The 57,671-nt window shown below is 65.0% G+C and carries 48 protein-coding genes and 1 tRNA gene (2 of these 49 running past the window's edge); 27 read left to right on the forward strand and 22 right to left on the reverse strand.

The genetic code is table 11. The features are described 5' to 3' along the window. A protein-coding gene (locus tag OSH05_RS20935; protein WP_104217739.1) for a 2-isopropylmalate synthase crosses the window boundary here: on the forward strand, positions 1–631 show its final stretch. The gene continues 947 nt to the left of window position 1, outside the view; 631 of the gene's 1,578 nt are visible here — the last part of the coding sequence; its start codon lies off the left edge, out of view; the stop codon is at positions 629–631. Between the two features lie 81 nt (positions 632–712). Here the strand turns inward: OSH05_RS20935 and OSH05_RS20940 are convergent, their stop codons facing one another. Beyond that, positions 713–2,923: an esterase-like activity of phytase family protein gene (locus tag OSH05_RS20940; RefSeq protein ID WP_104217738.1), complete on the reverse strand. Its 2,211-nt coding sequence runs from the start codon at positions 2,921–2,923 to the stop codon at positions 713–715. A gap of 208 nt (positions 2,924–3,131) precedes the next feature. Here OSH05_RS20940 and OSH05_RS20945 point away from each other — a divergent pair. From OSH05_RS20945 to OSH05_RS20985, 9 genes are all read left to right on the forward strand, one after another. Then, positions 3,132–3,207, forward strand: a tRNA-Lys gene (locus OSH05_RS20945). 410 nt (positions 3,208–3,617) lie between these two features. Next, a complete protein-coding gene (locus tag OSH05_RS20950; RefSeq protein ID WP_104217737.1) occupies positions 3,618–4,481 on the forward strand; it encodes a substrate-binding periplasmic protein in 864 nt (287 codons plus the stop codon). Then, entirely contained in the window at positions 4,474–5,766 is a 1,293-nt protein-coding gene (locus tag OSH05_RS20955) for a dicarboxylate/amino acid:cation symporter (RefSeq protein ID WP_104217736.1), read from the forward strand. Before OSH05_RS20950 ends, OSH05_RS20955 begins: the two co-directional genes overlap by 8 nt. 246 nt (positions 5,767–6,012) lie before the next feature. After that, positions 6,013–6,702 carry an AIM24 family protein gene (locus tag OSH05_RS20960; protein ID WP_104217735.1) on the forward strand — a complete coding sequence of 230 codons (690 nt, stop codon included), beginning with the start codon at positions 6,013–6,015 and terminating at the stop codon, positions 6,700–6,702. Between the two features lie 5 nt (positions 6,703–6,707). Further along, positions 6,708–7,733, forward strand: a complete 1,026-nt coding sequence (locus OSH05_RS20965) for a patatin-like phospholipase domain-containing protein (protein ID WP_266352901.1) — start codon at positions 6,708–6,710, stop codon at positions 7,731–7,733. 108 nt (positions 7,734–7,841) lie between these two features. Then, on the forward strand, positions 7,842–8,915 hold the full coding sequence (locus OSH05_RS20970) for an NAD(P)-dependent alcohol dehydrogenase (protein ID WP_104217734.1): 1,074 nt from the start codon (positions 7,842–7,844) through the stop codon (positions 8,913–8,915). 241 nt (positions 8,916–9,156) lie between these two features. Further along, entirely contained in the window at positions 9,157–10,065 is a 909-nt protein-coding gene (locus tag OSH05_RS20975; RefSeq protein WP_266352903.1) for a substrate-binding domain-containing protein, read from the forward strand. Positions 10,066–10,148: 83 nt separating this feature from the next. Further along, positions 10,149–11,690 (forward strand): sugar ABC transporter ATP-binding protein, encoded by a 1,542-nt coding sequence (locus OSH05_RS20980; protein ID WP_104217732.1) that lies wholly within the window; start codon positions 10,149–10,151, stop codon positions 11,688–11,690. Between the two features lie 46 nt (positions 11,691–11,736). Beyond that, complete coding sequence (locus OSH05_RS20985) at positions 11,737–12,759, forward strand: ABC transporter permease (protein WP_104217731.1); 1,023 nt, start codon at positions 11,737–11,739, stop codon at positions 12,757–12,759. Between the two features lie 27 nt (positions 12,760–12,786). Here OSH05_RS20985 and OSH05_RS20990 read toward each other — a convergent pair whose 3' ends face one another. After that, positions 12,787–13,353, reverse strand: a complete 567-nt coding sequence (locus OSH05_RS20990) for a sterol desaturase family protein (protein WP_165801481.1) — start codon at positions 13,351–13,353, stop codon at positions 12,787–12,789. 186 nt (positions 13,354–13,539) lie between these two features. On the opposite strand from OSH05_RS20990, the gene OSH05_RS20995 reads away from it, so the two are divergent. After that, complete coding sequence (locus tag OSH05_RS20995; protein WP_165801480.1) at positions 13,540–14,442, forward strand: trypsin-like serine peptidase; 903 nt, start codon at positions 13,540–13,542, stop codon at positions 14,440–14,442. On the opposite strand, the gene OSH05_RS21000 is transcribed toward OSH05_RS20995, so the two are convergent. The 7 genes from OSH05_RS21000 to OSH05_RS21030 all read right to left on the reverse strand — a co-directional run bounded on the left by OSH05_RS21000 (position 14,443) and on the right by OSH05_RS21030 (position 27,122). Then, the gene (locus tag OSH05_RS21000) at positions 14,443–15,528 is read right to left on the reverse strand and encodes a zinc-binding metallopeptidase family protein (protein ID WP_104217729.1); all 1,086 of its coding nucleotides are present in this window, start codon (positions 15,526–15,528) and stop codon (positions 14,443–14,445) included. Positions 15,529–15,602: 74 nt separating this feature from the next. Next, the gene (locus OSH05_RS21005) at positions 15,603–16,673 is read right to left on the reverse strand and encodes a sensor histidine kinase (RefSeq protein ID WP_323181476.1); all 1,071 of its coding nucleotides are present in this window, start codon (positions 16,671–16,673) and stop codon (positions 15,603–15,605) included. Beyond that, entirely contained in the window at positions 16,673–17,116 is a 444-nt protein-coding gene (locus OSH05_RS21010) for a response regulator (RefSeq protein ID WP_165801479.1), read from the reverse strand. The genes OSH05_RS21005 and OSH05_RS21010 overlap by 1 nt, the downstream gene beginning before the upstream one ends. A 65-nt stretch (positions 17,117–17,181) precedes the next feature. Beyond that, entirely contained in the window at positions 17,182–18,633 is a 1,452-nt protein-coding gene (locus OSH05_RS21015) for a sensor histidine kinase (protein WP_104217727.1), read from the reverse strand. 49 nt (positions 18,634–18,682) lie between these two features. After that, positions 18,683–18,835, reverse strand: coding sequence for a DUF3309 family protein (locus tag OSH05_RS21020; protein WP_104217726.1), 153 nt, complete (start codon positions 18,833–18,835; stop codon positions 18,683–18,685). A gap of 93 nt (positions 18,836–18,928) precedes the next feature. Continuing rightward, positions 18,929–20,170, reverse strand: coding sequence for an MFS transporter (locus OSH05_RS21025; RefSeq protein ID WP_104217725.1), 1,242 nt, complete (start codon positions 20,168–20,170; stop codon positions 18,929–18,931). A 223-nt stretch (positions 20,171–20,393) separates the two neighbouring features. Beyond that, entirely contained in the window at positions 20,394–27,122 is a 6,729-nt protein-coding gene (locus OSH05_RS21030; RefSeq protein ID WP_104217724.1) for an apolipoprotein A-IV repeat region-like domain-containing protein, read from the reverse strand. Between the two features lie 430 nt (positions 27,123–27,552). Here OSH05_RS21030 and OSH05_RS21035 point away from each other — a divergent pair, with 430 nt between their 5' ends. The 3 genes from OSH05_RS21035 to OSH05_RS21045 all read left to right on the forward strand — a co-directional run bounded on the left by OSH05_RS21035 (position 27,553) and on the right by OSH05_RS21045 (position 29,441). After that, the gene (locus OSH05_RS21035) at positions 27,553–27,858 is read left to right on the forward strand and encodes an Hpt domain-containing protein (RefSeq protein ID WP_104217723.1); all 306 of its coding nucleotides are present in this window, start codon (positions 27,553–27,555) and stop codon (positions 27,856–27,858) included. A gap of 118 nt (positions 27,859–27,976) precedes the next feature. Next, positions 27,977–28,297 carry a 2Fe-2S iron-sulfur cluster-binding protein gene (locus tag OSH05_RS21040; RefSeq protein WP_104217722.1) on the forward strand — a complete coding sequence of 107 codons (321 nt, stop codon included), beginning with the start codon at positions 27,977–27,979 and terminating at the stop codon, positions 28,295–28,297. A 115-nt stretch (positions 28,298–28,412) separates the two neighbouring features. Further along, positions 28,413–29,441, forward strand: coding sequence for an NAD(P)/FAD-dependent oxidoreductase (locus OSH05_RS21045; RefSeq protein ID WP_104217721.1), 1,029 nt, complete (start codon positions 28,413–28,415; stop codon positions 29,439–29,441). Between the two features lie 8 nt (positions 29,442–29,449). Here the strand turns inward: OSH05_RS21045 and OSH05_RS21050 are convergent, their stop codons facing one another. Together OSH05_RS21050 and OSH05_RS21055 are read right to left on the reverse strand one after the other, a co-directional pair. Continuing rightward, entirely contained in the window at positions 29,450–29,752 is a 303-nt protein-coding gene (locus OSH05_RS21050; RefSeq protein WP_104217720.1) for a hypothetical protein, read from the reverse strand. A gap of 67 nt (positions 29,753–29,819) precedes the next feature. After that, positions 29,820–30,746, reverse strand: a complete 927-nt coding sequence (locus OSH05_RS21055; protein WP_104217719.1) for a bifunctional helix-turn-helix transcriptional regulator/GNAT family N-acetyltransferase — start codon at positions 30,744–30,746, stop codon at positions 29,820–29,822. Between the two features lie 170 nt (positions 30,747–30,916). On the opposite strand from OSH05_RS21055, the gene OSH05_RS21060 reads away from it, so the two are divergent. Continuing rightward, positions 30,917–31,090: a hypothetical protein gene (locus OSH05_RS21060; RefSeq protein ID WP_165801478.1), complete on the forward strand. Its 174-nt coding sequence runs from the start codon at positions 30,917–30,919 to the stop codon at positions 31,088–31,090. A 27-nt stretch (positions 31,091–31,117) separates the two neighbouring features. Here the strand turns inward: OSH05_RS21060 and OSH05_RS21065 are convergent, their stop codons facing one another. From OSH05_RS21065 to OSH05_RS21080, 4 genes are all read right to left on the reverse strand, one after another. Then, positions 31,118–32,146: a YcjF family protein gene (locus OSH05_RS21065; protein WP_104217718.1), complete on the reverse strand. Its 1,029-nt coding sequence runs from the start codon at positions 32,144–32,146 to the stop codon at positions 31,118–31,120. Further along, positions 32,143–33,591, reverse strand: a complete 1,449-nt coding sequence (locus OSH05_RS21070; RefSeq protein ID WP_104217717.1) for a YcjX family GTP-binding protein — start codon at positions 33,589–33,591, stop codon at positions 32,143–32,145. The genes OSH05_RS21065 and OSH05_RS21070 overlap by 4 nt, the downstream gene beginning before the upstream one ends. 88 nt (positions 33,592–33,679) lie before the next feature. Then, positions 33,680–34,228, reverse strand: coding sequence for a SixA phosphatase family protein (locus OSH05_RS21075; protein WP_266352908.1), 549 nt, complete (start codon positions 34,226–34,228; stop codon positions 33,680–33,682). A gap of 159 nt (positions 34,229–34,387) precedes the next feature. Then, entirely contained in the window at positions 34,388–34,882 is a 495-nt protein-coding gene (locus OSH05_RS21080; RefSeq protein WP_266352910.1) for a BA14K family protein, read from the reverse strand. Between the two features lie 260 nt (positions 34,883–35,142). Here OSH05_RS21080 and OSH05_RS21085 point away from each other — a divergent pair, with 260 nt between their 5' ends. Beyond that, positions 35,143–35,520, forward strand: coding sequence for a flagellar biosynthesis repressor FlbT (locus tag OSH05_RS21085; RefSeq protein ID WP_104220823.1), 378 nt, complete (start codon positions 35,143–35,145; stop codon positions 35,518–35,520). On the opposite strand, the gene OSH05_RS21090 is transcribed toward OSH05_RS21085, so the two are convergent. Beyond that, positions 35,517–36,053, reverse strand: coding sequence for a hypothetical protein (locus OSH05_RS21090; RefSeq protein WP_104220824.1), 537 nt, complete (start codon positions 36,051–36,053; stop codon positions 35,517–35,519). The two genes, OSH05_RS21085 and OSH05_RS21090, sit on opposite strands and share 4 nt — an antisense overlap. 369 nt (positions 36,054–36,422) lie before the next feature. Here OSH05_RS21090 and dksA point away from each other — a divergent pair, with 369 nt between their 5' ends. Further along, positions 36,423–36,839 (forward strand): RNA polymerase-binding protein DksA, encoded by a 417-nt coding sequence (dksA, locus tag OSH05_RS21095; protein ID WP_104220889.1) that lies wholly within the window; start codon positions 36,423–36,425, stop codon positions 36,837–36,839. Positions 36,840–36,906: 67 nt separating this feature from the next. On the opposite strand, the gene OSH05_RS21100 is transcribed toward dksA, so the two are convergent. After that, positions 36,907–38,127, reverse strand: coding sequence for a flagellar biosynthetic protein FliO (locus OSH05_RS21100; protein WP_266352911.1), 1,221 nt, complete (start codon positions 38,125–38,127; stop codon positions 36,907–36,909). Between the two features lie 435 nt (positions 38,128–38,562). Between OSH05_RS21100 and cckA the strand changes: the two genes are divergently transcribed. Then, positions 38,563–41,091 (forward strand): cell cycle histidine kinase CckA, encoded by a 2,529-nt coding sequence (gene cckA, locus OSH05_RS21105; RefSeq protein WP_104220825.1) that lies wholly within the window; start codon positions 38,563–38,565, stop codon positions 41,089–41,091. A 439-nt stretch (positions 41,092–41,530) separates the two neighbouring features. Here the strand turns inward: cckA and OSH05_RS21110 are convergent, their stop codons facing one another. Then, positions 41,531–42,475 carry an amidohydrolase family protein gene (locus OSH05_RS21110; RefSeq protein ID WP_323181477.1) on the reverse strand — a complete coding sequence of 315 codons (945 nt, stop codon included), beginning with the start codon at positions 42,473–42,475 and terminating at the stop codon, positions 41,531–41,533. A 152-nt stretch (positions 42,476–42,627) separates the two neighbouring features. On the opposite strand from OSH05_RS21110, the gene OSH05_RS21115 reads away from it, so the two are divergent. The 4 genes from OSH05_RS21115 to OSH05_RS21130 all read left to right on the forward strand — a co-directional run bounded on the left by OSH05_RS21115 (position 42,628) and on the right by OSH05_RS21130 (position 46,480). Next, positions 42,628–43,887, forward strand: a complete 1,260-nt coding sequence (locus tag OSH05_RS21115; protein ID WP_104220827.1) for a cytochrome P450 — start codon at positions 42,628–42,630, stop codon at positions 43,885–43,887. Positions 43,888–43,958: 71 nt separating this feature from the next. Continuing rightward, complete coding sequence (locus OSH05_RS21120) at positions 43,959–45,227, forward strand: cytochrome P450 (protein WP_104220828.1); 1,269 nt, start codon at positions 43,959–43,961, stop codon at positions 45,225–45,227. 62 nt (positions 45,228–45,289) lie between these two features. Then, on the forward strand, positions 45,290–45,619 hold the full coding sequence (locus OSH05_RS21125) for a hypothetical protein (protein ID WP_266352913.1): 330 nt from the start codon (positions 45,290–45,292) through the stop codon (positions 45,617–45,619). Between the two features lie 6 nt (positions 45,620–45,625). Then, positions 45,626–46,480: a class I SAM-dependent methyltransferase gene (locus tag OSH05_RS21130; protein WP_207778813.1), complete on the forward strand. Its 855-nt coding sequence runs from the start codon at positions 45,626–45,628 to the stop codon at positions 46,478–46,480. A 12-nt stretch (positions 46,481–46,492) separates the two neighbouring features. On the opposite strand, the gene OSH05_RS21135 is transcribed toward OSH05_RS21130, so the two are convergent. Next, complete coding sequence (locus tag OSH05_RS21135; RefSeq protein WP_104220830.1) at positions 46,493–47,404, reverse strand: pseudouridine-5'-phosphate glycosidase; 912 nt, start codon at positions 47,402–47,404, stop codon at positions 46,493–46,495. 242 nt (positions 47,405–47,646) lie between these two features. On the opposite strand from OSH05_RS21135, the gene OSH05_RS21140 reads away from it, so the two are divergent. The 5 genes from OSH05_RS21140 to OSH05_RS21160 all read left to right on the forward strand — a co-directional run bounded on the left by OSH05_RS21140 (position 47,647) and on the right by OSH05_RS21160 (position 54,990). Beyond that, complete coding sequence (locus tag OSH05_RS21140) at positions 47,647–48,738, forward strand: GGDEF domain-containing protein (RefSeq protein WP_104220831.1); 1,092 nt, start codon at positions 47,647–47,649, stop codon at positions 48,736–48,738. A 218-nt stretch (positions 48,739–48,956) separates the two neighbouring features. Next, positions 48,957–50,042 carry a recombinase RecA gene (gene recA / locus OSH05_RS21145; protein WP_104220832.1) on the forward strand — a complete coding sequence of 362 codons (1,086 nt, stop codon included), beginning with the start codon at positions 48,957–48,959 and terminating at the stop codon, positions 50,040–50,042. Next, positions 50,042–50,422, forward strand: a complete 381-nt coding sequence (locus OSH05_RS21150) for a GFA family protein (RefSeq protein ID WP_104220833.1) — start codon at positions 50,042–50,044, stop codon at positions 50,420–50,422. The genes recA and OSH05_RS21150 overlap by 1 nt, the downstream gene beginning before the upstream one ends. Positions 50,423–50,563: 141 nt before the next feature. After that, the gene (alaS, locus tag OSH05_RS21155) at positions 50,564–53,212 is read left to right on the forward strand and encodes an alanine--tRNA ligase (RefSeq protein ID WP_104220834.1); all 2,649 of its coding nucleotides are present in this window, start codon (positions 50,564–50,566) and stop codon (positions 53,210–53,212) included. A gap of 14 nt (positions 53,213–53,226) precedes the next feature. Next, positions 53,227–54,990, forward strand: coding sequence for a cation:proton antiporter domain-containing protein (locus OSH05_RS21160; RefSeq protein WP_104220835.1), 1,764 nt, complete (start codon positions 53,227–53,229; stop codon positions 54,988–54,990). A gap of 19 nt (positions 54,991–55,009) precedes the next feature. On the opposite strand, the gene OSH05_RS21165 is transcribed toward OSH05_RS21160, so the two are convergent. From OSH05_RS21165 to OSH05_RS21175, 3 genes are all read right to left on the reverse strand, one after another. Next, the gene (locus OSH05_RS21165; protein ID WP_104220836.1) at positions 55,010–55,738 is read right to left on the reverse strand and encodes an SDR family oxidoreductase; all 729 of its coding nucleotides are present in this window, start codon (positions 55,736–55,738) and stop codon (positions 55,010–55,012) included. A gap of 82 nt (positions 55,739–55,820) precedes the next feature. Further along, entirely contained in the window at positions 55,821–56,843 is a 1,023-nt protein-coding gene (locus tag OSH05_RS21170; protein WP_104220837.1) for an aldo/keto reductase, read from the reverse strand. A 59-nt stretch (positions 56,844–56,902) separates the two neighbouring features. Then, positions 56,903–57,671: the 3' portion of an oxidoreductase gene (locus OSH05_RS21175; RefSeq protein WP_104220838.1), read on the reverse strand. Its footprint extends 89 nt past the window's final position; only the last 769 of its 858 coding nucleotides appear in the window; its start codon lies beyond the right edge, outside the window; the stop codon is at positions 56,903–56,905.

Below are 57,671 nucleotides of genomic sequence, written 5' to 3' on the forward strand. Positions count from 1 at the left end.
TATGCTGAAGAATGCCGAGACCTACGAGATCATGACGCCGGAGAGCGTCGGCGTGAAAGCCACCTCGCTGGTCATGGGCAAGCATTCAGGCCGCCATGCCTTCCGCGAGAAGCTGCGCGAGCTCGGCTATGAGTTGGGCGAGAACGCGCTGGAAGACGCGTTCAAGCGCTTCAAGGACCTCGCCGACCGCAAGAAGCATGTCTATGACGAGGATATCGAGGCGTTGGTTGGCGACGGCGTCGCCGTGGCCGGCGAGACGATCCGCGTCCTGGCGCTGACGGTCATCGCCGGCACGGGCGGCCCCGCCAAGGCGATCATCACGCTGGATGTCGAGGGCACGCACGTCACCAAGGAGATGACCGGCAATGGCCCGGTCGATGCGACGTTCAACGCGATCCAGGCGATCGTGCCGCATGAAGCCAAGATGTCGCTCTACCAGGTGCACGCCGTCACGGAAGGAACCGACGCGCAGGCCGAGGTTTCGGTGCGGCTCGAGGAGGACGGCAAGTCCGTCACTGGCCGCGGCGCCGATCCGGACACGATGGTCGCCTCGGCGAAGGCCTACATCTCCGCCGTCAACAAGATCGCCGTGAAGCGCCAGCGCCAGCACGCACAGGCCGCCAGCGCCTGATAAGGCAACTTCGATTACGCATATGAAAAAGGGCCGCGTCGACGACGCGGCCCTTTCTCGTTTCAGTCGGGTATCCGGCGATCACATCGGCAGGGCGATCTTGCCGAGGCGGATGAACTGCGTCTCGCCGGAATGGTCGTCGACGCCGTCATTGTCGGTGATCACGAAGGCATTGCCGTCCGCGTCGATCGCGAAGCTCTCGACCTTGTCGAGCACATAGCCCTTCGGCGCCGCCAGAGCCGGCAGCAGGTCCGCGAGATCCTTCTTCTCGACCTTCGGCAGTTCGCCGCCGAGCGGGGCGGGGGTGACGCCGGCCATCGGCACGAAGACGAGCTTCTTGATTGCCGCATCGCGCCCTACCTGGTTGTCGCGCTCGATAACGACGAAGCCGCCCGGCACGGAAGTCAGCTCGGAGAGGCCAACCCAGCCCTTCTGTGCCTTGTCGAGCGGGTAGTGGACCGCAGCCCATTCCTTGGTCGCCGGCTTGTAGGCAAGCAGCTTGGTAAAGCCCTTCGGATCGCCCTTCCATTCCCGCTGAACGGCGAGCCAGACGGTCTCGTCGGCGCCCGAGCCGGTCACCGTGACGCCCTCGAAGCCGAAGCGCGTGGCGTTGGCGGCGAGAGCCTCGGGCAGGGCAATCTCCTCGACCACCTCGCCCTTCGCATCGACATGGTAGAGCGTCGACTGCGTCTTGTTCTTCTCGCGCTCCGGGTTGCCCTCGGATGCGAGCCAGAAGCCGCCGTCGGAGGCAAGCGCGATGCCCTCGAGGTCGAGATTGGCTGCCGGCTTGCCGTCCTTGGTCACAACGAGCTCTTCCGTGATCAGGGCTGGCGTCTGCGTAGCGTCGATTGTCAGGATGCGGCCGATCGACTGCGCGCTGTCGATGACGGCGTAGAGCTTGCCCGGCGTCTTGGCGTCGCCGACCGTGCCCGAAAGCGCGGCCCAGCCGATCGGCTTGCCGTCCTTGTCGGCGGAGACGATCGACGGATAGGCCGCCGGGGCGTCGGAGCGCTCATAGATCGTCACGACCGAGCCGATCAGGCCGTCCTCGCGCAGATCGTTCTCCGCCGCGGTCACGAACAGATTGCGGTCCGGGATCGCTAGCAGGCCTTCCGGGCCGATGCCGCCGGGCAGGGCCTGCAGGAAGGTCGGCGCCTTCCCGGCGCCCTCGTCCTTGTAGACGCCGACCAGCGAGGCGCGCTCCGAGCCGATGAAGATCAGGCGATCATTGCCGAAGGTCGCGACCTCGGCGCCTTCCGGCTCGTTGCCCTTCTTGTTGCGCTTCTCGGGATAATGGCCGAGGCGCACCGTCTCGTATTCGAAGGCGGTGCCGCTGTCATAATCGACGCTGCCGTCAGCCTTGAAGATCGTGAAGCCGCGGCTGCCGCCCTTCCAGTCGCCTTCATTCGCCGTGACGAAGCGGTCCGCATCGATCCACTGCACGCCGTCCGGCTCGCGCGCGACGCCTTCCATCTTGCCGGAAAGGTCGATGACGCCGTCCTTCTTCACGTCGATGCCGTCGAGATCGACGGTGCCGGCGGAAAAGTCCTTCACGATCTTGCCGCTCGCCGCATCGACGATGGCGATCGCGTTGTTCTCCTGCAGGGTCAGCACGACCTGACCCGCATCGTTGAAATCGACGAATTCGGGCTCCGGATCCTCCGGCGTAACACCGGAAAGGCCGGTGACGTCGACGACCTTTCTCGTCGTGCAGTCGACCGAGCCGTCGGCGCCGAGCGAGAACAGCGTCAGATTGCCGGCAGGAAGCTGGGGCAGGGCGCCGTCGTTGAGTTCCTCGTCGCGCTCGTTCTCGATCGCGATGGCGAGGAACTTGCCGTCCGGGCTCTTCGCCAGCGAATCGGGCTGGCCGCCGAGATCGCAGGTTGCGGTCACGGCCTTGGTCGCGAGATCGACCACGGCCAGATGGCCCGACGGCTCGGCCTTGGATTTCGACGTCACGACGCCGACGAGCGCGAGGCCTCCCGCGACGACGGTCGAGGTCGGCTCGCCGCCCAGCGCGACCGCACCGGCCGGCTTCGGGGCCTTCGGGTCGGTGATGTGGATAATACCGAGGCGGTTGCCGGGGCTATCGGTGTAGACGAGCGTATTGCCGTCGGCGGTCGCGGTGATGATTTCGGCAACCGTAGCCTTGGCGGCGTCGGCCCCGGCCGGCAGATTGTCGACGACATGAAATGTCGCGATACGATTGAAGTTTTCCGCCGCCTCGGAGGCGAGGGCGGTTCCGGCGAGCAGCGTCGCGGCGAGAACGCCGCGCAGCATTGGGTTCAGCATGGGTTTTCCAATCTGCTTCTGTCTGTCGGAGATTCGGTAGGTGCCAGAGGGCATTAGCCCGTTCGAATGACGTCGAAATGACAGGAAGCGAGGAGCGAGGCGCGTCGCGGCGAGATTTGCACAGGCGATCGTCAATCGAGGCTGGACAGGCCCGGTTCGCTTTGCTAAACACCGCCTCGTTCCGCACGGCCTAGCGCCGCTGCGCGGCGGGTGCATAGCTCAGTTGGTAGAGCAGCTGACTCTTAATCAGCTTGTCCTAGGTTCGATCCCTAGTGCACCCACCAAATTTCCTCCATGAAATCAGTCTGATATGGATCGGCGCAGAAGAACGTTGCGGGAACGTGAGACGGCGTGAGACGCGCTGTTTCCGCCTAAAACGGGCTCTTGGTGCTTCGGGGGGCAGGTGATGCTACTGATCCCGTGCATTCCGGATATCCACGTCGACACGGCCGGAGGATCCTGTGCGGATGGCCGGCACCATCTTCCGGGTGATGCAGTTTCAGCGGCTGGTTTTCGCGCCCGTCGCCTATGCGATGGGGCTGTGGGCCGTCCGCTAGCGCCGGACAGGGAGCTGGCGGCGCTTGGCATATCCCCTGTTTAGTGGGGTCGCAGCCGGTGATCGGTATGACTAAGCTTGTTTCATGCGACTCTGCCGCCTCGTTGCGAGTCCGCGCCGATATGTTCTGAGACTTTCATGATAGCCTTCCCACGCTGGCGATCGGTCCTGTTCGCAATACTGGCGCTTGTCCCGGTCCTTGCGGTGTCGAGCACTGCTGCCGCTTCGGGGATCGAGCGCATTCGCCAGAAGGGAGTACTGACTGTGGCGATGTTCGCCGAGGACGTGCCTCCGTTTTTCTATGCCAACGCGGAAGGCGCGCTTGTCGGCATCGACCCGATGCTGGCGGGGGGTATCGCTGCCAAGCTCGGCGTCCGGGTCGTCTTCGACAGATCCGCGACCACGTTCGACGGCGTCATCGACGAGGTTGTGACGGGCCGCGCCGATATAGCCGTCAGCTTGCTCAGCAACACGCTGGAGCGAGCCATGCGCGTGAGCTTTAGCCGCAGCTATGTGAGCGTTAGGCAATTTCTGCTGATCAACCGCCTTGAGCTTGGTCAGCTTGTCGCCGGAGCTCGCGGCGCGAAGGCGGGCGCGCCTGTTCCCAGACTGCTCGATGACCCAGTCTCCCACATCGGGGTGATCGGGGGCACATCCTATGTCGGCTTCCTCAAGGAGGACTTCCCGACGGCCCAGGCTGTCGAATTCGACAGCTGGGACCCGATGCTGGCGGCGGTGAAAAGCGGCAGGCTGGTCGCGCTCCTTTATGACGAGATCGAAATCGGAAACTGGCGGCTCGCCGACCCGGCGGGCTCGCTGGAGCTTCGGCCATACCATCTTGTCGGCCATCCCGATCCGATTGCCATCGCCGTGCAACAGGGCGATGTGGACCTCAAGGCCTGGGTCGATCTCTATCTCGACAAGATGGAGGCGAATGGCCAGCTAGCGACCCTTCTCAAGACCTACCTCTATTCCGGCGATCGGCTTCTCACCAATGACTGAAGCGGCGAGCCGCGCCTTGCGCGCCATCCTCCGGCATCCGCTCAGTGTCTTTGCCGGCATGGCGTTGGGCGGCTTCTATGGGTGGGTGGACAAGGGCGGCACGCCGCTCATCGAGCCCATTGGCCATGTCTATCTGCGCCTCCTGCAGATGTGCGTCATCCCGCTCCTGTTCACGGCGGTAGTCACCAGCCTCGGAAAGCTGTTTTCCGATGGATCGGCGCGACGCTATGTGGCGCGCCTGTTGGTCTTGATGGCGCTCGGAATGGCGCTGGCCGGGGGCATGGGTCTGGTCCTTGGCGAATGGGGCCAGCCCGGCGCCGAACTGCAGCAGCAGGCCCGGCAGGTGATCGGCGAGGTGATCGCGCGCGCGGAGGCGACGGGACAAACGCTGCAGTCGGGCGGTTCTGCGAGCATCGTGGACATGGCCGTCGGAATCGTCCCCGACAACATCTTCGTCGCGCTCAGCAGTGGCAACATGCTGGCGATCCTCTTCTTCGCAGTCTTGTTCGGCGTGGCCCTCGGCTCGATCGACAAGGAAAAATCGGAACGCGCGATTGGGCTCTTCGAGAGCCTCTACGATGCGTTCATCAAGATCATCGGCTGGCTGATGTATGCCCTGCCTTTTGGTTTGTTTTGCCTCGCCTACAGCCAGATCTCCGCTATCGGCGTGCCTATCCTCATCGCGATGACCCGGCTCGTGTTGCTCATTTATGCCGGATGTCTGGCATTGATCGTGATTGCCTACCTGGTCATCTGGTGGCGCACAGGGGGCAGCATCTGGAGGTCGGTCTCGGCGCTGAGGGAGGCGGTATTCGTGGCCTTCGGCACGTCGAGCAGTTTTGCGGCGGTGCCGGCGGCATTACGCGGCCTGAAGCGAGACCTCGGCATCGATCGCAACGTCGTCGATCTCGTCATGCCCCTCGGGATCACGTTGAATCCGCCGGGCTCCGTGTTTCATTTCGCGATCGCCACGATGTTCCTCGCCAATCTCTACGGGGTCCATCTCGACGCGGGCCAGATCGCCTTCGTTCTCGTCGCCTCGATCCTCGCCGGGGCCGCGGCCTCGGGAGCTCCCGGCGCGGCCGCACTGTCGATGATCTCGTTGATCCTCATTCCGCTCGGGCTTCCAGTGGAGGTCGCGATCATCCTGTTGGTGGCAATCGACCCGATCGTCGATCCTGCGTTGACGATCGTGAACGTCCTGACGAATGCGGCGACGACCGCCATGCTCGGTGCGTCGAGGAAGCTCATGAGCTCGCACGCCATGCCGCCTGCCGAAGCCTGACCGGAATCCATCGCCGCGCCCTGCGGCCATCCAGCGTGGCGGATAGGCGACCGAGCTTTCATTGACGTCAAACTGGCGCTTCTTGTCACGCGCATCCTCTCCCTCGATCCTGCCAAAGCTGATGCGCGGTCTTTAGCCATCCGGTGGGTGATTTCGCGTTTCTTGCATTTGTATTGAACTGTCCAAGCGGACGTTAAGCCGTTCCGGCTAAGGTGGCGTATCCTTGTTGGGGCTTGGAGTTCGAGCATGCAGACCAAGATCATCGGCACCGTTCTTCCTGTTCTGGAGATCGAGCTTGCTTCCGGGGAAGCCGTTGTCGGCGTCCCCGAGCAGCTCTCCTGGATCACGGGAGGGGTGACCCTCCATACATCCGTAGCGGCTGCCGGAGGCGGGGGCCTTTTCGGGCTCGTCAGCCGCGCCGTTTCCGGCGCCGGCATCGTGATGACCGAAATGCGCGCCGAAAACGGACCTGGCATGGTCGGCTTCGCCGCGCATCTGCCCGGCGAGATCATCGAAATCGATGTCGGCCACGGTGCCTATATGGTGCACCGGCATGGCTTCCTGTGTGGCACGTCGGGGATCGTCGTCTCGAGCGCGTTGCAGCAAAATCTCGGGGCTGGCGTCTTCGGCGGCGATGGGTTCGTGCTGCAGAAGATTGCGGGGGAGGGCAAGGCCTTCGTCGAACTGGGCGGCGAGATCGTGAAATACGACCTCCAAGCTGGCCAGTCGATTCACGTCCATCCCGGCCATGTCGGTCTGTTCGACGAGCAGGTCTCGTTCGAGATCACGGCCATGCGCGGCGTCCGCAGCACCTTCTTCGCCACCGGCGACTTCTTCATGGCCAAGCTGACGGGGCCGGGGCGCGTCTGGCTGCAGACGCTGACGGCGCCGGGCCTCGCCCACACGATCAGCCATTATCTACCGAAGCAGGGCTGAGCCCGATGAATGCTGTTCGGCAAGTCACCCTGGCGGCGTCGCTGATTCTTGCCGGTTCGGCGTTGGCGCAGGAGGTAACGAGGCCGGATTATTCGGCTTTCAGCCAGTCCACGTTTCTGCGCTTTCTGAACGCGCGGGACGGCGAGATCACGCGCAGTCCGCATATCGGGCTTTCGTTTGGCGGCCGGACGATTTCGGCGACGCTCGATACGGGTTCGACGGGCGTCGTGGTAGCGGCGGCTCTGATACCGAATTTCGACCAATTGCCCGTGCTTGGCGATGGCAAGCTGACCTATACGAGTTCGGGCCGCATCATGCTCGGCAAATGGGTCACGACGCCGATTACCCTCATCGGTGGAAACGGCAATTCGGTGACGACCGCGCCGATGCCCGTGCTGGCCATCACGAAGATCGCCTGCACGGAAACGGCGCGGCGCTGCGAGCCGAGCGATGATCCTCGCCATACTGCGATGATCGGCATTGGCTTCGGCCGTGAGCGGGACGCGCAGGCGCAGAGCACGCGCGACAAGAATCCGCTGATGCAACTCCCACCGGATGCCAAACAGCGCCAAGGCTATGTCATCACGACAGAGGGCATTCAGATTGGTCTCACCCCCGAGAATACGGACGGCGCCTTCCGCTTCGTGAAACTCATCAAGATGGACGAAGTCGATGACTGGGCCGGCATTCCGGCCTGCATCTCGCTCGCCGGCACTACGCCGCCAGCCTGCGGCTCCATGCTGATGGATACCGGCGTCGGTGACATGTACATGAGCGCCCCGCCGTCCCAAATCCCAGCCAAGCCCTTGCCGGACGGCACTTCCGTTGCGATCAGCCTGGGCAGTGCCGAGGCCAGCCAGCCGCTCTACAGCTTCACGGTCGGCGATCCCGCGTCCCGGCTGGCTCCCTCCCGTATTTTCCTGAGCGCTTCCGACAAGCGCTCCTTCGTCAATACGGGCTTCCACCTGCTCTACGGGTTCGACTATCTCTACGACGCCGATGGCGGTTACGCGGCATTCCGTCCACGCTAAGGTTGCGGGCTTGATCGATATCAAGGCGCCCTGATCATCGGTCCGGCACTGTCTTCCCGACGCTTTTCGGAGCCCTCGCTCCGTTCATGCCATGGAGGAAAACGTGCCATGCCCAAGATGAAAGCCGCCATCTTTGTCGAGCCCGGACGCATCGTGCTCGACGAAAAGCCGATCCCCGAGGTCGGTCCGCTCGATGCGCTGATCCGGGTCACGACGACGACGATCTGCGGGACGGACGTTCACATCCTCAAGGGCGAATATCCGGTCGCACGGGGGCTGACGATCGGCCATGAGCCGGTCGGCGTCATCGAGAAACTCGGTTCGGCCGTTACCGGCTATCGCGAGGGCCAGCGGGTGATCGCGGGTGCCATCACGCCCAGCGGTTATTCCTATGCGTGCCTTTGCGGCTGTGGTTCGCAGGATGGGCCGGGCACCAAGCACGGCTTCAAGGCGATGGGCGGCTGGAAGTTCGGCAACACGATCGACGGCGCACAGGCCGAGTATGTGCTGGTTCCGGATGCCCTCGCCAATCTCGCACCGGTGCCGGACGAACTGACCGACGAAGAAGTGCTGATGTGCCCGGACATCATGTCGACGGGTTTTTCCGGCGCCGAGAGCGGCGCGGTGAAGATCGGCGATCATGTCGTGGTGTTCGCGCTGGGCCCGATCGGGCTTTGCGCGGTGGCGGGGGCCAAGCTCAAGGGCGCGACGCGGATCATCGGCGTCGACACCGTGCCGGAGCGGCTCGCGATCGCCAAGAAACTCGGTGCCAGCGACGTGGTGGACTTCAAGCAGGGCGATCCGGTCGAGCAGATCATGGCGCTGACCGATGGCCGCGGCGTCGATGTGGCGATCGAGGCGCTCGGCACGCAGAATACGTTCGAATCGGCGCTGAAGGTCCTGCGGCCCGGCGGCACGCTATCCAGCCTCGGCGTCTATTCGACCGATCTCAAGATCCCGCTCGGCGCCTTCTCGGCCGGCCTCGGCGACAACAAGATCGTCACCACGCTCTGCCCCGGCGGCAAGGAGCGGATGCGCCGGCTGATCGACGTGATCGCGTCCGGACGGGTCGATCTGAAGCCGCTGGTCACGCACCGCTTCAAGCTCGACGATATCGAGGCGGCCTATGACCTATTCTCGCACCAGCGTGACGGCGTGCTGAAGGTTGCGATCACGCCCTGAGGCGCCCGGTTCGGCGGGGCCGTCCTTCCTGTTGCAACCGGGAGGCGGCCTCGGGACGGCGATGTTCCGGCGCGGACAGAATTGCGTCGGGCTTCGGCATAAATCGATTGAATCCCGATTGCATGAGCGCGCCGCCTGCGCCATCCTCCCCCCAGCCCGCGAAGAAGGGCATTTGGGAGGAATTTGAATGTCTAAAGTCGCAAGGTCCGTCCTTGCCGCGAGCGCTATTGCGTTCGCGGCCATGTCCGCAGTTCCGGCGCCGGCCGCCGCTGCTGACGAGAAGATCACGATCCTCGCCTCGGTGCCGGGTCTGACCTTTCCGTTCTTCGTCCACATGATGAATGCCTTCAAGGCCGAGGCCGAGAAGCAGGGCGTCGCCGTGATCGAGAGCGACGGCCAGGTTTCTTCGCCGAAGCAGACCGCCGACGTCGAGGCGGCGATCACGCAGGGCGTCAAGGGCATCGTGATCAGCCCGAACGAAGTCGACGCCATGGCGCCGGCGCTGCAGCAGGCCGTCGAGGCCGGCATTCCCGTCGTGACCGTCGATCGCCGCGTCGCGCAGGTCGAGGGTATCCTTGCTCATATCGGCGCCGACAATGTGAAGGGCGGCGAGGCCCAGGGCGAACTCATCCTGAAGCTTTATCCCGATGGCGCGACCATCGTGAACCTGCAGGGCCAGTCGGGCGCCTCGCCGGCGATCGATCGCAACAAGGGCCTGCACAACGTCCTCGACAAGGCCGGCGACAAGTACAAGGTCGTCTTCGAGCAGACTGCCGGTTTCGACCGCGCCAAGGGTCTTTCGGTGACGGAAGCCGCGCTGGCCGGCCTCGCAGAGCCGCCGAAGGTCATCGTCGCAGCCAATGACGACATGGCGCTCGGCGCGATGGAAGCGGTCAAGGGCCGCAACCTCTCGGGCATCGCCATCATCGGCTTCGATGCACTTCCTGAAGCGCTTGCTCAGGTGCGTGATGGTGGTCTCACCGCAACCATCGAGCAGTTCCCGGGCAAGCAGTCGGCCATGGGCGTCGATACGCTCGTCGCCTTCATCAAGGACGGCAAGAAGCCGGAACAGGCGCTGACGCTGCTGACCCCGGTCGCGGTCACCAAGGAAAACCTCAACATCGCCGAGCGTCTCGGCGAAGTGAAGTAATCCATCTTTCGGGAGCCGGCCGCATCGGCGGTCGGTTCCCATCTTCCTTTCCCATCCGATTTGATTGACGAGGCTTGTTTCGCATGGCCGTCGAAGCGCATTCCCTGCTCCAGATGACGGGCATCGCGAAGAGCTTTCCGGGCGTCAAGGCGCTGGACGGCGTCGATCTCGAGGTGAAAGCCGGCGAAATCCACGCGCTGCTCGGTGAGAACGGGGCAGGCAAGTCCACACTTCTCAAGATCCTCGCCGGTGCGCAGGGCCCCGATCGTGGCTCGATCGTGTTTGACGGCAAGGCGGTGAACTTCGCCCATCCGCACGCGGCCCAGCAGGCCGGCATTGTCACGATCTATCAGGAATTCACGCTCGCCCCGGACATGAGCATCGCCGAGAACGTGTTCATCGGCCGCGAGCCCGGACCGGGCCCCTTCGTCAACTGGTCGGAGCTTGCCTCACGGACGCAGGTGATCACCCGCGGCATCGGCCTTGACCGCAATCCGATGACGCTGGTTCGCGATCTTTCCGTCGCGGAACAGCAGATGGTCGAGATCGCCCGCGCTCTATCGATGAATTCCCGGCTCATCGTCATGGACGAGCCGACCTCCGCACTCAGCCTTTCCGAGGTCGACAAGCTCTTTGCGATCGTCCGCAAGCTGAAGGCCGATGGTATCTCGGTCATCTTCGTGACGCACCGCCTCGAAGAGGTGATCGAGATCTGCGATCGCTACACGGTGCTGCGCGACGGGCGCAATGTCGGCGCTGGCCATGTCCGCGACGTGACGGTCGAGGACATCATCCGCCTGATGGTCGGGCGTGAGCTTACGGCGCTCTTTGCTCATCGCGAGGCGACCGAGGCAGGCGAGGTCGCCCTGGCTGTCGAGGGGCTGACCCGCAGCCGCACGGCGCAGGACCCGCATGCAACCGAACTCAAGGACGTGTCGCTCTTCGTGCGTCGCGGTGAAATTCTCGGCATTGCCGGCCTCGTCGGCGCAGGCCGGACGGAGACGGCGCGAGCGATTTTCGGAGCCGACCCGTTCGACAAGGGCCGCGTCCTCATAGACGGGCAGCCGGTCGACATCCGCTCGCCGCGCGACGCGATCCGCCACGGGGTTGGGCTGGTGCCGGAAGACCGCAAGCTGCAGGCGCTGTTTCTATCGCAGGCGATCCGCACCAATATGTCGGTCGCGGCGCTGGATCGCCTCTCTCTCTTCGGCATTTTCGTCGACGAGCGGAAGGAGCGCGGCATGGTCGAGGAATTCCGTAATCTGCTCAACATCCGCATGGCCGGGCCCGACCAGCCGGTGGGAAATCTATCCGGCGGCAATCAGCAGAAGGTTGTGCTCGCGCGCTGGCTGGCGCTCCGGCCGAAGGTGCTGATCGTCGACGAGCCGACGCGCGGCATCGATGTCGGCGCCAAGGTCGAGGTTCACAATCTGCTGTTCGAGATGGCGCGGAACGGCATCGCCGTCATTGCCATCTCGTCTGAATTGCCTGAGGTGCTGGCCGTATCCGACCGCATCGTGACCATGCGCGAAGGTCGGGTGACCGGCGAGGTGATGCGGGCGGATGCGACGCAGGAAAAGCTCATGGCGATGATGACGCTCGGCGTAACGACACGCGCGGCCTGACCGGGCACGCCAACCCATCAAGACAATATCTGGAGGAAGAGACGGCATGAGCGACGCGGGCAAAGCGACGGGACCCAATTCGGGCGGGGTCGATCTCTTCGGCCTGCTCGCGCGATTTGCGCCGCTCCTGTTCCTGGTCGTGCTGATGGCGGTGTTCACGATCCTCGAGCCACGGTTCCTATCGTCGATCAACATTTTCAACGTCATGCGGCAGGTGTCGATCACCGGTCTCCTCGCTATCGGAATGACCTTCGTGATCCTGACAGCGGGTATCGATCTCTCGATCGGCTCGCTGCTGGCTTTCGCCGGCCTCGTTGCCGCCGCGGTGGCCAAGGGCGGCCTGCAGGATCGATTCACGGTCGGGGAGGGCGGTATCGGTTATGGCTGGCCGCTCGCCGCGCTTGCCGCGATCGCGATCGGCCTTGCCGGTGGCTATATCCAGGGCCTCGCCATCACCCGGCTCAAGGTACCGCCCTTCGTCGTAACACTGGGCGGCATGTCGGTGTTTCGCGGCGCGGCGCTTCTATTCGCCGCCGGCGGCCCGATCTCGGGCTTCGATCGCGCCTTTACCTGGTGGGGGCAGGGCAAGATCGGGCCGGTACCGGTACCGGTGATCCTCTTCCTCGTCATCGCGCTGATTGCCCATATCGTGCTGCGCTACACGCGCTACGGCCGCCAGGTTTATGCGGTCGGCGGCAATCCGGAAGCGGCGCGGCTCTCGGGCCTGAACGTCAACCGCGTCATCTGCAGCGTCTATGTCATCATGGGCTTCTTCGCGGGGCTCGGCGCCTTCGTGCTGGCCGCGCGTCTCAATTCGGCCGAGGCCGTGGCCGGCACGGGATATGAACTGACCGTCATCGCTTCCGTGGTCATTGGCGGCACGTCGCTGTTCGGCGGTGTCGGCTCGATCTTTGGCACGGTCGTGGGATCGCTGCTGATCGGCGTCCTGCTGAACGGCCTCGTCTTGATGAATGTGTCGTCCTACATCCAGCAGATCATCATCGGCGTCATCATCGTGCTCGCCGTGGCCTTCGACACCTTCGCCAAGTCCCGCCGCCGCAAGGTCTGAGGCGGAGCTGTCCATCGCGGAGCGCGCCTATTCGCGGCCGCGTTGGCGCGCGCTCCGGACGGCTGTGCCGAACACATAGTCCCAGAACAGCGACGTCACGCCGAAATTGCCATCCTCATGCCGGAAATGATGGAGCGCGTGCTTGTGCTTCAGCCGGTAAAGGTACGTGCCCGGCGTCATCTTCCAGTGATGCAGGATGTGGTGGGCGAAGGTGTAGGCGAGATAGCCGGTGATCATGCCGGCGCTGAAGCCGCTGCCGATATCGAAGCCGAAGAACCACCAGGACGGCAGGACGACGCCGACGAGCAGCAGCGCGAAGCTCATCCATACGGGCGTTCCGATCAGCGCCGTGGGCGACTGATGATGCAGGCCGTGCAGATCGCGGAAATAGACGAGATGGTGCAGGACGAAGCGGTGAACGAGATATTCGACGAGCGTCCACACGAAGATGCCGCTCAGGAAGGCGGCAATCCAGTGAAGCGGGTTCACATATTGGGACGAGACGGCCGGCGCGACGGCCAAGCCTGCGATCACCAACGGATAGACCACGAAGTCGGCATAGTAGCCGAAGGCTTTCAGCTCGAACGTCGACATTTGACCTGCACTCGTCCCCCGACAATCTTGTATCAGATGAGCCGGCTCATATCCGGCAGGCAAGGCAAATCCATGCCGCGCTATACAATTCTCCGCCAAAACGTTTCGCGTTCGGCACTTCCTGCCGTTCGTGGCAGCGACAGGATGCCGGGTGACGTAAGCCCGGCGACGTGGCATCGTCTAGCCATGCGCACAGCCCTCATCCTATCGCTAGTCACCCTCGCCACAGCCGTCGGCGCCGAGCCCGTCATTCCGCAGAAGCCGCGGATCGAATCGACCCGCCACTTGGTTCCTATCAATATCATCAATGGCAAGGATGATCGCGATTCGCTGCTTTTGCTAGGCCCGGCCCTCGGCCTCTCGTCACCCGAGATCGATCGCGTCCGCATGGTCTCAGGCTATGTCGGCTGCTTGTCGCCTTCGCCGTCGGTTGGCTCGGCGGCGCTGTTCCTGAACAATTCCCAGATCCTGACGGCGGCGCATGTCTTCTTCGAGCCGTCAGGGCGCCGGCGCTGGAAGTGCTTCTTCAAGAATCAGGCGAGCGAGCCTCGTATGATCGACCTCCTGGTTGATGACGCCAATGCGCGCTTCGGCTCGAAGCGTCCCAAGCCCGGCTCCAACAATGATTATGCAATTGTTCGTCTGGCTGAGCCGCTCATGGGCGCCGCGCCCTTTCCGGTGGCGCCCGATGCGCCGGTTCGGGCCGGGGACGACCTCATTGTCGTGACGGCGCATCCAGCCGCGATGGAGAAGACCGTCGATCGCTCGATCCCGGTCGTTCAGGGCTGCCAGGTAATGCGGGTCCCGCGCTCCAGCGAGAAGACCTCGTTCTATCGCTCCGACTGCGATGCCACCGGCGCATCGTCGGGCGGCATGAACCTGTCGCGGGTCGGCGGAGAACTGGTCTATCGCGGCATCAACATCACGACCGGGCCGTGGCAGGATCTCAAGTTCAAGGGTGCGCCCTTCAACGAGAAGGGTGGCAGCGTGACGACGGCGCTCGGCACAGACGCGGCGATCCTGGCTGCCGGACGCGATCTGCAGGCGGCGCCGCCGCCCGTCCCGCAGACCGCCAAGGCGTCGCCTTGATCAAGCGGCCTGAAGCTGCACGTCCCGCCCGCGGACGATGCGGTCGATGAAGGCGAGCTTTTCGAGCACACCGGGTCCGGGCTCGAACGGATAGAGATCCGGCTGGCCCATGCTGCGGTTGAGGGAGTTGACCGCGACGGTCAGTGGTTTCCACGCCTCGAGGATCGACTCGATCGGCACGTCGCCATACGGGTTGAAGTCGATCGTGGCAGCGAGTTCCTGCTGGGCCGCCCGCTTCGGCCGGATGCGAAGACCGAAGGCGTAGGCGGTCTCCAGCGTGTCGACGATGTGCAGGAAATGGGCGAAGGTCTCGGCGAAATCCTCCCATGGATGCGCCGAGGCATATTGGCTGACGAAGCGCTCCCGCCAATCCTGCGGATAGTTTCCGGCATAATACTGCTGCAGGGCTGCCTGATAGTCGAAGCTCTCGTCGCCGAACAGGCTCCGGAACTCGTCAAGGTGGCCGCCATCGCGCACGAGGCGGTCCCAATAATAATGGCCGATCTCGTGCCGGAAATGGCCGAGCAGCGTTCGATAAGGCTCGTGCATGGAGCTCCGGGCCCGCTCCCGCTCGACTGAGTCGGCTTCGGCGATGTTGATCGTGATGATGCCGTCCTCATGGCCGGTCATGACGCGCATGTCGTTCATGTCAGCGAGGAACTGGAAGGACAGGCCGCCGATGGAATCGTCAGCCTTGTTGGGAATGGCCAGCCCGAGGCGCAGCAGGCTATACATCAGCCGATGCTTGGCGATCTCGATATGCTGCCAGCGCTCGGCAAAGAGTTGGCTCGAAAGGTCGGGGATGGTGAGGTTCGTGCGACAGGAGAGACAGAGTTCTTCCGCGCTTTCTGACGGCACCAGCCAATTGCAGGCGTTATAGGCCCGGTTGGCGCAGAAACGGAAGGCTGGCTCCGATCCTGGATGCGCGGCATAGAGCGGACGCCCGTCGACATCCTGGCCGACAGCGTCGAGCGAGCGAAGATGCGCCTCATCGGTCACATAGCCGAGCTCACGCTGGCAGCCGGCACATTGCATTTCCTCGAACGACAGCCAATGGCTGCACGCGTGGCATTCGAATAGTCGCATGGGCTCGCTCCGTGACCCGGGCGATCGGGTCCCGGAGCTGCAAGAACGCGCGACTGGCGGATTGGTTCAACGCGTCAGGCGTGATTCTGCGGCTCGTCGCTATCGAAACGGATGGTGACGCGGGTCCCGCGATGCTGGACGTCGTGCTCGATCTCGGCCGCGAGCTTCGTCGCCAGCGCCTGGATGATCCGCCGTCCAAGGCCCGTTCCGACCGCCTTGCCGCTTTCGCCCGGCCCGATGCCGTCATCCTCGACCGTGAGCGCGAAGCGCCGCCCCGCCGACCGGCCGATGACCCGAACGGTGCCGTCTCGATCCGGATAGGCATATTTGAGGGCGTTCAACACCAGCTCGGTCATGATGACGCCGACGGCCACAGCTCGATCGGTGAGGATCTCGGCGGGATCGATCTGAAACGATATCTGTCCGCTTTTGTCTTCTCCGTCGACCGTGCGCGAGAGGTCCTCTATCAACCCGCCGAGATAGAGGTCGAGCGACACAGTGTGCACGTCGTCGGACGTGTAAAGCCGCCGATGCACCTGCGAGACCGCCAGGACGCGGCCAACCGCGGTGGCGAGAACGCTCTTCACCTCCGGATCCGGATTGGCGGACGCCTGCATGTTCAGAAGCGAGGCGACCAGCTGCAAACTGTTGCCGACGCGGTGATTCATCTCGCGGATCAGGACGGCCCGCTCTTCGGCGAGGGCCTGGAAGCGGTCGCGCGCCGCGCGCACCTCGGCTTCGGCCTCACGGCGGCCGCGCTCCAGCTTGCGGGCGTGGAGGGACGAGGCCAGTGCTGCGCGCAGCAGCGGAAAGAACTCGCCATTCAGTTCCTTGATGACATAGTCGTCTGCGCCGGCCTTCAGCGCGGCCACGGCGATCTTGCTCTGCGATTCTCCCGTCACATAGACGATGGAGGGCGGTTCCGGCAGGGCGCGAATCGTCGGAATGAGTTCAAGGCCCGTCTTGCCCGGCATGTGATGGTCGAGCGCGACGATATCGATGCCGCCTTGTTCGATCCGGGCAAGACCGGTGAGCCCGTCGGTCGCTGTCTCGACGACATAGCCATGCCGCGCCAAGTCCTTCTCGGCGAGTCGGCAAAGGCCAGGATCGTCGTCGACATACAGGACGACCGGGGATGATTCCATCAATGGGCCTCGGGGATCTTTATGACGGAGAAGAAGAGGCCTAGCTGACGGATCGCGTGGGCGAAATTGTCGTAGTTCACCGGTTTGACAATATAGACGCTCGCGCCGAGCTCATAGCAGCGTTCGATCTCGCGCTGGTCATCCGTGGTCGTCAACACGACGATCGGCGTCGCCTTGAGATGCGGGTTGAGCTTGACCGCCTTCAATATGTCGATGCCCGTCATGTCAGGAAGATTGAGATCGAGAAGGATGAGGATCGCCTCGCCCTTCCTCACCGTGCCGGACCGGTCCGGTCCGAGCAGAAAGTCGAGGGCGGTGGTGCCATCGGCGAACGCCTTGATCTCGTTGCTCACACCGGCGCGGCGGATGTTCTTCTCGATCAGCCGTGCATGGCCCTCGTCGTCCTCGATCATGACGATCGTCACGGAACTGGCATCAGTCATTGAACATCGCTTTCTTCGCTAAGCCGGCCGGTGCCGACGCTCTTATCTTGCAGTGCATATCCGGATCAAACTTTCCATCGCTTCGGCAGGATCACCGTAAAGGTGCTGCCCTTGCCGGGCTCGCTGTCGAGCTTGATGCTGCCGCCCAATCGCCGCACCAGAGCGCGGACATGGGCAAGACCGATGCCCTCGCCAGGGCGGTCCTGCATGCCTGCCCGTCGGAACAGTTCGAACACGCGGTCGCGGTCCGCGGGGTCGATGCCGCGGCCATTATCCGCGACGCGGATCACGGCGAAACCGATCTTCTCCTCGGCGCTGACGACGATGCGGCCGGGCTCGTCCCGGCGCAGATATTTGACGGCATTGTCGAGAAGGTTCGAGAAGATCTGCTCGATCGCGACGCGGTCGCTCTCGATGCCGGGCAGTGGCTCAATCCGGATTTCGGCCCCAACCTCCTGCGTCTGGTGGCTGAGGGCATCGCGAAGCGTGCCGAGAATTGCATCGAGATCGAGCGGCTGCGGGGAGAAATCGCGACGACCGGCGCGCGATAGATCGAGAATCGCCTTTATGAGTCGATCCATCTTGCCGATGGACGATTTGATGAAGCCGAGCGCTTCCTCAAAGTCCGAAAGCAGCTCGGCTCGCCTCGGATCCGGCTCTGCCTTCTTCGCCTGCTCGTCAATCAGATCCAGCCGGATGGCATCCAACTCGCCGGTGAAGCCCATGATGTTGACGAGCGGCGAGCGTAGGTCATGGCTGACGATATAGGCGAAGCGCTGAAGCTCGTCATTGGCCTCTGTAAGATCGACGGTCCGTTCAGCGACCTTCTCCTCGAGATGCGTATTGACCTCCGCCAGCTCCGTCTGGGCTGCGATGAGACGAGACGTGAACCGCCGCAGGAGAACCAGCGTCGCGCCTGTCAGGACGATCAAGAACACGATGCCTGTCAGCGAGACGCCCAGAAGCAGGAAACTCGTGGTGCGCGAGACCGCGTTGCGCTGGTCGAGCAGCTTGCTCTCGGCATCGCGGAACGTTGTTGCTGCCTCGACAAAGCGATCCATGATGGCTTGCCCGGCCGGGTCACGCACAATGTCGAGCGCGCTCGATGTCTGGCCGGAAATCTGCAGATCGTTGATGCGGCGAAGCTCGGTCCGCTTTTCCTCGACGATCGCTCCGATGCTCTGGGCTCGCGCTACCTGCTCAGGGTTGTCCGTTACCAGTTCCAGGAGATTGCCGAGATACTTCGGGATGGCATCAGCGCTGGATTGGTAGATCTTCAGATAGTCGGTGTCCGAGGTCAGCATGTAACCGCGCTGGCCGCTCTCCGCTCGGCGGATCGCCAGCTGCAGTTGCAACAATGCCGACTGGACCTGCTGCGAATGCGTGGCCCACCGCGAATCCTCATAGGACTGGCGGACAAGCCACACCGTCGCGCCGGAAATGATGACCAGCGCGGTGAAACCGATGGAGAGGATGAGAATCTGAGCAGCGATCCGCTGCGAGGCAGCTCGTTTCAATTTTCACCTTGGTATTGCGGCGAAGATCGGTGAGCCGCCGGGACCATGCTCAAAGTCTGCCCATCAGCAGCAGCACCAGCAGGATGACGACAATGAGCCCGAGGCCACCGCTCGGATAATAGCCCCAGCCAGAGCTATAGGGCCAACTCGGCAAAGCGCCGATCAGCAAGATGACCAGAACGATGAGAAGAATGGTGATCATGCGACGCCTCCCGGTTCTGCCTGTCGGCAAGTGAAGGCTTAATACGCCATAGGGGCAAAGGTTGCGTCCGGGATCGTAGAAAAGCGATTCCCATCAAGGACGCCCGTCGAGATGCCTCGCATGCCGGAGGGCCGGAAACGCCTTGGCCCAGATCGCCGCGATCGCCACTGTACCGATGCCCCCCACCACGACGGCCGCAACGGCGCCGAAGGCGGCGGCCGAGACGCCAGCCCGGAATTCACCAAGTTCGTTCGAGGCACCGATGAACACCATGTTGACCGCGTTGACGCGGCCGCGGACGGCATCGGGCGTCCAGACCTGGATCAGCGTCTCGCGAACATAGACGCTGACCATGTCGCTGCCACCCATGACGATGAGCGCGATGACCGACAGCCAGGGCAGGGTTGAAATGCCGAACAGGATCGTGAAAAGACCAAAGAGGGCGACGAAGCCGAACAGGATCAGGCCGGCATGGTCGCGAACCGGGCGGAAGGCGAGCCAGGTGGCGACGGAAATGGCGCCAATCGCTGGCGCGGCTCGCAGCATGCCGAGGCCCCAGGGGCCGACCTCCAGGATATCGCGCGCATAGATCGGGAGCAGGGCAGTGGCGCCGCCAAGCAGCACGGCGAATAGGTCGAGCGATATCGCGCCGAGGACGATCTTCTCTTTCCAGACATAGCGGAAACCGGCGATCACCGTTTCCCAGTTCGCGCCGCCCGCGAGGATCTTCTGCGGGGGCGTGCGGACCATAAGGAGGGCGATCGTGCCGAGGACGACGAGGCCGACCGCGAGGCCATAGGGAGCCTCCGGCGCCACGCCATAAAGCAGGCCGCCGACGACGGGTCCGACGATGGTGGCGATCTGCCAGGCGCTCGAATTCCAGGCGATCGCGTTGGCGAGGTCTTCGGCCGGCACGAGGTTCGGCGCGAGCGACGCTGAGGCTGGGCCGATAAAGGCGCGGGCGATTCCAAATCCCAGCAGGATCAGGAAGACGATGCGGACATCCGTGCTGCCCGAGAGCGTGAAGAGCAGAAGGCCAACCATGCACACGGCCTCGCCGACCATGCACAGTGACATGATGAGCTTGCGGCTATAGCGATCCGCGACAGCGCCGGTGACGAGAACCAGCGCTAGCGCCGGCACGAACTGCACTAGGCCGATCATGGCAAGGTCGAGCGGATTCTTGGTCAGGTCATAGACCTGCCAGCCGACTGCCACGCTGACGATATTGACGGAGAAATTGGCCGCGAGGCGGGCGAGCCAATAGAGCGCGAAGGCGCGATGCCGGAAGGCACCCCATTTATGGCGGTGCGCGGGTGGCTCTGGGTCGGTCATGGGGCGGTCCGGCACGTTCCGGAGGAGGGTGGGCGACGCGCGAGCAGATTAGGAGACCTCGCAGGACCCCCGGCAGGCTCTATCCATCCCGGGTGATCACCGCAACCACGAAGGGGCCGCAAGACGACGGGCCGGCGATTCTGCGGACCGAGTGATGCTTGGCGACAACAAAAGGGGCGCGGCATAGCCGCGCCCCTTTTTAGGAATTTCCGGTGCTAGCGCCTCAGTCGAAGCGACCGCTCGCATGGGCCAGCATGGTGTAGACCTTACCGGTGTCGGAAACGAGATAGGCGTTGCTGGAGGCCGGATCCTGCCGCGTCGCTTCGGCGAGGAGCCGCTCGAAATCGCCGAGGTAGCGATCGACGGCGGAGTGGAACTCCTGCTCCTGCTGATATTTGCGGCGGATCTCGTCGAAAGTCTGCTGGCCCTGCAGCGTGTAGAGCCGGCGCGTGAAGACATTCTTCTCGCCGCGACGATGACGCTCCCAAAGCTCGGCAGCGGCTCGCGGATCGATCGCCCGGGCAATGTCCGAGGAGAGATTGCCGAGCGATTCGGCCGAGCCATTGGCACGGCCATTGGCAGGCTGGGCTTCCTTCACCGCCGTGCCGGCACCCTCGTCGCGAGAGGCGCGGCGCAGCAGATCCGAAACCCAGCCACGCTGTTCGCCTTCCGGGGATGCGGATGCGGCCTCGACGACCGGTTCGGCAGCGGCCTTGGCAGCGCGCGTTTCGCGCTGCGGGGCGCTGCGAGGCGCTTCGGCAGCCGCGCGAGCGGCTGCGGGCTGCGGGGCCGGCGCTTCGGCCTTCACCGCTTCCTGACGCACGGCCGCGGCAGCATTGCGGGACGGCTTGGCAGCGGACGGGGCGGGCGTCGCCGGCGCGGGTTGCGCAAAGACAGAGGTCGCCGCGGGGGCAGACTGCGGGGCGGCGGGAGCCGGAGCAGGGGCCTTTGGCGCCGGAGCCGCCGCCTGGCGGATCGGAGCGGCCGGCGCCTCGAACATGCGGCTGCGACCGCCATTCGTCGCAGCGCCGGGAATGGTCACGTCAAGCGACTTGCCGTGCTTGGCGATGATCTCCGACAGCTCCGACAGAGCCTTGAGCTGATCGGTCACCACACGGCGCATCGACTCGGCGCTTTCCCGCGTCTCGCTCGGCAGTTCGAGAATGCCGCGCTTCAGCTCGGTCCGCGTCTCCTCGAGATCCTTCTGCATGTCCTTGGCGGCCGTGCGCATGCCTTCGGTCGCGGAGGAGAACTGCTTAGTCGCCTGATCGACGACCGCCGACATCTCCTCGACAAGAGCGCGGTTCGCGGCCCGAACCGCTTCGATGGCGCGCGAGCCGGCAGCTCCCGCGGTCTCGCTGAGGCCTTCCAGATTGGCAACGACGCTCTTGGCGGCGTCGGCGCTCGACTGGGCGAGCGAGCGGGCGACCTCGGAAGCGCGTTCCTCGGCCTCGCGCAGCGACGCGCCGACCGTTTCGGTGAACGACTTCATCCGCGCATCGAGTTCCTGCGAGCGGGTCGAAAGGCTGGCGGCCAGATGCTCCAGAGCAAGGCGGCGCTCGTCGAGGCCGCCTTCCATCTCGACATTGGCCTTGGACAGGTTGCGGGCTGCGTCCTGCAGCGAACGCCCCTGGTCCTCGAACCGACTGGCAACCACGCCGACATTGTCGAGCACTTCCTTCGACACGTCGCGAAGCATCCCGACATGCGAGGCCAGCATCGACGAGGAACTCTGCGTGCTGCCGATCGCCTGTTCGATCGACTGGGCGAACTCGCTGGTGCGCGAAGCGAGGCCCGTCTCGATCTGGTTCAGATTGTCGGTGGTCTTGTCGAGGAGCGAACTCAGCATGTCGTTCGACTGCGCCAGCTGCTCGACAATGCCGGCAACGTCCGTGCGCAGCCGCTCATTGGCGAGGCCGAAGCTCTTCGACACGTTCTCGCCGCTGTCGATGAGCGTGCGCGCCGCCTGGTCCGAACTGGACAGGACCATCGACACCATCTCGCTGCCCTTGGTGGACAGGAGGTCGACGACGGCATCGCCGACGCTCGCGACCCGGCGCGTCAGTTCCTCGCCGCGCAGATCGATCGTCGATACGAGGCGGTTGCCTTCACCATCGAGGAGGCGTGCCAGCTCGGCACTGCGATGACCCAGCACATCGTTCAGGGTCTGGGTGCGCTGCTCAAGCGCCGTGGCAACGGCGAGCGCGCGGCCACTAAGGCTCTGCTCCACCTCGCCGGCAAGACCCGAAAGCCTGCCCGCGACATCGTCGGAGAGCTGGGCAAAGCGGTCGCCGGTCGCATTGGTAACCTGGGCGATCTGGTCCGTCACATTGGCGGTGAGACCGGACAGGCGTCCCGCGACATCCTCCGAAAGCTGAGCGAAACGATCGCCGGTGGCGGTCGTGACCTGCGCCATCTGTTCGGTAACGTTGCCCGACAGGCCGGAGAGCCTGCCCGCGACATCGTCGGAAAGCTGGGCGAAACGATCGCCGGTCACGGTCGTGACCTGTGCCATCTGCTCGGTAACGTTGTGCGACAGGCTGGTGAGCCTGCGCTCGACGCCGTCGGAAAGCTGCGCGAAACGATCGCCGGTCACGGTCGTGACCTGAGTCATCTGGTCCGTGACGTTGCTCGACAGGCCGGCGAGCCTGCGCTCGAGGTCCTCGGAGAGCTGGGCGAAGCGATCGCCCGTCGCCGTCGTGACCTGGGTCATCTGGTCGGTGGCCGTGCTCGCGACGTCCGACAGCCGGGCGGCCGTATCGTTGGAGAGCCGGGCAAACTGGCCGCCGGTCTCCATGGTCACCCGCGTGACCTGCTCGGAGACATCGCCAGACAGGCGGGTCAGCCGCTCGCTGGCATCGTCGGCCGAGCGGGTGAGGCTCGTCGTCGCTTCGGCTGTGGATGCGGCCAGCAGATCGATCGTCGTTGTCGCGACTTGGCCGAGCGCCTGCGAAGCTTCTCCGGCCGAACGCGAGATCGACTGCGACGCTTCATCAGTCGATCGGGTCAGGAACTGGATCGATTCCTCGGTCGCTTCCCGCAGCGAGCCGGTGGTGGTCGCGGAGGCAGAGACCAGGCGCTCGGTCGCTTCTGAAAGCGAATTGACGATCTGCTCGGCGGCCCGCACCGATTCGCGGCCAAGCGTCGAGGTGATATCCCCGAGCCGGGTCGAGAGAATGTTGTCCATCTGTGCCGCGCGGGCATCGAAGCTGTCCGCAGCTTCGATGGCGCGTTCGCCGAGCGTCTCGTTGATGGCGACCGTGCGCTCGGAGAGCATCTCGGAAAGCGCCTGGGTGCGGTCCGCGAGGCGGTCGGTGATGTCGCTGAGGCGCACATCAATGATCGAATTGATCTCGGAATGGCCGGTGGCGAAGGCATCGGCGATCTGGCGCGTGCGCTCGACCAGAGTCTGGCTGATCTGGCGCGAGCGGACATCGAGCGCGTCGTCGATACGCCGCGTATTGCCCTCGAGCAGTTCCGAGGCCGAGTTGAGCTTCTGCTCCATCGTGTCGCCGAAGACGGTGACACGCTCGGAAAGGCTGGTATCGAGCAAATTGGCGCGTTCGGAGAAGCGGGTGATCAGCTCGGGGCCGCGCACTTCGATGATGTCGCGCAGCGCCGAGAAGCGCTCGTCGAGCCCGGTGGCGATCGCCTGGCCGCGGTCGGCGATCAGCTCGCCGAAGCGCGTCGACGTATCGACGATACGATCATGGACGATGATGGCCCGGTTTTCGATCTCATTGGCGACATCGGTGCCCGAAGCGATGATCCGGTCATGCGAGGCATTGGCCTGGCTGAGGATTTCGTCGGCAAGCGACGTGCCCGAGGCGACGATGCGCTGATGGGCGGCATCGGCCCGGCTCTCGATCGTGTTTGCGAGATCCGTGCCTGAGGCAACGATACGCTGATGGGCGGCATCGGCCTGGTTTTCGATCGTGCTGGCCAGATCCGTGCCGGAGGCGATGATGCGCTGGTTGGCGGCATCGGCGCGGCTCGTGATCTCGTCGGCAAGCGAGGTGCCCGCCATGACGATGCGCTCGTGAACCACGCCGGCGCGGTTCTCGATTTCGTTCGCGATCGACGTGCCCGAGCCTACGATCCGCTGGTGGACGGCGTCGGCACGGTTCTCGATCTCGTCGACCAGCGACGAGCCGGAGGCAATGATCCTTCCATGGATCGCCGAGGCGCGCTGTTCGATCTCATTAGCCAGTTCGCTACCGGATGTCGCGATCTGATCGAAGGCGGTGCTGGCCTGTCCGGCGATCTCAGAGGAGAGCGTGTTGCCGGTGGCGAGGATGCGCTGGTGAACCGCGTTGGCCCGTTCCTCGATCTCCCTGGCGAGGGTCGAGCCGGACCGGGTCAACTGCTCATGCGCCGCGTTGGAACGCTCCGCAATCTCATTGACGAGCTCCGAACCCGACGCGACGATCCTCTGGTGGACCGTGGTCGCGCGGCTCTCGATTTCCTCGGCAAGATTATAGCCGGAGGAGACGATCTGTTCGTGCGCCGCGCCCGCATGGCTGGCGATCTCGGCGATCAGGTCGGAACCCGAAGAGAGAATGCGCTGGTGGACCGTGTTGGTGCGGTTCTCGATCTCGTCGGCCAGTGAGGTGCCGGCAGTGATGAGCTGGCTGTGCACGGCGCTCGCCTGGCTGGCAATCTCGCCGACAATGCCCGCGCCCGAGGTGACGATCCGCTCATGCACGGCACCGGCGCGATTCTCGATCTCGTTGACGAGGTTTGTGCCCGAGATGACGATCCGCTCGTGCGCGACATCGGCGCGACGTTCGATCTGGCTCGCGAGGTCCGATCCCGAATCGACGATCCGCCGATGGGCCGCGTCGGCCCGCTCGACGATCTCGTCGGAAAGGCGGGAACCCGATTCCACGATCCGGCTATGGACTTCTTCGCTCTGCGTCTCGATCGTCGAGGCGAGCTGGTTACCGGAGGCGAGGATTCGCTGGTGGATCGCCGAGCCGCGCGTCTCGATCGCATCGGAAAGCTGCTGGCTCGTCTCGATGATCAGGTCGTAGACGGCCGTGCCGCGGCTCTCCATCGCATCGATCGTGTCGCGGCTGGAGTTGATGAAGCGATCGTGCAGCATGTTCGCACGCGCCGTCATCGTCTCCGCGATCTCGTTGCCCGAGGCGATGATCGTCTCGTTGACCTTGAGGCCGCGCACCGCGATCGCCTTGGCGACTTCGCCGCCGACGCTCGCAAGCCGCTCCGTCAGCTCCGCCGAGCGGGCATCGAAGGTTTCGTTGACCGCGTTCGAGGCGGAATCGATCGTGTCGCGCAGGGCTGCGGTACGCGCCTCGACCAGATTGGCCATGAGATCGCCAGCCGCCGTCAGGCGCTCGGCGAGGCTGCCGCCGTCGATCGAGATCGCATCGTGGATCCGGTCGCCGGTAATCGCCAGGCGTTCCGACAGTTCATCGCCGCGCGCGGAGATCGTGTCTGCGATGCGGGTGCCGGTATCGTCCAGCCGGTCGCTGACTTCCTGACCGCGCAGCGCCAGATCGACGACGAGGCTGTCGGCATTGGCCTTCAGCGCCGCGTTCACCTCGCGGGTATGGTGCGAAATCGTCTCGGCGACCTGGTTGCCGGTCATCGAGATGGACCGCGTCATTTCGATCGTGCGCCGGTCGAGCCCGTCATTCAGCTCGTCGGCGATCCTCGAAAGCGTGTCGTTCACCTCGCGGCCGCGCTCGGCCACGGTGTCGGCCATCGCGCGGCCGGTAGCTTCCAACGTGTCATTGATCTCGGCGCTGCGCGAAACCAGAACGTCGGTCACGTCGAGACCGGTGCGCGACAGCGATTCCGTGACGTCGCTGACCGCGACGGTCAGGCGGCTGACGAGGTCCTCGCCGCGGCCAGAAAGCTTGTCGATCATCGAATCGCCAGCGGCGCCGAGCGCCACGGTGATCTGTTCGCCACGATCGGACAGGGCGAGCGTGATCCGGCTGCCGGAATCGATGACGTTTTCGGCGATCTGCTCACTCGCCTCGCGCAGGTCCTTGGAGAGGGACTCCTGCGCCGACACAATCGACGTGCGCACGCGCTCCGAATTGATGACGATCGCCTCGCGCTGATTGGCGAGGTCATCGATGAGGCCGCGCATGCGGACCTCGTTGTCGGAATAGGAACGCTCCAGCGCCGCCACTTCGTTGTGGACCAGCATTTCCAGCTCGCTGGCACGGGCGAGTGCCCGCTCGATGCCGTCGCCCATCGCCGCGACCTCGCGGCGAATGGCCTGGCTGACGGTGACGACGGCCTCGGTCGCTGCCTGTTCGGGCTCGCTGAGTCGCGAGGCGACCTCAGAGATCGAGCGGGCGGCAATGCGCATTTCCTGCGCGCGTGCCACCATCATGGCAATGCCCCAGACGATGCCAACCGGCAGCGCCAGAGCAAGGGCGATGTTCGTGAATTGGGCGCTGCCGAGCTCGCCCTGGCCGGCAAACGGATTGATGCCGACAGAGGAGGCGTAATAGAGGACCGCGCCAACCCAGGCGGCGGTCAAAACGAAGGCGGCCGGATAGATGAGGCGCGAGGGCCGGCGCGCCGGCATGCTGGCGCCGGAGACGCGGCGATCGTCATTGGCGGCGACGCGAGCGCGGCGTTCCGCACGGCGCTGGCGCGGCGAGGCTTCTTCGGCGGCGCGGGGCGTTTCGGCGCGCGGCGGCTGAGGTCGGGGCGCAGCGGGTGCCGGGCCAGCTTCGGCCTTGCGGGGCGCTTCATTACGGGGAGCGTCATTGCGCCGAGGGCCGGCATTGCCACGCGGCGAATCGTTCAGCCGCGGCGGTTCGAGGCGGCGGTCGCGGGGACCTGCCGGCTGCACATTCCGATCCGACGGATGGTCGGCATTCGGAGAGCTGAAATCATTCCGGAGAGCCTGCTCCACGGCGGAGAGCGCTGCATCCGCCGGGTCCTTGGACTTCGGAGTGTTAGCCATTCTTTAAGCCTCGCGTCCGTACTCGATACTTCACCGGCCGCTTCGACGAATTTACGATTCGCCGAAAGCACGAGGATGCCTCGGAACATGACAGAGCCGATAAACAATCGGCCGATACTGCCTGCCCCGTAGATCCGCCGTTACCCGACGCGTCCCCGACGCTCCGAATTGGCCTCTACACCCTTGCCCACAGCCCCACGTTTTGGCACATTCATGGCGAGGGCACAAGGAAGTCCGGCACGACAGCGTTCCCTGTCAACAGCTTGGACGAGACGAGAAAATCGTCGCCCGTCCGGCAGGAACCGAGGCGGCTTGGGCATCCAGCGATCCTCCTTCACGGACTGTGCAGACGGATTCCCCGGCCAGATTTCCCATATGCCGTCCAGTGCGCAGCGGCGCTGTGCCCGCTCCGGTCCGCGCAGAGGGCCGGATGGGCGCTGAACCGCCCATCGACGAGTCGGCGCTTGACTGGCGCACGGGCGGGGATGAGGCGCGCGCCCGCGGAGTGCTGGGGCTTTTCCGCGACGAGATCCTGGATGATGCGTTCCGGCTGGCGGATGAGATGGATCTGGCGTCACGCCTGCGTCTCGCGCACAAAGTGAAGGGTGCCGCCCTCGCCATCGGCGCCGACCGGGTGGCTGGACTTGCGGAATTCAGCGAGGAGCGGGGCGAGGCGTTCCGCGCGGCCCTGACCGATCTCCAGGAGGCGATCGACGCCAGGCTCGCTTCAGCCTGACGGGGAGCCGTGGAAATCGGTCGCACCGTGACGAGCCTCGCGCCCCTTGTGAGGGCTGCGGCAAATCGCCTATGAGGTTCGGCCGAACCTTTCTTTCAACAAGCGCCTGCAGGGGCTCATGGCCAAGATCACCTATATCGCCATCGATGGAACCGAATTTGTCGTCGAGGCGAAGGATGGGTCGACCGTGATGGAGAATGCCGTCCGCAACGCCGTCCCCGGTATCGAGGCCGAGTGCGGCGGCGCCTGTGCCTGCGCGACCTGCCATGTCTATGTCGACCCGGCCTGGGTCGAGGCAACCGGCGAGCCCGAGCCGATGGAGGAGGACATGCTGGATTTCGCCCATGACGTTCAGCCGACCTCCCGCCTGTCGTGCCAGATCCGCGTCTCCTCGGCGCTGGACGGGCTGGTCGTGCGCGTTCCCGAGAGCCAGGGCTGACGCGGCTGGGGCATATTTTGCCGGCAGACCGTCATCTGGCGGAACAAAGATGCTTTGCAGGCGGGGATTGAGCGGCTAAAGCTCCCCCGGCTGTTCAGGATTGACGGAATTTCCCATGAGCGAAACGATTGAAACCGACGTCGTAATCGTCGGCGCCGGGCCAGTGGGCCTGTTCGCCGTGTTCGAACTCGGCCTTCTCGACGTGCGCTGTCATCTCATCGACATTCTCGACAAACCGGGCGGCCAGTGCGCCGAGCTTTATCCCGAGAAGCCGATCTACGACATTCCGGCTTTCCCGATCATTACGGGGCAGGGACTGACGGATAATCTCCTGGCGCAGATCAAGCCTTTCGACCCGACCTTCCATCTTGGCGAGATGGTGGTCTCGATCGAGCGGCAGGAAGATGGGCGTTTCAAGGTCGCGACCGACAATGACAAGGTTTTCCATACCAAGGTCATCGTCATCGCCGCCGGCGGCGGTTCGTTCCAGCCGAAGCGCCCGCCCGTTCCTGCCATCGAGGATTTCGAAGGTCGCTCGGTCTTCTACTCGGTCCGCAAGATGGAAGCCTTCCGCGACCACGACATCCTAATCGTCGGTGGCGGCGATTCGGCGCTCGACTGGACGCTCAATCTGCAACCGATCGCGCGCTCGGTGACGCTGATGCACCGGCGCGACGCCTTCCGCGCGGCGCCCGACAGCGTCAACAAGATGCGCGCGCTGCACGATGCTGGAAAGCTCAAGTTGATCTTCGGTCAGGTGACGGGGCTCGAGGGCGCCGACGGCCAGATTGAGACGGTCCTGATCATGGACAATGAGGACGAGACGCACCGGGTCAAGGCGACGCGGCTGCTGCCCTTCTTCGGCCTGACCATGAAGCTCGGCCCGATCGCGGATTGGGGCCTCAACCTGCATGAGAACCTGATCAAGGTCGACACCGAGAAGTTCGCGACCTCGGAGCCCGGCATCTTCTCGATCGGTGACATCAATTGGTATCCGGGCAAGCTGAAGCTGATCCTGTCCGGATTCCATGAGGCGGCGCTGATGGCGCAGGCCGCGAGCCGGATCGTCTTCCCGGACAAGAAGGTGTTGTTCCAGTACACCACCTCCTCGACCAGCCTGCAGAAGAAGCTCGGCGTCGCCTGACGCCGGGCTCAGCCGGCCCTGAACGAGACGACGTTGCCGGCCGCGTTCGCGGTGCAGGTCGCGCGGTCGCCGCGCACGGCGATCAGCGCCATGGTCTGAGATCCATCCGCATTGAGCTGCGAATTGCCGACCGTGACATCCTCGGGCTTGATGCCGAGTGCCTGCGCCATGCGTGCGGTGCAGGCTGCGGCCTCGCCCGTCTGGTCTCCGCCAGCCGTCGCCTGCGAGGCCGGCACCATGTTGCTGGACTGGCAGGCCGAAAGGCCGAGGACCAAAAAGAGGCCGGCTCCGGCCCAAAAGCGGTTCGTCATCATCGTCTCCCCGTGAATGCTGGTCCTCTGATCCACGGATTCTCGGCGCTTGTCGAGCGGGAACGCCTCAGAGCCTAAGGTTCCAGGTCTCGCCATTCATGCGCGGGCCGAAATCGTCATGCTCGGCCGTATCGACCAGCCGGAAGCCGGCATTCTCATAGAGCCGGCGCGCCGCGATCAGGATATCGTTGGTCCAGAGCACCATCTGCCGGTAGCCGGCGGACTTGGCGAAGGCGAGGCTCTCCGCGACGAGGCGGCGCCCGAGGCCGGTTCCGCGTGCCTCCGGCTCGACCAGGAGCAGCCGCAGCTTGGCTGTCTCTTCATCCGAGCGGACGACCATCACGGATCCCAGCCGTCGCCCGTCGCGCTCGGCGATGGCGCAGAATTCGCGAGCTGGATCGAAATTGCGCAGGAAGGCGGCAGCGATCTCCGCGACCATCGCCTCGAAGCGGCTGTCGAAGCCATAATCGCGTGCGTAGAGCACGGCATGGCGCTCGACAATCCAGCCAAGGTCGCCGGGCCTGTGTGGTCGCAGTTCGATTGGCGCAGAGGATGGCGCGCCGAGCCGGACCATGATGTCGCCCATAGCTGCGACCAGCGCGTCGCGATCGGCCTTCGTCAGCGCCGAGAGCATGGAGGCTACGGCGCTGCGCGAACGCTCTTGAAGCTCAGCCGAAGCCGTCTCGCCGGCTTCGGTCAGGCGCAGGCCCTTCTGACGGCCATCGCCCTCCAGTCTCGTCGCCGAGACAAGCCCGTCGCGTGCGAACGTCGCCAGGATCCGACTGAGATAGCCGGCATCGAGGTCGAGGACGGCGCCGATCGTCTTGGCCAGGATACCGGGCTCAGCGGCGATCTCGAACAGGATGCGCGCTTCGGTCAGGCTGAAACGGCTGCCGAGCATTGTTTCAGAGAGGATGCCGATGCGCCGTGTGTAGAAACGGTTGAAGGCGCGGATGCGGTCGACGGCGAAATCGGGAGCGGGATGATCGGTCATTCCCGCACGCTCTCGCTGATACTTGCTTTTGTCAACTATATCGCGGACGGGATGAAGGCGTTGCGTCGGCGACACGGACCCGCGCCAAAGGACATCGCCGCGTCCTTCCGAGTCGTCCAAGCGGCCCGATGTGGATAAGGTCGGAACCTCCAGCCGATCGGTGCCGAGCCATGGACGACAATAAAGAGCGCTTCCTCAAGCAGAAGCCGCGACGCGCAACGCCTGCCAAGCGCGTCACACTCTCGGACGACGCGAAGCGCGCTTATGAGGAACTGATCCAGAAACGCGACGATCGCGAGCGCGAATATGCGCGCCATCTCTCGCAGGACAACAAGCCGCGCTAGCGGCGGCCGCACTCGTCTTCGTGCCCACTACTCCGCAACCGGCTTACCCTTGCCGACGGTATTCAGCCGCGTCAGTTCCGACATGAAATCGGCCATGGACGGCGCCGGTTCGGCGCGGAAGGGCAGCGGGCGGCAGACGTCGATGGCGGCGATGCCGACGCGGGCGGTCAATATGCCGTTGATGACGCCTTCGCCGAGCCGGGCCGAGAGGCGGGCGGCTATGCCGTGGCCGAGCACCTGCTGGACGAGCGAATCGCCCGCCGCCATGCCGCCCGTGACCGCGAGATGGGCGATGACCGTGCGGGCAAGGCGCAGGAAGCCGAGCGTTCCGGGCTTGCCGCCATAGAGCTGGCCGAGTTGGCGGATGAGGCGTAGCGCCGAGACCAGCACGAAGAGCACGTCGACAGCGGCGCGCGGCGAGATCGCCGTCACCACGGTGACCCGCTTGGCCGAGTTCAGGACCAGCGTGCGGGCGGCGGCATCGAGGGTCTTCAGCAATTCATGTTCGCCGAGCCCGATCAGATCGCGGCCGTCGATGATTTCGCTGGCGTGACGCTCCAGCGCCGCGCGGCCATGGGCGGTCTCGGCCCGTTCGGCATAAAGCGCGACGAGGTCGCGGACGACGGCGCGGGCGGCTTTGGAATCATCGCGGATCGTTGCATCCACTGCCGCCTCGCGTATGCGGTTGATTCGGCGAAGGCGCATCAGGCCAGCGATCTCGCGCGTCCCGATGGCGAGCACGGCCAGAAGGGCGAGCCCAGCCGCGGCGAGCGCGACCCAGCCGAGCCAATCGGCCCGCTGGAACAGATTGCGCACCAGTTGGTCGACCCACAGGCCGACCGCCAGCGAGACAAGGATGCCGATCGCGCCGAAAAGAAGGTCGGTCCAGCGCGCCGGCCGGCGCGGCTTCGGAATGATGGCAACCGCCTCGGTCTCCTCCGGCTCACGCAGTACGATCGGACGGTCGTCGGGGCGCGAGGCCGCATCCGGATCGTCGGTGACACGGACGCGGTCGAGGCGGAACGCGGCGGGGCGGCGGGGTGGGTCGAGGCTCATGCCAGCCGGTCTCCGATCAGGAATTCGAGCGCCCGGTCGAGCCTGATGTGCGGTAGCGACAGCGTCACGCCTTCGGCGGTTCGCTCCAGGGTAGGCGGGCGGAAGCGGACGAAGCGCAGCGGCGCGCTGGATCGGCCGACTTCGCGAACCGATTCCGGATCGTTCGGCAAATCCCCGGGAAAGAAGGCGATTTCGGTCTTGCCGTCGAAGATGTCGCCGTCAAAGCGTTCGCCCGGCAGGGGCGTGCCGATGATCGAGGGCAGCCGCTCGCCGCCATTCGAAACGATGCCCTCCTTGGTGGCGCGGACGGAGGCAAGCGCCGCGATCTCGACCCGCGCACCAGCATTGGCTGCACGCTCGATGGCGGGTGCGAGCAGCGTGCCGAGGATACGCTCCAGCCGGTCATGGTCGGCATGGTGCAGATGGTCGGCCTTGGTCGCGCCGATCAGGATGCGGTCAATGCGACGCGACAGCAGGCTGCCGAGCCAGGAGCCGGCGCCAGGGCGGTAGCAGCCGAGGATCTCGGTCAAGGCCGCGCCGAGGTCCGCTACAGCGGCCGGCCCGGCGTTCAGCGCCTGCAGCGCGTCGACGAGCACGATCTGCCGGTCGAGCCGCGCGAAATGATCGCGGAAAAACGGCTTCACGACGACGCTCTTATAAGCCTCGAAGCGGCGCGTCATCATGCGGGCGAGCGAGCCGGACGGAGCGGCGGAGAGATCGCCGGGCAGGGGGCAGAAGGTGAGTGCCGGCGAGCCATCGAGATCCCCCGGCATCAGGAAGCGGCCGGGCGGCAGGGTGGAGAGCGCGTTCTCGTCGGCCCGGCATGCCCGCAGATAGTCGGTGAAGGCGGCCGCGAGCGTCTTGGCGACGACCTCGTCTTCGGGAGCATTGGAGTCGGCCGCGTCGAGGCGGGCATGCCAGGCGTCTGCGGCGGCGACGCGCGCGGCGTTCTTCGAAAGCGCCATCGATTCCCGCGACCAGGTCTCGAAATCCTTGCCGAGCAGAGGCAGGTCCAGCAGCCATTCGCCGGGATAGTCGACGATGTCGATATTCAGCGTTCCGGAACCGAAGCGCTGCTTCAGGAACGAAGCCGATTCATAGGCGACGGTCAGGCGCAGTTCGCTGATGCGCCGCGTCGAATCCGGCCAGATGCGGTCCTCAAGCAGCGCACGGACATGATCCTCATAGTCGAAGCGCGGCACCCCGTCGTCCGGCTGCGGCTCAAGCCGCGCATCGGCGATCCGCCCTGTCGAGAAGGCTCGGAACAGCGGCAGACGCCCGCCATGGACGAGATTGTGGACGAGGGCGGTGATGAAAACCGTCTTGCCGGCGCGTGCGAGGCCGGTCACGCCGATCCTCACGGTGGGCGACAGGAGATCGCTGGCCCGATCACCAAGCGTCGACAGCGCGAGCCGGGCCTCGTCGGTCAGGGAGGAAAAGTTCAATCGCGTCGGTCTCGTGCGGGCCGGCCAAGTCCGGCTGGACGCATGTAGTCACGGCAGGTGCCATCCGGAAGATGCGCGTTTGCCGCTTCTATTCGTCGTCGCTCGGCGGCTCGCCGCCGACGACCTCGAGTTCGCGGGGCCGGAAGAAGGCGACCACCCGGCCGGTTTGAGGACGCAACTCCGACCATTTATGCAGTTCGAAATCGATCACGGCGAGCCCGGCAGTCGGGAACTTGCCGGCGATCTCGTCGCGGAGGGCCGGATTTCCGTTGCCGATCAACTCCAGCGCCGTGTCCTGAACGGTTGGATTATGCCCGATGAGCAGGAGCGTGCGCGCGCCGCCGCCGAGCGCGGAGATCGTATCGATATAGACATCGGCGCCGACTTCGTAGAGGTCGCGCGTGATGCGGATATCGAGGTCGGTCGAGATCAGCGGCAGAAGCCCGGTCAGCGTCTCCCGAGTCCGCTTGGCCGAAGAGCAGAGAATGCGGTCGGGGATGAGCCGGTGCGTCGAGAGATGTTCGCCGATCATCGTGGCCGCGCGGCGACCCCTGGCGGCGAGTGGACGGTCGAAATCCGGCTGCCCGGAGACGTCCCAGGAAGATTTGGCGTGGCGGAGCAGCAGGAGGCGCATCATCGTCGACGTCATTTCCTGTCATGGGCGACCTTGCCGAGGCGCCGCTTCCGGACCGGCCCCGATCCTGGCGGCCGGCGTCGCTGCCGAGGCGGCGCTCCTAGCACGAAAACGGCCCGAGGTCGAACCCTCGGGCCGCAGCAAGCATCGCTGCCCGCTGGATCAGCGGCAGAAGACCTGCCGGCCTCCGTTCGCGGTGAAATAGCCGGTGTTGGGATTGAAGCTGCGATAACGCGCCGAGCAGTACTGGTACCATTCTCGCGACCAGGCCGGAGGCGCGCCGGCACCGGGCGGCGGACCGGGCGGACGCGGGCGTGCGTTCGAATTTCGTGCCATGCAGTCGTTGAAGGCCTGGTTGTAGAGCGACTGCCACTGGCGCCCGCCCTGCGTCCCGCCGACGATCGCGCCGCCTGCGCCGCCGATCAGGGCTCCCGTGCCGGCGCCGCGATTGCCGTTGATGATGCCGCCGAGGATCGCGCCGCCGACCGCGCCCATGGCGCCACCCACGGCCGCGCCGCCTAGCGCGTTGCCGCCTGCATATTGATTGGCGTATTCGCGGGCGGCGCCGTCGCAGTAGGACTGCTGGGCCGCCGCCGTTCCGGTCGTCGCCGCCAGGGCGGCGAGCCCGAATCCGACCGCTATCAAGCTCTTTCTCATGACATCTTCCTTATTCCGGCGCGGCGCCTGTCGGTTCTGCCCGACCGTCGCTCCTTGATGACGGCCCGCATCTGGCAAGAATAAGGCGCCCAGGTCGCTGGGCAATGACCCATGTCACAGCCGCGCCGCGCCGCCGGAGTCGGGTAATGGAGAATGTGCGCAGTCCATTGCATTTTAAAGATTGCGGCGAGCCCTGGTTAAGGAAGGGCGCCCTAGCGTTCCCCGGCAGCGATGGAAGTTAGGCGGGTGATTCGAACGACATGGCGCTCAAACTGGAACTGAAGGCCGGCGAGCGGCTTCATCTCGGCGACTGCGTCGTGGTGAACGAAGGCGGTCGCGCAAGGCTCCTGATCGAAGGCGATTGGCCGGTCCTGCGCGGGAAGGACGTCCTCGAGCCGGAACGGGCCGATTCCGAGGCGAAGCGGCTCTATCTCGCTGTGCAGTCGATGTATCTGACACGCCGGCCCGGACGTTTCATTGCCGATTATGCCCGTCTGTCGCGCGAGATCGTCAGTCGCGTTCCTGAGCGGCGGGCGCAGGTCGAAGTCGTCGATGGCCTGGTCGCCTCCGGCCGGTTCTACCTGGCGATGCGCGCCGCCCAACGCCTCATCGACGAGGAAGGCCGCGTTGCGCTTTAGCGATCCGTGAATCGCTCGAACGACTTGTTTCTTAGTCTTAAGGCGCTCTCTTCGCGCGAACCGGCTTCGGCTTCGCTCGGAGCGCTCCAGCTTCGGCGGGGATCGGCGGCGCGCTGGGTGCGTTCGCGCTGTGGGGCGGCCGCTCGCCGGGTCGGTCTTGCACTCTCCGGCTCGACGCTGGCGCGGGCCGTGGCGAGCGCGGCGAGGTCGATCTGCAGCAGTGAGACGAATTCCTCGTGCCGGTGCCGCAGCCTCTCGACCGACCCGGGCGCATAGGCGTCGATTTCGGCGCCGCTGGCGCGGATCAGATCGAGTTCGGCCATATAGGCTCGGGCGCAGTCGTTCTTGGCGGGTTCGAGCGCGGCAGCGGCAATCGACTTGCCCGAGCGCAACAATTCGCTTTCTCCCTCGATCAGTTGCAGGAGCGCATCCATCGTCGCCTCAATGCGATGGCACAAGCGCGCCGCGTCCTCGGCGCTGCTGATCCGGCTGCGGAGCACCGGGGGAAGAGGAGTTATGGCTTCGGCACGCATCGGCGATCATCCTCTCAAGGGTGCTGCGCGTCGGCGCCCCGCACCGAGGGTGGATCGCCTCATTAAGCCTTCGTCATCCTTAACAAAGCCTATCCGGCTCTGTCGTTTCACGACGGCCGGATATGGCAATCGGCACGCCTCACAGCAAGGCGGCGGGACCGATTCGTTCGGGTCCGATATGATTTTGCCGCCCGAGCCTGACGTTGCGGGAGACCTCCCAGCGAGCCGACTAAGGCCGATCGCCGTGTGGTTCCAACGTGTTCCGGCGCGATTCCTGCATGCCGGAATCAATGCCTCGGCCCGGTGTTGTCCTCCGGGCAAGGCGTCGCTATATTCCGCGCCGCAAAACCACCGGACCAGGGGTTGTTCATGACGCTAGAAAGTCTTGAAGAGTATCGGCCTTCCGAGACCGAGCCCTTCATGAACGAGCGGCAGAGGGAGTATTTTCGCAAGAAGCTCCATGCCTGGAAAGAGGACATCCTCAAGGAATCGCGCGAGACGCTCCAGCATCTGCAGGACGAAAACCAGAACCATCCGGATCTCGCAGATCGTGCCTCATCCGAGACCGACCGCGCTATCGAGCTCCGCGCCCGTGACCGCCAGCGCAAGCTCATTTCCAAGATCGATGCTGCCCTGCAGCGGATCGAGGATGGCAGCTACGGATTCTGCGAGGAGACCGGCGAGCCGATCAGCCTAAAGCGGCTGGATGCTCGTCCGATCGCGACGCTGTCGATCGAGGCGCAGGAGCGTCACGAGCGCCGCGAGCGCGTCTATCGGGACGATTAGGCCACGCGACGGTTTTCGCCTCTCCCGGTGGGAGAGGCGTTTCGACAAAGGCCTTCGGCGACAGCGCTTAGCGCTTGTTGCCGGAAATCTCGCCCAGCAGGCGCGCCATTTCCTTTTCGAGGTCTCCGACCTGCGAGGCGCGCTCTTTTGCAGGCTCCGTCTCGTCGTCGGCAGCTTCGACGGTTGCGTCACGCTGATGCGGCACGGGCAAGTCTTCCCCGAAAGTCTCATCGAACGCTACCGGCTGGTCGTCGCGCGAGGGCGGCGCGACATCCGGGATGAGCGAAGGATCTTCCGCCAGCGGCGCCAATTCTGCTTCTGACTTGTGACCGAACACCGGCTCGAAACGGAGCGGTGACGGCGACGCGCTTTCGGGAGTGCCAAAGGGCTCGCTGCCGAAGGGCGACGTGGGTTCGACCGGCGGGGCTGGCGGCATGGGCCCGCGAACGACCGGCGCCTCGACCGGCTCGGAAGCTGGCTCCTGGCGGATGGGTTCGCGCGAGAATGGCGAAGGCGTTGCCCGCTGCAGGGGCCGGGACGCCTCGGCGCGCGAAGGCTCCGGCCGCGACGTTTCCGGCCGCGATGTTTCGGCGCGTGCCGCCTCGGCGACGCGGTTTCTCGCCTCGCGGCGCGGCGGATTGGGTTCGGCTGGCTGGGACTGGCGCGAGCGGCCGCCGGTCAGGAATGCGGGAACGCCACGCATCGGCCTGGAAGCAGGCTGCGGCTGCGGACGAGCCGCGACGGGAGCTGTCTCCTCGATCGATGGCTCGGACGGTTCCAGCGACGGGAGCGATTCGGCAGGAGCGGTTTCGATCGCGCGCGGTGGGGCCTCCTGCGGCGGAAACTCCGGCTCCGGAGGCTGCGGCTCTGGACGGCGATGTTCCATCGCTACCGCGGCGGCACGCTGCGCCTCACCGGAAGATGTCGGTGCGCCCTTCGCCGCGACGGGGCGGGGCGGCTGCGCCTCGGCGCGTCGCTGTCCGGGCGGCAGGCGCTGGATCGACGCCTCGACCACCACGTCGGACGGACCGCCGATCAGCAGGAGATGCTCGACATTGTCGCGCCGCACGAGGATCAGCCGGCGACGCTGGTCGATCGGCAGCGCGTCGAGCACAGAGAGGCGAGGCTGGCGGCTTTTCGGCCCACTATTGCCGAAGCGCCCGCCCGAAAAGCGGCGGATAAGCCAGAAGACGATCAGGATCAGGATCAGGATCACCATGAGCGTGATCGCGAACTGAGCGATCAGGGCCCCGGTGGTGCCCAGCATCGGTTCGAAATAATCACGCATTCTGGTCTCCTGACATCGCACGGGCGCGCCCGTGAGCATGGGCAAGGCCCGGACCGGCAAACAGTCCGATTCTCTCGTCAAGCGCCGTTTTCGGGCCGAGGCCCCGGCTTGGCAAGCTCAATCCGTCCATCGGTCTCCATTCCATGCGCAAAAGACCTTAGCAATCCACTAACCATCGAATGCCAGAGATTGTGCCGCTTTCCATCCGATTCGTAAGGGCCGACGGATTTGTCGCGCCCCTCGGTGGGCGGCATGCCCCGGCCGGGGCAGATCCGCAGCCACGGATATGGCCATGGCGATGCGGGCTCACGCGTTGTAATCGCGCGCATTCCTCCGCATTGTGACGCTGCCGGGTGCGTTCGATTCTCCGTATTGGCGTCCGCCTCGCGGCCGCGCGGAAATCGCGGGCGGACCTCCGATCGATTGTGGGCGCGAATGAACGACAAGCTGCGCGATACTTCCCTCGAATGGCCCGCGATCGACCGGGGCGAGCGCACCGGAGGGATTGGCCGTCTTGCCATTCTCGCCGCGATCTTCGTCGCCGCCGCGCTGGGGCTCGCCTTTCTGCCGGAGCCGATCGCCGAGCCGGCCGTCTATGCGCTGCTCGGCCTTCTCGCCGTCATCGGCGTCTTCGCGCTATTCGCGCTTGCCATCGGGCTGATCAAGATCGGCGGCAAGGCGCCGCGCGATGAACTCGCCCGCGGCTTCATTGACACGATGGCCGAGGGGCTCCTGATCACGGACCGCGAGGGTCGCATACTCTATGCCAACCGTTCCTATGCCGATCTCGTCGGCGCCGAAGCCGAACGTGACGTGCGCGTCGTCGAGCGCGTCTTCTCTGGCGATCAGGCGGCGAGCGAGGCGATCTATCGGTTGTCGCAGGCGATCCGCGCCGAGAATACGGCGACCGAGGAAGTGCGCATGCCGCAGCCGGTCGCGGCCGGCGCGCGCGGCGGGCCGCGCTGGTATCGCATTCGCGCGCGGCCGGTAAAGGCGGGCGAGCGATCCTTTGTCGCCTGGCGCGTCTCCGACATCACCGAGGAACGCGAGCAGCAGGAGACGGTGTTCCAGGACCTGCAGCATGCGATCGACTATCTCGACCACGCCCCAGCCGGCTTCCTTTCCGCCGAGCCCGACGGGCGCATCGTCTATCTGAATGCGACGCTGGCCGAATGGCTCGGCATCGACCTCGCCTTCTTCAAGCCGGGTTCGCTGTCGCTCAGTGAGATCGTGCGCGGCGACGGCGCGGCGCTGCTCGCCTCCGGAGCCGGCGGATCGGCCGAAACCAGGACCGCCATCGTCGATCTCGACCTCGTCAAGCGCAACGGGCAGAGTCTGCCGGTCCGCTTCCTGAACAAGGTGCCCTACCGCAGCGATGGCGCGCCCGGGGCGACGCGCACCATCGTGCTCAATCGCGGCCCCGGCGAGGATGTTTCGGAGGCGCTGCGCGCCGCCGAGGTCCGCTTTGCCCGCTTCTTCAATTATACGCCCTTCGCCATCGCCTCGGTCGACAAGAGCGGCCGCGTCGGCCGTACCAACGCCGCCTTTGCCCGCCTGCTCGGGCAGACGCGGCTCGAAGGGACGCGCGCGCGGCTGACCGAATTCGTCGCCGAGCCGAGCCGCCCGGCGCTGGAGGCGGCGCTGGAAGCCGCGGCCGGTGGGCAGGGCGAAATCCCGCCGGTCGATACGCTGGTCGCCGGTGGCGGCGAGCGCAATGTCCGCTTCTACGTCAGCGCCGTCGACGAGGAGGCGCGCGACGACGAGATCGCCACCGTCTATGCGCTCGACACGACGGAGCAGCGGGCGCTCGAAATCCAGTTTGCCCAGAGCCAGAAGATGCAGGCGGTCGGCCAGCTTGCCGGCGGCGTCGCGCATGATTTCAACAATGTGCTGACCGCGATCATCGGCTTCTCCGACCTGTTGCTTGCCAATCACCGGCCGTCCGACCCGTCCTTCCAGGACATCATGAACATCAAGCAGAACGCTAACCGCGCCGCCGGGCTCGTCCGGCAGCTGCTGGCGTTCTCGCGGCGGCAGACCTTGCGCCCGCAAACGCTGGCCATTGGCGACGTGCTATCGGATCTCTCGATCCTGCTGGAGCGGCTGCTGGGCGAGAAGGTCAAGCTCGCCGTTGTACATGGCCGCGACGTCTGGCCGATCAAGGCCGATCTGAACCAGTTCGAGCAGGTCGTCATCAACCTCGCCGTCAATGCCCGCGACGCCATGCCGAAGGGCGGCCAGCTGACGCTGCGCACGAAGAATATCGAGGCGGAGGCTGTCGCTGCCTATGGCTATAAGGATCTGCCGGCCCATGATTATGTGCTGATCGAGGTGCAGGACACGGGCACGGGCATTCCGCCCGAGATCCAGTCCAAGATCTTCGAACCGTTCTTCTCGACCAAGGAAGTCGGCAAGGGCACCGGCCTTGGCCTATCGACCGTGTATGGCATCGTGCGGCAGACGGGCGCGCATATCTTCTTCGACAGCGAGATCGACAAGGGCACCATCTTTCGCATCTTCGTGCCGCGCCATGTCGAGACGGAGACCAAGGCCCCGGAGATCGTCCCGGAAAAGGCCGAGCTTGCCGATCTCACCGGCAGCGCCAACATCCTGCTGGTCGAGGACGAGGAGGCGGTGCGCGCCTTCGCTGCCCGCGCGCTCGCCTCGCGCGGCTACAAGGTCCATGAAGCCGCCTCCGGCACCGAGGCGCTCGAAATCATGGAGCAGACCGGCGGTCTGATCGACCTCGTCGTCTCCGACGTGGTCATGCCCGAACTCGACGGCCCGTCGCTATTGCGCGAACTCCGCAAGACCCGCCCGAATTTGAAGATCATCTTCGTCTCCGGCTATGCCGAAGACGCCTTCGCGAAGAACCTGCCGGAGGGCGAGACGTTCAACTTCCTGCCGAAGCCGTTTTCGCTGAAGCAACTGGCGACGGCCGTGAAGGAGGCGCTCGGAGAGTAGCCTCTATGGCCCGTTGCGGTTGAGCGGACTGCCCTCCGCCTTGGTGGAGCGTTGAGATGATCGACGACATCGACCAATTCGTTCGAGTTCTTCGAGCGTCCGAACCGGATCTACGGATATCGGTGGATCGGGCACCCGATCCGGATGGGGAGGTCTTCATAGACCTTTCCGCGCATGGCTTGGCCGTAACGATCGCCTATCGACGTCATTCGGGTTCGGCTTCTTCGACGACGCGTCGGGCTATGGCGAGCGTGCAAATGGACGCATTGCCTCGGCCGATGAGGCTGCGATCGCAGCACCAGTCCTGCTGCGGAGCGCTCCAAAGACCGAGAACGTCGATAGGAAACTTGCCTCGGCACGTCGAAATCTAAACTGATCGGTTCGTATCCGGGCTCGAAGCAATTGGCGACGGCGATGAAGTAGGCGCGGGGGAGTAGGGCTATCCCCTCTTGCTGCTGGATAACCCCACTCTGAACCAGTCACGCGCTGTGGTTCGAAAAATCTGGTCGCGTTCTTCGTCCGAAAACGGTGCGAGGATCGTGTCATAGGCGTCGTAGAGGCGCGTGAAGCCGAAGGACAGGCGGCTGATCGGAAGGTGGCTGCCGATCATGCAGCGGCCCGGCCCGAAATGCTCGATCGCCGTCAGTAGCCAAGGCCGCACGGTCTCGATGGTCCAGTCCATCCCGAAGATGCATTCGATCGCCGAGAGGCTGGCGCAGACGTTCGGGCACTGCGCGAGGTTGCGGATGTTCTCCTTCCAGCTTGCAAAACCGGCCGGCCCCAGGTCGAGCGGCCAGCCCATGAGGGCCAGCGTGAATTCTATGTCGGGGTAGAGGTGGACGACCTCGACCAGATCGCACATCTGCGGACCGAATACCTCGAGGCCACACCGAAAATCATGATCGCGCAGCCGGCCGAGGCCGCGTCGCCAAGCCTCGTCCCGGAGGAAATCGGGACGCGCCGCCATCCGCCGCTGCGGGTTCACCTCGTCCCAGGCGAGGTGCTGGCGAACAGCCGTGACATTGGGCAGGGTGCGATAGGTATCGAGCCGTTCGTCCAGCCTCGGATCCAGGAAATCAACCATCGCAACGATCGACATTGGCACCGGTAGCGAGTCTGCCAGGCGCTGAGCCCAGTTCACTTCTCTCGCGGGATCGCGCGACATGAATTCGTGCCAGACGATCCCTTCGACGATCCGGGAATCTGTGTCTGCCGAATAGTGCTCGAACGCGTAGCGATGCGGGAGCGCCGAATAGTCGCCCACAAGCGCCTCGAATGTCGCGTCTGGCGCTTCGAAGACGGAATATGCGTTCGCCCGGTCGTCGAAAAGATGCAGATGGGCGTCGATGATTGCCTGCGGCCTGTTCACGCGATCTCCATCCACCCTTGGCGGCGCTGCGACCGCTGGCTGCGCCGATCCTGCGATAGCGGATCACGAAACGGCCTTTCCGCCAAGCGCCGCGCGGCCGGATTCGCCGGCGCTTGCAACGGCGGGTTCATTGCGGATGATGATCGTTCCAAGACCACGGATTTGACATGCCCCTCGATTTCCCGAGCCTGCCCGCCGAAGCCACATTGAACCCCGCCACTCGCCGCGTCTCCCTCAATGCCAAGTCCCCCGCGTTCTTCCAGAACCCGTATCCCGCCTTGGAAGCGATCCGCGCTCAGACGCCGGTATTCTTCTGGGAGCAGTCCGGCCTCTGGTGCTTCGTCAATGCCGACGACGTCAACGCGCTGTTTCGCGACCGGCGGTTCGGGCGGGAAATTCTGCATGTTGCGACCCGCGAGGAAGTCGGCATCCCCGAGCCCGAGGCGCGGCTGAAGCCTTTCTATGATGTCGACGGGCTTTCCATGCTGGAGCGCGAGCCGCCGGTGCATACGCGGCTTCGCACGCTGGTCAATCGCGCCTTCGTCTCACGCCAGATCGAGAAGCTGCGGCCGCGCATCGAGCGGCTGTCGCATGAACTGATCGACAAATTCGAGGGGCGGGGCGAGGCGGAGCTGATCGCGCAATATTCGACGCCGATCCCGGTCATCGTCATCGCCGAACTGCTGGGCGTGCCGGCGGAACGCGCCGACGATCTGCTCGACTGGTCGCATAAGATGGTCGCCATGTACCAGTTCGGGCGAACGCGCGAGCAGGAAGATGCCGCCGTCGCCGCGACGCTCGCTTTTTCTGAATTCCTGCGCGGCCATATCACGGAGCGGCGCGGCAAGCCGGCGGATGATCTGATCTCGACGCTGATTGCCGCCGAGGAAGCCGGCGACAAGCTGACCGAGGACGAACTCGTCACTGCCTGCATCCTGCTGCTGAATGCCGGCCATGAGGCGACGGTGCATGCGACCGGCAATGGCGTGAAGGCGATCCTTCAATCAGGGCTCGATCCGAAGGCGCTATTCGCGGATGCGGACAAGACGGCGGCCACCGTCGAGGAGTGCCTGCGCTTCGATCCGCCGCTGCATTTCTTCTCGCGCTATGCGTTGCAGGATCTCGACTATGGCGGGATCTCGTTCCGCAAGGGCGGGAAGGTCGGCCTCGTCATCGCCGCGGCAAACCGTGATCCCGCGCGGTTCGTGAACGCGGACCGGTTCGATCCGGCCCGGCCGCTCCGCGCCAATGTCTCGTTCGGCGGCGGCATCCATTTCTGCATCGGCGCGCCGCTGGCCCGCCTCGAAATGCAGGTTTCGATGCCGATCCTGTTTGAGCGCCTGCCAGGGCTTCGTCTTACGACCGACCCGCTCTATCGCGAGGCCTTTCCCTTCCATGGGCTCGAAGCGCTGCGCGTCGCCTGGTGAGGGGGCAGAGCTTGCCTTTCCTGCTTGCAGGGTCCGATAATGCAGGCCCGAGCCACCGGACGGCAGGCATCATGCAAGAAGCGACCGAAGCTAACGCGACCGGCTCGATCCCGGCGCGGATCGATGCGGCGAGCGGCCGCGTTTCGATCAACCCTCGCGACCCCGCCTTCTTCCAGGATCCCTATCCGGTCTATGAGGCGATCCGCGCCGAGATGCCGGCGTTCTTCTGGGAGGAGTTTCGCAACTGGAATTTCCTGGACCTCGAGGACGTCAATGCGATAACGCGCGACCGTCGCTTCGGGCGCGAGATCCTGCATGTGGCAAGCCGCGAGGAACTCGGCTGGCAGCCCGTGCCGGAGCCGCTGAAGCCGTTTTATGAGATGGATGCGCTGTCGATCTTCCAGCGCGAGCCGCCGAACCACACAAGGCTCAGGACCGTCATGGCCCGCGCCTTCGTCCCGCGCCAGATCGAGAAGATGCGCGGCCGTATCCACGCTATGGCCAACGCGTTGATCGACGGTTTCGAGGCGAAGCGTGAAGTCGATCTCGTGCCGGCCTATACGACTCCGGTTCCAGCCTTCGTCATTGCCGAGTTGCTGGGCGTACCGCAGTCCAGCGTGCCGGAAATGCTCGACTGGTCGCACCGGATGGCGGGCATGTACCAACTCGGCCGCACGCCCGAAATGGTGGCTGCCGCCATCGCAGCAACGCATGAGTTCACCGCCTTCCTCATCGACTATATCGCCTATCGCCGTTCGAACCCTTCGGATGATCTGATCAGCACCATGATCGCGGCGAGCGATACGGGCGAAACCCTTTCCGAGCCGGAGCTCGTCTCCAACTGCATCTTCATTCTGAATGCCGGCCATGAGACGACGGTTCACGCAACCGGCAACGGCATCAAGAGAATCCTCGAATCGGGGATGGATGCCGAGATCCTGCTGGGCTCGCCGGAGATGATCGAAGCCACGATCGACGAGTGCATTCGCCTGCATCCGCCGGTCCATATCACTGATCGCTACGTGCTGGAGGATCTGGATTATCGCGGCGTGGCGCTGAAGAAGGGCCACCGCGTCGGGCTCGTCATCGGCGCGGCGAACCGCGACCCGGCCCGCTTTGCCAATGGGCAGAGCTTTGATCCGTCTCGGCCGCGCCAGCCGCACGCCTCGTTCGGCGGCGGAATCCATTTCTGCCTCGGTGGCGCGCTGGCCCGCCTTGAAATGGAAGTGACGATGCCAATGATCTTCCGCCGTCTGCCCGGGCTGCATCTGGTCGATACGCCGCGCTATAGCGACACCTATCGCTTCCATGGCCTCGATTCCCTGAATGTCGCGTGGTGAGGGAAGGCGTCTCTATGTTTCCTTTGCGATCGGTTCTGGGGACGCTGATGGGGATCGCCGCGATGTCGACTGCTTCCGCGCAGACGATTCTGGGCCTGCCCCTCCAACCGGCGGCGCTGAACGAAGCCATTGGTGCCGCTGTCGCTGCCAAGTTCGATAAGGGCACGGCGCTCTGGGTCCGCGATCTGAAGAAGTCGCTGGCGCGCAATGGTCATGGCTATTGCGGCGAAGTCGCCCTCGCCGAGTCCGGTCCATTCTCGCCGTTTCAGGTGATCCTGGAGCCGGGCGGCGATGCTTCGGTGCTGATCCTCTCCGATGCGGACAAAGCCGATGCCCTCGTTGCCCGGGAGAGCGCCACGGCGCTGCTGAAGAATGCCGGCTGTATGGAGTAGCGTCTCTTGATCGAAGGCCAACCGAGCGCCACGGCGCTACGCACCGCGATGCGCCGCGCCGCCCATCAGCTTCTCGACGAGCCGCTCGTCTTCGAGGATGCGTTGGCGCTTACCATCATCGGCGGCGATCGGGGCTCGGCGATTGCCCGTGACGAGCTTTCGCGGTCCGATTCGCCGGGCGGTTCGGCGTTGCGCTATTTCCTCGCGGCGCGCAGCCGCTATGCCGAGGAACGGCTGAAGCTCGCCGTGCAGCGCGGCGTCCGCACGGCCGTCGTGCTGGGGGCCGGGCTCGATACGCTCGCCTATCGCAGTCCTTTCGCGGCCGAAGGCCTCGTCGTCTATGAGGTCGACCACCCGGCGACGCAGGCCTGGAAGCGCCAGCGTCTCGCGGCCACCGGCATCGCGATTCCCGACAGCGTCACCTTCGTGCCGGTCGATTTTTCCGTCGATCGCCTCGACGAGAAGCTGGCGGCCGCCGGCCTCGAACCATCAGCGCCGGCTTTCTTCTCCTGGCTCGGCGTCGTGCCTTATCTCCGCGAGGAGGCGGTGATGTCGACGCTGGGGCTGATCGCCGCGCGCCCGGGCGAGGTCGAGGTCGTCTTCGATTATGCCGAGCCGCCCGGCGGGCTCAGCCGCCTGCAGCGCCTCGCGTTCGAGACGCTTGCCGGAAGGGTGGCGAGCCTCGGCGAGCCGTTTCTCTCGTTCTTCAGGCCAGATGCGCTCAATGCGCGCCTGCGGGCGATGGGCTTCACGGAGATCGAGATGCTTGCCGGCCCCGATCTCGGGCGGCGCTATGTCGGCGGCGCGTCACCGCTGGATCGCGCCGGCATCGGCCATCTGGTTTCTGCGTGGCGCGGCTGAACCTTCCGGTTCTCAGCGCAGCGCCACCGCGATCTCGGCGGCCAGCCGGGCATTGTTCTTCACCAGCGCGATATTGGTGACGAGGCTCTTGCCCGCGGTCAGCTCCAGGAGGCGGCCCAGGACGAAGGGCGTCACCGACTTCGCTCGGACGCCTTGACGCTCGGCATCGGCGATCGCGGTCTCGATATGCTCACGCATGACGTCGGCCGGAATCTCGTTCTCGGCCGGCACCGGATTGGCGATGAGTACGCCGCCCGACATGCCGATTTCTTCGCGCTTGGCAATGAAGCCCGCGATCTCGGCCGGCGCGTCGAGACGGAGCGGCGAGGGGAGGCCGCTCTGGCGCGACCAGAAGGCCGGAAGCTCGTCCTGACCGGCGGTGACGACCGGAACGCCCAGCGTCTCCAGAACTTCAAGCGTCTTGGGGATATCGAGCAACGCCTTGGCGCCGGCACAGACGACGGCGACCGGCGTTTGCGCCAACTCGTGCAGGTCTGCGGACACATCGAAGCTCGTCTCTGCGCCGCGATGCACCCCGCCGATGCCGCCGGTAGCGAAGATGCGGATTCCTGCCAGATGGGCGGCGATCATCGTGGCGGCGACCGTCGTCGCGCCCGGCCGCCCCGTCGCCAGCGCGAAGGCGAGATCCGCGCGCGAGAGCTTCATGACGTTCTGGAGGCCGGCCAGGTGCTTCAACTCCTCGGCCGTCAGGCCGACGCGAATCTTGCCATCCAGGATCGCGATCGTCGCGGGAACGGCGCCGGCGGCGCGCACGATCCGCTCGACGGCCAGCGCCGTCTCGACATTTTCCGGATAGGGCATGCCATGTGTGACGATCGTGGTTTCCAGCGCAACGATCGGCCGGCCCTCGGCCTTGGCGGCGCGGACTTCATCGGAAAAGAGCAGGGTCTGGTCGAGGGACATGGCATTCTCCCGCAGGCGATTTTCAAAGCGCGAAGCGAGGCCGCCCGCGGCGGGACCATGCCGCCTGAGCACGCCGACGGCAAGTCGTGATCAAGACGGCGACATGCGGCTTGCCGTCCCGCTATCGGTTGTGAACGGACTTTTGACCCAGGAGAGGTTTCGCCGTGGCGCGGCGGCCTGTGCCGCTCTATGTTACGCGACGATATTGCACTGGCGCCGGTTCAGCTTCCAGTTGGGGGGCCATGTCGCTCGACTATAATTCTCTGCTTCTGTCCGTTGGATTCTCGGCAGCCGGGCTCGCCATCGCCATTCTGGGCGGTTGGTTGCTCGTTCGCACGGAGCGATTCATGCTGACCTGGGCGATCGGCCTCGCCTTTCTTGTCGGTCAGGTGGCCTCGTATAGCTACTATGTCCATCGGCCGACGGTGGTCGGGGCGACCGCTTCGATGGTTCTGCTTCTGCTCGGCTTTTCGACCCTCTATGGCGCTGCCGTCCAGTTCGTCTGTTTCCGCTCCCCGATTGCGCCTTTCGCCCGTGCCGCTATCCCATCGATCCTCTCCGTCGCAATTCCCATGGCGTTCGGTCTCGATGGGATCGGGTTCTTCACTGCCAATTTCGCTGCCGGGCTCATCTTCTGCGCGACCGCGGCGCAGTATTGGCGCGGTCGTCGCGAGGCGAGGGTCCCGCTGATCGGCGTGTCCATCCTCTACGGAGTCGTGGCGGCGAGCTTCTTCCTCTGCGCTGCCGTGATTGCGATGGATGGCAAGGCAATCCTTTCCGGACCGCCGGCGAACTGGGCAGAAGATCTGAGTCTTATCGTCGCGCTGGTGGGCATGACCGGAATCGGTGCGCTTTCGCTGGCGCTTAACCAGTGGCGGCTCGCCGCACGGCATCGCCAGGACGCACTGACGGATTCACTGACCGGGCTTCTCAATCGACGCGCTCTGTTCGAGGCCTATGGCGAAAGGCCGCTTCCGGTAGGCACCACGGTCGTCGTTTTCGATCTCGACCACTTCAAATCGATCAATGACCGGCACGGCCACGCGGTCGGCGATGCGGTCCTGCGCCGCTTTGCCGCGACCCTTGCGACCGTGATCCGTCCTGGTGACCGCGCGGCGCGAATCGGTGGCGAGGAGTTCGCTCTCGTCCTGCCGGAGACACCACAGCCCATCGCCGTCCAGATCGCCGAACTCGTCCGCCATGGCTTCGAGGCGGCGCGATTCGCCGGCGATAGTGAAACGATCCGCTGCACGGTGAGTGCCGGGCTCGCGGTCGCGGACGAAGACGCGGACTCGTTCGAGTCGACGCTGACCGCCGCCGATCGCGCGCTCTAAGTAGCCAAAGCCCGCGGCCGCAACCGCATCGTTCCCGCTTCGCCGCTTCTGGCCAGCTGAGAGCTGCCTTGTCGCCGACGCGGCGACGAACGGACCGGGAACGCAAGCCGGAATCGCAAATTCCTACAAATCCTTGTCACCACCTTGTTGATGGGAACAAAGCGTGTACATTAACGGCGTTTGATCGACTCTGGTGACTATGAAATAAGGAAGCTGGGATGTCCCAAACTGCTCTCCGTCTCGTCGAAGGGGCCACAATGGACAAGTCGAAGGCGCTGGACGCGGCGCTCAGTCAGATCGAGCGCGCGTTCGGCAAGGGCTCGATCATGCGGCTCGGCAAGAGCGACAAGGTGGTAGAGATCGGGACGGTGCCAACTGGCTCGCTCGGCCTCGACATCGCGCTTGGGATCGGTGGCCTGCCGCGCGGGCGCATCGTCGAGATTTATGGCCCGGAATCCTCGGGCAAGACGACCTTGGCGCTGCACACCATCGCCGAGGCGCAGAAGAGCGGAGGTATCTGTGCTTTCGTCGATGCGGAGCATGCGCTCGATCCGGTCTATGCGCGCAAGCTCGGCGTCAATCTGGACGATCTGCTGATTTCGCAGCCCGATACCGGCGAGCAGGCGCTTGAGATCACCGATACGCTGGTGCGCTCCGGCGCGATCGATGTGCTCGTCATCGATTCGGTCGCGGCGCTGACGCCGAAGGCCGAGATCGAGGGCGAGATGGGCGACAGCCTGCCGGGCCTTCAGGCGCGGCTGATGAGCCAGGCACTCCGCAAGCTCACGGCGTCGATCTCCAAGTCGAATACCATGGTAATCTTCATCAACCAGATCCGCATGAAGATCGGCGTGATGTTCGGCAATCCCGAGACGACGACAGGTGGCAATGCGCTCAAGTTCTATGCCTCGGTCCGTCTCGACATCCGCCGCATCGGCGCGATCAAGGACCGCGACGAGGTTGTCGGCAACCAGACCCGCGTCAAGGTGGTGAAGAACAAGCTGGCGCCGCCGTTCAAGCAGGTCGAATTCGACATCATGTATGGCGAGGGCGTCTCCAAAACCGGCGAATTGATCGATCTCGGCGTCAAGGCCGGCATCGTCGAGAAGTCTGGCGCCTGGTTCTCCTATGACAGCCAGCGGCTCGGACAGGGCCGCGAGAACGCCAAGGCGTTCATGCGCGACAATCCAGAGATTGCCCGGACGATCGAACTCGCGATCCGCCAGAATGCCGGTCTGCTCGCCGAAGCGCTATTGGCGAAGGATGGCGGCGCCGGGGAGGATGACGAGGCGATGGAGGCCTGATGTCGTCGATAGCGCAGGCGGCATCGTCGCTCGGGACGGTCACAGGCGGGTGTCATTGCGGCGCGGTGCGTTTCGCAGTGCGCGGTGATTTTTCGTCCGGAATCAGCTGCAATTGCTCGATCTGCCAGAAGCGCGGCCATCTGCTGGGCTTCGTCCCCGCGGCGAATTTCGAGCTTGTAGCCGGCGAGGACAACCTCGCCGACTATCTGTTCAACCGGCACGTCATCCATCATCTCTTTTGCCGGGATTGCGGCATTGAGTCGTTTGCGCGGGCGGTAGGGCCCGATGGCAACGAGATGATCGCGGTCAATATTCGTTGCCTCGACGACGTCGATCTCTCCAACGTCGCGGTCACGCCGTTCGATGGCCGCAGCCGCTGATCGCGGCGCGGGCGGGGGGATGCGATATCCCGCCATGCGTTTTCTGGACAGTACGGCGCTCGCTCGCTACAAACGCGGCACGTTCCCTCCAGCGGCGCCCGGACGGCGCCGCTTTTCGTGGTTTCAAGCGGGTTCCCTTGCATGAGCAGCGTCAACGACATCCGGTCGGCCTATCTCGATTTCTATGCGAAGAATGGTCACGAGATCGTCGCATCGAGTTCGCTCGTGCCGCGCAACGACCCGACGCTGATGTTCACCAATGCCGGCATGGTCCCGTTCAAGGACTATTTCACCGGCCGATCGGCTGCGCCCTATCCGCGCGCGACGTCCTCGCAGAAATGCGTTCGCGCCGGCGGCAAGCACAACGACCTAGACAATGTCGGCTATACCGCGCGCCATCACACCTTCTTCGAGATGCTGGGAAATTTCTCCTTCGGCGACTATTTCAAGGAGCGGGCGATCGAGCTTGCCTGGACTTTGGTCACGAAGGAATTTGGACTGCCGAAGGAAAAGCTCTGCGTCACCGTCTATCATGAGGATGACGAGGCTTTCGGCCTGTGGAAGAAGATCGCCGGCCTCTCCGACGACAAGATCATCCGGATTTCCACATCCGACAATTTCTGGCAGATGGGCGATACGGGTCCTTGTGGCCCGTGCTCGGAGATCTTCTTCGATCATGGCGAGGGCATCCCTGGCGGCCCGCCCGGCAGCCCGGGTGAGGATGGCGATCGCTTCATCGAGATCTGGAATCTCGTCTTCATGCAGTATGAGCAGATCGGGCCGGGCAACCGCGTGCCGCTGCCGAAGCCGTCGATCGATACGGGCATGGGCCTCGAGCGCATCGCCGCCGTGTTGCAGGGCGTTCACGACAATTACGACATCGACCTGTTCCAGGCGCTGATCCGCGCCTCGGTCGAGGCGACTGGCGTTCCGGCGGAAGGCGCGCAGCGCGCCAGCCACCGCATCATCGCCGATCACCTGCGCGCTACATCCTTCCTGATCGCCGATGGCGTGCTGCCCTCCAATGAGGGCCGCGGCTATGTGCTGCGCCGGATCATGCGCCGGGCCATGCGCCATGCGCATATTCTGGGTGCTGCCGATCCGCTGATGTGGCGGCTCGTGCCGGCGCTGGTCCGCGAGATGGGCCGCGCCTATCCGGAGTTGCTGCGCGCCGAGGCGCTGATCACCGAGACGCTCCGGCTGGAGGAAATCCGTTTCCGCCGCACGCTGGCGCGCGGGCTGACGCTGCTCGACGAGGCGACCGGCTCGCTGGGATCGGGCGCGACGCTCGATGGCGAGACGGCGTTCCGTCTCCATGACACCTACGGTTTCCCGCTCGACCTGACGCAGGATGCGTTGCGCTCCCGGGGCATCGCCGTCGATACGCAAGCCTTCCAGGTGGCGATGGAGCGGCAGAAGGCCGAGGCGCGCGCCAATTGGGCCGGCTCGGGCGATACGGCTGCTGAGACGATCTGGTTCCAGCTGCGCGACCGACTTGGGGCGAGCGAGTTCCTTGGCTATTCGGCGGAAGCCACCGAAGGCAAGGTGCTGGCGCTGGTGCGCGAGGGCGCCGAGATTGCGTCGGCCGGCGAGGGCGAGAGCGTCTCGATCGTCCTTAACCAGACGCCGTTCTATGGCGAATCCGGCGGGCAGGTCGGCGATGCCGGCACGATCGAAAGCGAATCGGGCGCGCTGGTGCGCGTCGACGACACGCAAAAGCGTGCCGATGGCCTCTTCGTTCATATTGGCGTGGTGGTGAAGGGCGAGGTGAAGACTGGCGATGCCGTCCGCCTGGTGGTCGACCATAGCCGCCGAGGCGCGATCCGCGCCAATCATTCGGCAACCCATCTGCTGCACGCGGCGCTGCGCAAGGTGCTTGGCGACCATGTGGCGCAGAAGGGTTCGCTCGTCGCGCCCGATCGCCTTCGGTTCGATTTCTCGCATCCGAAGCCGATCGACGCGAATGAACTCGCCGAGGTCGAGGAGATCGCCAACGAGGTCGTGCTGCAGGACGCGCCGGTCGTAACGCGGCTGATGGACCGCGACGAGGCGATGCACTCCGGCGCCATGGCGTTGTTCGGCGAGAAATATGGTGATGAGGTTCGTGTCGTCTCGATGGGGGAGCGCGGCGGCAAGGCCTATTCGGTCGAGCTGTGCGGCGGCACCCATGTCGGGCGCACCGGCGAGATCGGCCTGGTGACGCTGGTCGGCGAGGCTGCGGTCGCAGCGGGCGTTCGCCGTGTCGAGGCGCTGACGGGCAAGGCGGCGCGCGAGCATCTCGAATTGCAGGACCGGCGGCTGAAGGCGGTCGCCGCGGCGCTGAAGGTTCGGCCCGATGAGGCGGCCGAGCGGGTCGCCGTGCTGGTCGAGGAGCGGCGGAAGCTGGAGCGTGAACTCGCAGAAGCGAAGAAGAAGCTGGCGCTCGGCGGTGGCGGCGCGGCGGCCGGTGACGGCGTGCGCGAGATCGGTTCGCTGCGCTATCTCGGCCGCGTCGTCGAGGGCATCGCGCCGAAGGATTTGAAGAGCTTGGTCGACGAGGCCAAGAAGTCGGTCGGCTCGGGCATCGTCGCCTTTGTTGGCGTATCGGAAGATGGCAAGGCGGCGCTGGTCGTCGGCGTCAGCGAGGATCTGACAGCGTCCCGCAGCGCGGTGGATCTGGTGCGCATCGGCGCCGAGGCGCTGGGCGGCAAGGGTGGCGGCGGCCGTGCCGACATGGCGCAGGCGGGCGGCCCCGATGGTTCGAAGGCAGGCGCAGCACTGGAAGCGATCGAGGCGGCGCTGGCGAGCTAGCGACCGACGGGGGGATGGAACATCTAGCCGACGGCCGACAGCTCCTGGTGTTCCTGGTCGCGGCCGGGATCGTTGTTCCGCTTTTTCAGTATTTCAAGCTCGGCATCGTGCTCGGCTTCCTGATCGCCGGCATCATCGTCGGTCCGGGCGGCTTCGGGCATCTCGTGCCGCTCGAGCCGCTCTTCGCCTATGCGACCATCCAGGATGTAAGCCGGCTTCAAGCCTTTGGCGATCTCGGCATCCTCTTCCTGCTGTTCACCATTGGCCTGGAGCTCTCCTTCGCCCGCCTCGGCTCGATCGGGCGGCTGATGATCGGCGCCGGCGGGCTGCAGGTGGTGCTGTCGACGGCGGCGCTCTATGGCCTCGCGGCGCGGTCGGGCTTTGAGTTCGACGATTCGCTCGTCTTCGGCATGGCATTCGCTCTCTCTTCGACGGCGATCGTCACGCAGTCGCTGGTCGAGCGACGCCGGCTCGGCAGCCCGGTCGGGCGCACGGCGCTCGGCATCCTGATCCTGCAGGATCTGATGGTGGTGCCGATCGTGATCGTAGTCGGCATTCTCGGCCAGCAAGGCGCCAGCGTCGGACTCTCGCTGGTCAAGGGTCTCGCGATCGCCGCGATCGTCATCGTCGCGGTCATCGGGCTCGGCCGCTTCATCATTCGCCCGCTGATGGGTCTGGCCGGTGCGACCGGCAACCGGACGTTGCTGCTCGCCATCACACTGCTGATCATCGTCGTGGCCGGCGCGATCACCGCCTCGGCCGGGCTTTCGGCAGCTCTCGGTGCGTTCCTCGCCGGGCTGCTGCTGAGCGAGACGGAATATCGCCACCAGCTCGATGTCGACATTGAGCCGTTCAAGGATCTGCTGCTCGGCCTGTTCTTCATGACGGTCGGCATGACGATCGACGTCGTCGCGGTCGCCGGCGATCTGCCGCTGATCCTCGGCGCTCTCGCCGTCCTTTCTGTGGTCAAGCTCCTGGGCGGCTATCTCGCCTGCCGCATTACGCGAATCCCGCGCGGTGCGTCGATCGAGACGTCTTTCCTTCTGGCTGGAGCCGGCGAGTTCGCCTTCGTCATGTTCACCCTCGCGGCGCGCGATCATGTGATCGAGCCGGATATCGCCCGTCTCGCGACGACGATCGCGGCGATCTCGATGGTGGTGACGCCGCTCTTCGGCCTGATCGGCGTGCGCCTTGCCAAACGCTTCGACGCGAAGAGCAGCGAGGTCCGGCATGGCGTCCATGGCGAGCAGGATTATGCCGACCATGTGATCATCGGCGGCTTCGGCCGCTTCGGCGCGGCGGTGGCAGCGCTGCTGGACGCCGAGGACATTCCCTATGTCGCGCTCGATCTCGATTCCAGCCATGTCGAGCGGGCGAAAGCCGACGGCCAGCCGGTTTTCTATGGGGACGCGACCCATCCGGAAATCCTGCGCAAGCTCGGCGCCAATCGCGCCCGCGCTTTCGTCGTGACGGCCGATGACCCCAAGGTCGCGGAGCGCATGGTCGAGCTTATGCACGCGCAATGGCCGGGCGTGCCGATCCATGCGCGAGCGCGCAGCATCGCGCATGCTACGAAGCTGTTCGAACTGGGCGCCAGCGACGTCGTACCCGAAGCGCTGGAGGGCAGTCTGCAACTCGCCGGCCGACTGCTTTCCGATGTGGGCCTTCCCGACGAAGCGGTCGACCAGCGCCTCGCCGTAGCGAGGGAGGCGGTGCGGGCAAGGCTCAAGCTCGCCGGGGCGCCAGCCGATGAAGCGAAGCCGGCGCTGGACGCGTAGCGCCGCCGGCGGGCGAGAATCAATCGATCAAAAACCCGCCATCGACCGGCAGCGTCACGCCGTTGACCATTGAGGCGCCGTTGCCGAGCAGATAGGCGATGGCGGTGGCCACCTCGACCGGCTCGACGAAGCGGCCGAGCGGGATGCGCTTCAGCATTGGTTCCGATTTCGCCGGGTCGCTCCAGGCCTTCACCGCCATCGGCGTCAGCGTCACGACGGGGTTGACCGCGTTGACGCGAATGCCCTGGCGGCCGAGTTCATTGGCCATGACGCGCGTGATCGCGTCGAGCGCGCCCTTGGTGGCGCAATAGGATGCGTGGTCGGCGAAGCCGATCGTGGAGGAAACGGAGGAGACGTTGACGATCGAACCATGGACGCCGCGGGCGATCAGGCTTTTCGCCGTCTCCTGCGCGACGATCATGGCGGCGCGGACGTTGACGGCCATCAGATGGTCGAAGCTCTCGACCTTCGTGTCGAGAAACGACTCCAGCGTCGTGGTGCCGGCGCAGTTGATCAGATAGTCGGCCGGTTGCGCCTCGATCGCGGCGCGCCGGGTCGCTTCGGCGTCGGCAAGATCGACGGTGATCGTCTCGCAGCCGGTTTCGTCGGCAAGCGTCGCGAGATCGTCGGCGCTGCGTGAGAGCGCGATGACCCTCGCGCCGAGCCCGGCGAAATAGAGCACGCAGGCCCGGCCGATGCCTTTGCCGGCACCCGTGATCAGGATGCGCTTGCCGTGAAATTCAGACATGATTCCTCCCATCGTCGCAGGGGAGGCTAGCCATTTCCGCGTCGACGGGAAAGGCGGCGGCGTGAGCCGCCGCCTTCGCTCGTCAGCCAGCCTTGCGGCCCTCGCTCTGCCGCTCCAGCATCCAGCCGGGATATTCCGCCGGCAGGGCGCTTGCTGTGTCGAGCTTCTCGATCTCGTCCCCCGAAAGGGTCACGCCGACCGCGGCCAGGTTGTCGTCAAGCTGCTCGACTGTCTTGGCGCCGACGATCACCGTCGTCACGAAGGGCTTCTGCAGCAGATAGGCGAGGGCAATCTGCGCCACCGAGATGCCCTTCGCGCCGGCGATCTCGCGCATGACATCGACGACGTCGAAGGCGCGTTCCTTGTTGACCGGCGGAAAGTCGAACGAGGCGCGCCGGCCGCCGTCAGCCGATTTGCCGTCACGGTCATATTTGCCGGAGAGCAATCCGCCGGCGAGCGGGCTCCAGACCATCAGCCCGACCTTCTGGTCGAGCAGGAGCGGGGCGATCTCGCGCTCCAGATCGCGGCCGGCGATGGTGTAATAGGCCTGCAACGAGGCGAAGCGCGCCCAGCCGTGCGAATCGGCGATGCCGAGCGCCTTCATGATCTGCCAGGCAGCCCAGTTCGAAACGCCGACATAGCGCACATGACCCTGGCGCACGAGGTCGTCCAGCGCGCGTACCGTCTCCTCGACCGGCGTCAGCGGGTCGAAGCCGTGGATCTGGTACAGATCGATATAGTCGGTGCCGAGCCGCTTCAGGCTGGCCTTGACCGCGTCCATGATATGGCCGCGCGAAGCGCCGCGATCGTTCGGGCCCGGACCGACACTGCCGAGCGCCTTGGTGGCGAGCACGATGTCGGAGCGCTTGCGGCCGGAATTGACCATGGCCTTGCCGGTGATCTCCTCGGAAAGACCCTCCGAATAGACGTCGGCCGTGTCGATGAAATTGACGCCGGCCTCAAGGGCGCGGGCGACGATCTGGTCGGCGACCGACTGGTCGAGTTCGCCGATCGCCGTCCAGAAGCCGCGACCGCCAAAGGTCATGGTGCCGAGCGTGATTTCCGAGACGAGCAGGCCGGTGCCGCCGAGTTTGTTGTAGCGCATGGGATGATCCCTTCTTTGCTGTGAAATATTGTGGGAGCGAATGGCTTGGGAAGCGGCCGCTAGGCGATGCGGGCGACGGAGGCGTAGTCCCCGTCGGTCGAGATCGACAAGTCGCGATACTCCTGCAACTCCGTCCGCAACCTTTCGATCTTTTCCGCAACCATCTGGACGGCGTCGGAGCCGGCGGAGAAGCGGATGGGAGGCTTCGACAGCTTCACGAGATCGACGATGACCTTGCCGAGCTTGGCCGGATCGCCGGCCTGCTGACCGTTCCGGCCCTCGAAGCGGGCGCGAATCTGCGAGGAGATTCCGGCATAATCGTCGATCGAATTCCTTGCGAAACGGATCGAGCGCTGGTCGAGGAAATCGGTCCGGAACGAGCCGGGTCCGACGATCGTGACGGCGATCCCGAAGGCTTCGACCTCCTGCGCCAAAGCCTCCGAGAAGCCCTCGACGGCGAATTTGCTGGCGCTGTAGAGCGAGCCGCTGGGGGCGGTGCGGATGCCGCCGACAGAGGTGATGTTCAGGATATGGCCTGAACGCTGCCGCCGCATGGCGGGGAGCACGGCACGGGTGACGTCGAAGACGCCGAAGACGTTGGTGGCAAACTGGCGCTCGGCGTCCTCCGGGTCGGTCTCCTCGAACAGGCCGAGCTGACCATAGCCGGCATTGTTGACGAGGACGTCGATGCGGCCGAAATGCGCCAGGGCCGCGTCGACGGCGGCGGCAATTTGCGCGCCGTCGGTCACATCGAGTGGCAGGGCCAGCAGAGCGTCGCCCGCATCGGCGAATGCCGAGCGAACCTTCTCCGCGCTCCGTCCCGTTGCG

The sequence above is a fragment of the Kaistia algarum genome, assembly GCF_026343945.1.
Classification (GTDB): Bacteria; Pseudomonadota; Alphaproteobacteria; order Rhizobiales; family Kaistiaceae; genus Kaistia; species Kaistia algarum.

Coding starts and splice junctions, on each gene's coding strand:
- OSH05_RS20940 (WP_104217738.1), bottom strand. CDS start 2,923: ATGCTGAACCCAATGCTGCGCGGCGTTCTCGCCGCGACGCTGCTCGCC.
- OSH05_RS20950 (WP_104217737.1), top strand. CDS start 3,618: ATGATAGCCTTCCCACGCTGGCGATCGGTCCTGTTCGCAATACTGGCG.
- OSH05_RS20955 (WP_104217736.1), top strand. CDS start 4,474: ATGACTGAAGCGGCGAGCCGCGCCTTGCGCGCCATCCTCCGGCATCCG.
- OSH05_RS20960 (WP_104217735.1), top strand. CDS start 6,013: ATGCAGACCAAGATCATCGGCACCGTTCTTCCTGTTCTGGAGATCGAG.
- OSH05_RS20965 (WP_266352901.1), top strand. CDS start 6,708: ATGAATGCTGTTCGGCAAGTCACCCTGGCGGCGTCGCTGATTCTTGCC.
- OSH05_RS20970 (WP_104217734.1), top strand. CDS start 7,842: ATGCCCAAGATGAAAGCCGCCATCTTTGTCGAGCCCGGACGCATCGTG.
- OSH05_RS20975 (WP_266352903.1), top strand. CDS start 9,157: ATGTCCGCAGTTCCGGCGCCGGCCGCCGCTGCTGACGAGAAGATCACG.
- OSH05_RS20980 (WP_104217732.1), top strand. CDS start 10,149: ATGGCCGTCGAAGCGCATTCCCTGCTCCAGATGACGGGCATCGCGAAG.
- OSH05_RS20985 (WP_104217731.1), top strand. CDS start 11,737: ATGAGCGACGCGGGCAAAGCGACGGGACCCAATTCGGGCGGGGTCGAT.
- OSH05_RS20990 (WP_165801481.1), bottom strand. CDS start 13,353: ATGTCGACGTTCGAGCTGAAAGCCTTCGGCTACTATGCCGACTTCGTG.
- OSH05_RS20995 (WP_165801480.1), top strand. CDS start 13,540: ATGCGCACAGCCCTCATCCTATCGCTAGTCACCCTCGCCACAGCCGTC.
- OSH05_RS21000 (WP_104217729.1), bottom strand. CDS start 15,528: ATGCGACTATTCGAATGCCACGCGTGCAGCCATTGGCTGTCGTTCGAG.
- OSH05_RS21005 (WP_323181476.1), bottom strand. CDS start 16,673: ATGGAATCATCCCCGGTCGTCCTGTATGTCGACGACGATCCTGGCCTT.
- OSH05_RS21010 (WP_165801479.1), bottom strand. CDS start 17,116: ATGACTGATGCCAGTTCCGTGACGATCGTCATGATCGAGGACGACGAG.
- OSH05_RS21020 (WP_104217726.1), bottom strand. CDS start 18,835: ATGATCACCATTCTTCTCATCGTTCTGGTCATCTTGCTGATCGGCGCT.
- OSH05_RS21025 (WP_104217725.1), bottom strand. CDS start 20,170: ATGACCGACCCAGAGCCACCCGCGCACCGCCATAAATGGGGTGCCTTC.
- OSH05_RS21030 (WP_104217724.1), bottom strand. CDS start 27,122: ATGGCTAACACTCCGAAGTCCAAGGACCCGGCGGATGCAGCGCTCTCC.
- OSH05_RS21035 (WP_104217723.1), top strand. CDS start 27,553: ATGGGCGCTGAACCGCCCATCGACGAGTCGGCGCTTGACTGGCGCACG.
- OSH05_RS21040 (WP_104217722.1), top strand. CDS start 27,977: ATGGCCAAGATCACCTATATCGCCATCGATGGAACCGAATTTGTCGTC.
- OSH05_RS21045 (WP_104217721.1), top strand. CDS start 28,413: ATGAGCGAAACGATTGAAACCGACGTCGTAATCGTCGGCGCCGGGCCA.
- OSH05_RS21050 (WP_104217720.1), bottom strand. CDS start 29,752: ATGACGAACCGCTTTTGGGCCGGAGCCGGCCTCTTTTTGGTCCTCGGC.
- OSH05_RS21055 (WP_104217719.1), bottom strand. CDS start 30,746: ATGACCGATCATCCCGCTCCCGATTTCGCCGTCGACCGCATCCGCGCC.
- OSH05_RS21060 (WP_165801478.1), top strand. CDS start 30,917: ATGGACGACAATAAAGAGCGCTTCCTCAAGCAGAAGCCGCGACGCGCA.
- OSH05_RS21065 (WP_104217718.1), bottom strand. CDS start 32,146: ATGAGCCTCGACCCACCCCGCCGCCCCGCCGCGTTCCGCCTCGACCGC.
- OSH05_RS21075 (WP_266352908.1), bottom strand. CDS start 34,228: ATGATGCGCCTCCTGCTGCTCCGCCACGCCAAATCTTCCTGGGACGTC.
- OSH05_RS21080 (WP_266352910.1), bottom strand. CDS start 34,882: ATGAGAAAGAGCTTGATAGCGGTCGGATTCGGGCTCGCCGCCCTGGCG.
- OSH05_RS21085 (WP_104220823.1), top strand. CDS start 35,143: ATGGCGCTCAAACTGGAACTGAAGGCCGGCGAGCGGCTTCATCTCGGC.
- OSH05_RS21090 (WP_104220824.1), bottom strand. CDS start 36,053: ATGCGTGCCGAAGCCATAACTCCTCTTCCCCCGGTGCTCCGCAGCCGG.
- dksA (WP_104220889.1), top strand. CDS start 36,423: ATGACGCTAGAAAGTCTTGAAGAGTATCGGCCTTCCGAGACCGAGCCC.
- OSH05_RS21100 (WP_266352911.1), bottom strand. CDS start 38,127: ATGCGTGATTATTTCGAACCGATGCTGGGCACCACCGGGGCCCTGATC.
- cckA (WP_104220825.1), top strand. CDS start 38,563: ATGAACGACAAGCTGCGCGATACTTCCCTCGAATGGCCCGCGATCGAC.
- OSH05_RS21115 (WP_104220827.1), top strand. CDS start 42,628: ATGCCCCTCGATTTCCCGAGCCTGCCCGCCGAAGCCACATTGAACCCC.
- OSH05_RS21120 (WP_104220828.1), top strand. CDS start 43,959: ATGCAAGAAGCGACCGAAGCTAACGCGACCGGCTCGATCCCGGCGCGG.
- OSH05_RS21125 (WP_266352913.1), top strand. CDS start 45,290: ATGTCGACTGCTTCCGCGCAGACGATTCTGGGCCTGCCCCTCCAACCG.
- OSH05_RS21135 (WP_104220830.1), bottom strand. CDS start 47,404: ATGTCCCTCGACCAGACCCTGCTCTTTTCCGATGAAGTCCGCGCCGCC.
- OSH05_RS21140 (WP_104220831.1), top strand. CDS start 47,647: ATGTCGCTCGACTATAATTCTCTGCTTCTGTCCGTTGGATTCTCGGCA.
- recA (WP_104220832.1), top strand. CDS start 48,957: ATGTCCCAAACTGCTCTCCGTCTCGTCGAAGGGGCCACAATGGACAAG.
- OSH05_RS21150 (WP_104220833.1), top strand. CDS start 50,042: ATGTCGTCGATAGCGCAGGCGGCATCGTCGCTCGGGACGGTCACAGGC.
- alaS (WP_104220834.1), top strand. CDS start 50,564: ATGAGCAGCGTCAACGACATCCGGTCGGCCTATCTCGATTTCTATGCG.
- OSH05_RS21160 (WP_104220835.1), top strand. CDS start 53,227: ATGGAACATCTAGCCGACGGCCGACAGCTCCTGGTGTTCCTGGTCGCG.
- OSH05_RS21165 (WP_104220836.1), bottom strand. CDS start 55,738: ATGTCTGAATTTCACGGCAAGCGCATCCTGATCACGGGTGCCGGCAAA.
- OSH05_RS21170 (WP_104220837.1), bottom strand. CDS start 56,843: ATGCGCTACAACAAACTCGGCGGCACCGGCCTGCTCGTCTCGGAAATC.